Source organism: Antarctobacter sp., from assembly GCF_965277915.1.
Classification (GTDB): domain Bacteria; phylum Pseudomonadota; class Alphaproteobacteria; order Rhodobacterales; family Rhodobacteraceae; genus Antarctobacter.
In genome coordinates this window covers 678,132-732,407 of the sequence record NZ_OZ255849.1, presented here as the reverse complement: position 1 = coordinate 732,407, position 54,276 = coordinate 678,132, and the positions used below count along the sequence as shown (strand labels likewise).

Annotated in this window: 58 protein-coding genes, 1 tRNA gene and 1 pseudogene (2 of these 60 running past the window's edge); 21 read left to right on the top strand and 39 right to left on the bottom strand. The window is 63.8% G+C overall.

The window, feature by feature from the left end:
• Positions 1-504: pseudogene (locus ACQY5B_RS04490) on the top strand (IS5 family transposase) (it extends 428 nt beyond the left edge of the window).
• 338 nt (positions 505-842) lie between these two features.
• Here the strand turns inward: ACQY5B_RS04490 and acmB are convergent.
• The 3 genes from acmB to ACQY5B_RS04475 form a co-directional block, all read right to left on the bottom strand.
• A complete protein-coding gene (gene acmB, locus ACQY5B_RS04485) occupies positions 843-2,036 on the bottom strand; it encodes a methyl acetate hydrolase AcmB (RefSeq protein ID WP_305969603.1) in 1,194 nt (397 codons plus the stop codon).
• 96 nt (positions 2,037-2,132) lie between these two features.
• Positions 2,133-3,155 (bottom strand): AraC family transcriptional regulator, encoded by a 1,023-nt coding sequence (locus tag ACQY5B_RS04480; protein WP_420328709.1) that lies wholly within the window; start codon positions 3,153-3,155, stop codon positions 2,133-2,135.
• A 598-nt stretch (positions 3,156-3,753) separates the two neighbouring features.
• Complete coding sequence (locus tag ACQY5B_RS04475; RefSeq protein WP_420326202.1) at positions 3,754-3,978, bottom strand: zinc-binding dehydrogenase; 225 nt, start codon at positions 3,976-3,978, stop codon at positions 3,754-3,756.
• 562 nt (positions 3,979-4,540) lie between these two features.
• Between ACQY5B_RS04475 and ACQY5B_RS04470 the strand changes: the two genes are divergently transcribed.
• Complete coding sequence (locus tag ACQY5B_RS04470; protein ID WP_420326203.1) at positions 4,541-6,391, top strand: sigma-54-dependent Fis family transcriptional regulator; 1,851 nt, start codon at positions 4,541-4,543, stop codon at positions 6,389-6,391.
• 1 nt (position 6,392) lies between these two features.
• Here the strand turns inward: ACQY5B_RS04470 and ACQY5B_RS04465 are convergent, their stop codons facing one another.
• From ACQY5B_RS04465 to ACQY5B_RS04405, 13 genes are all read right to left on the bottom strand, one after another.
• Complete coding sequence (locus tag ACQY5B_RS04465; protein ID WP_420326204.1) at positions 6,393-7,640, bottom strand: HupE/UreJ family protein; 1,248 nt, start codon at positions 7,638-7,640, stop codon at positions 6,393-6,395.
• Positions 7,641-7,697: 57 nt separating this feature from the next.
• Positions 7,698-8,282 (bottom strand): VOC family protein, encoded by a 585-nt coding sequence (locus ACQY5B_RS04460; RefSeq protein ID WP_420326205.1) that lies wholly within the window; start codon positions 8,280-8,282, stop codon positions 7,698-7,700.
• A gap of 126 nt (positions 8,283-8,408) precedes the next feature.
• Positions 8,409-9,986 (bottom strand): GMC family oxidoreductase, encoded by a 1,578-nt coding sequence (locus ACQY5B_RS04455; RefSeq protein ID WP_420326207.1) that lies wholly within the window; start codon positions 9,984-9,986, stop codon positions 8,409-8,411.
• A gap of 11 nt (positions 9,987-9,997) precedes the next feature.
• Complete coding sequence (locus tag ACQY5B_RS04450) at positions 9,998-10,591, bottom strand: hypothetical protein (protein ID WP_420326208.1); 594 nt, start codon at positions 10,589-10,591, stop codon at positions 9,998-10,000.
• Between the two features lie 78 nt (positions 10,592-10,669).
• Positions 10,670-10,972, bottom strand: a complete 303-nt coding sequence (locus ACQY5B_RS04445; protein ID WP_420326209.1) for a DUF1330 domain-containing protein — start codon at positions 10,970-10,972, stop codon at positions 10,670-10,672.
• 54 nt (positions 10,973-11,026) lie between these two features.
• Positions 11,027-11,725, bottom strand: coding sequence for a lipoate--protein ligase family protein (locus ACQY5B_RS04440; RefSeq protein ID WP_420326210.1), 699 nt, complete (start codon positions 11,723-11,725; stop codon positions 11,027-11,029).
• Positions 11,722-12,390 carry a 2-oxo acid dehydrogenase subunit E2 gene (locus tag ACQY5B_RS04435; protein ID WP_420326211.1) on the bottom strand — a complete coding sequence of 223 codons (669 nt, stop codon included), beginning with the start codon at positions 12,388-12,390 and terminating at the stop codon, positions 11,722-11,724. Before ACQY5B_RS04435 ends, ACQY5B_RS04440 begins: the two co-directional genes overlap by 4 nt.
• An 8-nt stretch (positions 12,391-12,398) precedes the next feature.
• On the bottom strand, positions 12,399-12,632 hold the full coding sequence (locus ACQY5B_RS04430) for a biotin/lipoyl-containing protein (RefSeq protein ID WP_420326212.1): 234 nt from the start codon (positions 12,630-12,632) through the stop codon (positions 12,399-12,401).
• A 75-nt stretch (positions 12,633-12,707) separates the two neighbouring features.
• A complete protein-coding gene (locus tag ACQY5B_RS04425; RefSeq protein ID WP_420326213.1) occupies positions 12,708-13,727 on the bottom strand; it encodes an alpha-ketoacid dehydrogenase subunit beta in 1,020 nt (339 codons plus the stop codon).
• Positions 13,728-13,742: 15 nt separating this feature from the next.
• Positions 13,743-14,732: a thiamine pyrophosphate-dependent dehydrogenase E1 component subunit alpha gene (locus ACQY5B_RS04420; protein WP_420326214.1), complete on the bottom strand. Its 990-nt coding sequence runs from the start codon at positions 14,730-14,732 to the stop codon at positions 13,743-13,745.
• 511 nt (positions 14,733-15,243) lie between these two features.
• Complete coding sequence (locus ACQY5B_RS04415; protein ID WP_420326215.1) at positions 15,244-15,927, bottom strand: UPF0149 family protein; 684 nt, start codon at positions 15,925-15,927, stop codon at positions 15,244-15,246.
• A gap of 212 nt (positions 15,928-16,139) precedes the next feature.
• A complete protein-coding gene (locus tag ACQY5B_RS04410) occupies positions 16,140-16,475 on the bottom strand; it encodes a nuclear transport factor 2 family protein (RefSeq protein WP_420326216.1) in 336 nt (111 codons plus the stop codon).
• A 385-nt stretch (positions 16,476-16,860) separates the two neighbouring features.
• On the bottom strand, positions 16,861-17,793 hold the full coding sequence (locus tag ACQY5B_RS04405) for an IS5 family transposase (RefSeq protein WP_420326217.1): 933 nt from the start codon (positions 17,791-17,793) through the stop codon (positions 16,861-16,863).
• 126 nt (positions 17,794-17,919) lie between these two features.
• On the opposite strand from ACQY5B_RS04405, the gene ACQY5B_RS04400 reads away from it, so the two are divergent.
• Positions 17,920-19,713 (top strand): DEAD/DEAH box helicase, encoded by a 1,794-nt coding sequence (locus ACQY5B_RS04400; RefSeq protein ID WP_420326218.1) that lies wholly within the window; start codon positions 17,920-17,922, stop codon positions 19,711-19,713.
• A gap of 114 nt (positions 19,714-19,827) precedes the next feature.
• On the opposite strand, the gene ACQY5B_RS04395 is transcribed toward ACQY5B_RS04400, so the two are convergent.
• From ACQY5B_RS04395 to ACQY5B_RS04375, 5 genes are all read right to left on the bottom strand, one after another.
• Positions 19,828-20,247, bottom strand: coding sequence for a hypothetical protein (locus ACQY5B_RS04395; protein ID WP_420326219.1), 420 nt, complete (start codon positions 20,245-20,247; stop codon positions 19,828-19,830).
• Positions 20,244-21,773, bottom strand: a complete 1,530-nt coding sequence (gene tnpC, locus ACQY5B_RS04390) for an IS66 family transposase (RefSeq protein WP_420326221.1) — start codon at positions 21,771-21,773, stop codon at positions 20,244-20,246. The genes ACQY5B_RS04395 and tnpC overlap by 4 nt, the downstream gene beginning before the upstream one ends.
• Positions 21,774-21,820: 47 nt before the next feature.
• The gene (gene tnpB, locus ACQY5B_RS04385) at positions 21,821-22,168 is read right to left on the bottom strand and encodes an IS66 family insertion sequence element accessory protein TnpB (protein ID WP_420326222.1); all 348 of its coding nucleotides are present in this window, start codon (positions 22,166-22,168) and stop codon (positions 21,821-21,823) included.
• On the bottom strand, positions 22,165-22,557 hold the full coding sequence (gene tnpA, locus ACQY5B_RS04380) for an IS66-like element accessory protein TnpA (RefSeq protein ID WP_420326223.1): 393 nt from the start codon (positions 22,555-22,557) through the stop codon (positions 22,165-22,167). The genes tnpB and tnpA overlap by 4 nt, the downstream gene beginning before the upstream one ends.
• A gap of 339 nt (positions 22,558-22,896) precedes the next feature.
• Positions 22,897-22,972: transfer RNA gene (locus tag ACQY5B_RS04375), tRNA-Thr, on the bottom strand.
• A 189-nt stretch (positions 22,973-23,161) separates the two neighbouring features.
• Between ACQY5B_RS04375 and ACQY5B_RS04370 the strand changes: the two genes are divergently transcribed.
• Both ACQY5B_RS04370 and ACQY5B_RS04365 read left to right on the top strand, forming a co-directional pair.
• Positions 23,162-24,043, top strand: coding sequence for a hypothetical protein (locus ACQY5B_RS04370; RefSeq protein WP_420326224.1), 882 nt, complete (start codon positions 23,162-23,164; stop codon positions 24,041-24,043).
• A gap of 152 nt (positions 24,044-24,195) precedes the next feature.
• Positions 24,196-24,585, top strand: coding sequence for a c-type cytochrome (locus ACQY5B_RS04365; RefSeq protein WP_420326225.1), 390 nt, complete (start codon positions 24,196-24,198; stop codon positions 24,583-24,585).
• Between the two features lie 87 nt (positions 24,586-24,672).
• Here ACQY5B_RS04365 and ACQY5B_RS04360 read toward each other — a convergent pair whose 3' ends face one another.
• The 5 genes from ACQY5B_RS04360 to ACQY5B_RS04340 form a co-directional block, all read right to left on the bottom strand.
• Entirely contained in the window at positions 24,673-25,416 is a 744-nt protein-coding gene (locus ACQY5B_RS04360) for a proteasome-type protease (RefSeq protein WP_305972250.1), read from the bottom strand.
• Between the two features lie 111 nt (positions 25,417-25,527).
• On the bottom strand, positions 25,528-26,325 hold the full coding sequence (locus ACQY5B_RS04355; protein ID WP_420326227.1) for a transglutaminase family protein: 798 nt from the start codon (positions 26,323-26,325) through the stop codon (positions 25,528-25,530).
• 16 nt (positions 26,326-26,341) lie between these two features.
• Complete coding sequence (locus tag ACQY5B_RS04350; protein WP_305972248.1) at positions 26,342-27,283, bottom strand: alpha-E domain-containing protein; 942 nt, start codon at positions 27,281-27,283, stop codon at positions 26,342-26,344.
• A gap of 6 nt (positions 27,284-27,289) precedes the next feature.
• Positions 27,290-28,714, bottom strand: a complete 1,425-nt coding sequence (locus ACQY5B_RS04345; protein ID WP_305972247.1) for a circularly permuted type 2 ATP-grasp protein — start codon at positions 28,712-28,714, stop codon at positions 27,290-27,292.
• A gap of 162 nt (positions 28,715-28,876) precedes the next feature.
• Positions 28,877-29,134, bottom strand: a complete 258-nt coding sequence (locus tag ACQY5B_RS04340; protein WP_043146416.1) for a DUF2312 domain-containing protein — start codon at positions 29,132-29,134, stop codon at positions 28,877-28,879.
• A 146-nt stretch (positions 29,135-29,280) separates the two neighbouring features.
• On the opposite strand from ACQY5B_RS04340, the gene ACQY5B_RS04335 reads away from it, so the two are divergent.
• On the top strand, positions 29,281-29,496 hold the full coding sequence (locus ACQY5B_RS04335) for a hypothetical protein (RefSeq protein ID WP_305972246.1): 216 nt from the start codon (positions 29,281-29,283) through the stop codon (positions 29,494-29,496).
• A gap of 316 nt (positions 29,497-29,812) precedes the next feature.
• On the opposite strand, the gene ACQY5B_RS04330 is transcribed toward ACQY5B_RS04335, so the two are convergent.
• Together ACQY5B_RS04330 and ACQY5B_RS04325 are read right to left on the bottom strand one after the other, a co-directional pair.
• Positions 29,813-30,025, bottom strand: a complete 213-nt coding sequence (locus ACQY5B_RS04330) for a hypothetical protein (protein ID WP_305972245.1) — start codon at positions 30,023-30,025, stop codon at positions 29,813-29,815.
• Between the two features lie 27 nt (positions 30,026-30,052).
• Positions 30,053-30,373 carry a TraR/DksA family transcriptional regulator gene (locus ACQY5B_RS04325; protein WP_420326228.1) on the bottom strand — a complete coding sequence of 107 codons (321 nt, stop codon included), beginning with the start codon at positions 30,371-30,373 and terminating at the stop codon, positions 30,053-30,055.
• Between the two features lie 140 nt (positions 30,374-30,513).
• Here ACQY5B_RS04325 and ACQY5B_RS04320 point away from each other — a divergent pair, with 140 nt between their 5' ends.
• The 4 genes from ACQY5B_RS04320 to ACQY5B_RS04305 all read left to right on the top strand — a co-directional run bounded on the left by ACQY5B_RS04320 (position 30,514) and on the right by ACQY5B_RS04305 (position 32,794).
• On the top strand, positions 30,514-31,377 hold the full coding sequence (locus tag ACQY5B_RS04320) for an MBL fold metallo-hydrolase (RefSeq protein WP_305972243.1): 864 nt from the start codon (positions 30,514-30,516) through the stop codon (positions 31,375-31,377).
• 117 nt (positions 31,378-31,494) lie between these two features.
• On the top strand, positions 31,495-31,920 hold the full coding sequence (locus ACQY5B_RS04315; RefSeq protein ID WP_420326229.1) for a YeeE/YedE family protein: 426 nt from the start codon (positions 31,495-31,497) through the stop codon (positions 31,918-31,920).
• Position 31,921: 1 nt separating this feature from the next.
• Complete coding sequence (locus ACQY5B_RS04310) at positions 31,922-32,359, top strand: DUF6691 family protein (RefSeq protein ID WP_420326230.1); 438 nt, start codon at positions 31,922-31,924, stop codon at positions 32,357-32,359.
• Positions 32,360-32,368: 9 nt separating this feature from the next.
• Entirely contained in the window at positions 32,369-32,794 is a 426-nt protein-coding gene (locus ACQY5B_RS04305; protein ID WP_305972240.1) for a protein tyrosine phosphatase family protein, read from the top strand.
• Between the two features lie 107 nt (positions 32,795-32,901).
• On the opposite strand, the gene ACQY5B_RS04300 is transcribed toward ACQY5B_RS04305, so the two are convergent.
• From ACQY5B_RS04300 to ACQY5B_RS04280, 5 genes are all read right to left on the bottom strand, one after another.
• On the bottom strand, positions 32,902-34,077 hold the full coding sequence (locus tag ACQY5B_RS04300; protein ID WP_420326231.1) for a FliM/FliN family flagellar motor switch protein: 1,176 nt from the start codon (positions 34,075-34,077) through the stop codon (positions 32,902-32,904).
• Positions 34,078-34,189: 112 nt separating this feature from the next.
• A complete protein-coding gene (locus ACQY5B_RS04295; RefSeq protein WP_420326232.1) occupies positions 34,190-36,874 on the bottom strand; it encodes an ATP-binding protein in 2,685 nt (894 codons plus the stop codon).
• Positions 36,871-37,164 (bottom strand): hypothetical protein, encoded by a 294-nt coding sequence (locus ACQY5B_RS04290; RefSeq protein ID WP_420326233.1) that lies wholly within the window; start codon positions 37,162-37,164, stop codon positions 36,871-36,873. The genes ACQY5B_RS04295 and ACQY5B_RS04290 overlap by 4 nt, the downstream gene beginning before the upstream one ends.
• Positions 37,161-37,529 carry a response regulator transcription factor gene (locus tag ACQY5B_RS04285; protein WP_043146447.1) on the bottom strand — a complete coding sequence of 123 codons (369 nt, stop codon included), beginning with the start codon at positions 37,527-37,529 and terminating at the stop codon, positions 37,161-37,163. The genes ACQY5B_RS04290 and ACQY5B_RS04285 overlap by 4 nt, the downstream gene beginning before the upstream one ends.
• Before the next feature lie 163 nt (positions 37,530-37,692).
• Positions 37,693-39,000 carry a helix-turn-helix domain-containing protein gene (locus ACQY5B_RS04280; protein ID WP_420326235.1) on the bottom strand — a complete coding sequence of 436 codons (1,308 nt, stop codon included), beginning with the start codon at positions 38,998-39,000 and terminating at the stop codon, positions 37,693-37,695.
• 223 nt (positions 39,001-39,223) lie between these two features.
• Here ACQY5B_RS04280 and ACQY5B_RS04275 point away from each other — a divergent pair, with 223 nt between their 5' ends.
• From ACQY5B_RS04275 to aat, 10 genes are all read left to right on the top strand, one after another.
• Positions 39,224-40,570 (top strand): substrate-binding protein, encoded by a 1,347-nt coding sequence (locus ACQY5B_RS04275; protein WP_420326236.1) that lies wholly within the window; start codon positions 39,224-39,226, stop codon positions 40,568-40,570.
• A 128-nt stretch (positions 40,571-40,698) separates the two neighbouring features.
• Entirely contained in the window at positions 40,699-41,706 is a 1,008-nt protein-coding gene (locus tag ACQY5B_RS04270) for a branched-chain amino acid ABC transporter permease (RefSeq protein WP_305972234.1), read from the top strand.
• A gap of 4 nt (positions 41,707-41,710) precedes the next feature.
• The gene (locus ACQY5B_RS04265; RefSeq protein WP_305972233.1) at positions 41,711-42,910 is read left to right on the top strand and encodes a branched-chain amino acid ABC transporter permease; all 1,200 of its coding nucleotides are present in this window, start codon (positions 41,711-41,713) and stop codon (positions 42,908-42,910) included.
• A 12-nt stretch (positions 42,911-42,922) separates the two neighbouring features.
• Positions 42,923-43,678 (top strand): ABC transporter ATP-binding protein, encoded by a 756-nt coding sequence (locus ACQY5B_RS04260; protein ID WP_420326237.1) that lies wholly within the window; start codon positions 42,923-42,925, stop codon positions 43,676-43,678.
• An 82-nt stretch (positions 43,679-43,760) separates the two neighbouring features.
• On the top strand, positions 43,761-44,516 hold the full coding sequence (locus ACQY5B_RS04255) for an ABC transporter ATP-binding protein (RefSeq protein ID WP_420326238.1): 756 nt from the start codon (positions 43,761-43,763) through the stop codon (positions 44,514-44,516).
• A 113-nt stretch (positions 44,517-44,629) separates the two neighbouring features.
• Complete coding sequence (gene acs / locus ACQY5B_RS04250; protein WP_420326239.1) at positions 44,630-46,573, top strand: acetate--CoA ligase; 1,944 nt, start codon at positions 44,630-44,632, stop codon at positions 46,571-46,573.
• 401 nt (positions 46,574-46,974) lie between these two features.
• Positions 46,975-47,361, top strand: a complete 387-nt coding sequence (locus ACQY5B_RS04245) for a hypothetical protein (RefSeq protein ID WP_420326240.1) — start codon at positions 46,975-46,977, stop codon at positions 47,359-47,361.
• Positions 47,362-47,521: 160 nt separating this feature from the next.
• Entirely contained in the window at positions 47,522-48,016 is a 495-nt protein-coding gene (accB, locus tag ACQY5B_RS04240) for an acetyl-CoA carboxylase biotin carboxyl carrier protein (protein ID WP_306043947.1), read from the top strand.
• Between the two features lie 4 nt (positions 48,017-48,020).
• Positions 48,021-49,370 (top strand): acetyl-CoA carboxylase biotin carboxylase subunit, encoded by a 1,350-nt coding sequence (gene accC, locus ACQY5B_RS04235; protein ID WP_420326241.1) that lies wholly within the window; start codon positions 48,021-48,023, stop codon positions 49,368-49,370.
• A 118-nt stretch (positions 49,371-49,488) separates the two neighbouring features.
• On the top strand, positions 49,489-50,124 hold the full coding sequence (gene aat, locus ACQY5B_RS04230; RefSeq protein WP_305969651.1) for a leucyl/phenylalanyl-tRNA--protein transferase: 636 nt from the start codon (positions 49,489-49,491) through the stop codon (positions 50,122-50,124).
• Between the two features lie 62 nt (positions 50,125-50,186).
• Here the strand turns inward: aat and ACQY5B_RS04225 are convergent, their stop codons facing one another.
• From ACQY5B_RS04225 to ACQY5B_RS04200, 6 genes are all read right to left on the bottom strand, one after another.
• A complete protein-coding gene (locus ACQY5B_RS04225) occupies positions 50,187-50,549 on the bottom strand; it encodes a DUF2155 domain-containing protein (protein WP_420326242.1) in 363 nt (120 codons plus the stop codon).
• Complete coding sequence (mlaD, locus tag ACQY5B_RS04220) at positions 50,546-50,998, bottom strand: outer membrane lipid asymmetry maintenance protein MlaD (RefSeq protein ID WP_420326243.1); 453 nt, start codon at positions 50,996-50,998, stop codon at positions 50,546-50,548. The genes ACQY5B_RS04225 and mlaD overlap by 4 nt, the downstream gene beginning before the upstream one ends.
• Positions 50,995-51,378, bottom strand: coding sequence for an NADH:ubiquinone oxidoreductase subunit NDUFA12 (locus ACQY5B_RS04215; protein ID WP_043144566.1), 384 nt, complete (start codon positions 51,376-51,378; stop codon positions 50,995-50,997). The genes mlaD and ACQY5B_RS04215 overlap by 4 nt, the downstream gene beginning before the upstream one ends.
• Before the next feature lie 142 nt (positions 51,379-51,520).
• Complete coding sequence (locus ACQY5B_RS04210; RefSeq protein ID WP_420326244.1) at positions 51,521-51,880, bottom strand: RidA family protein; 360 nt, start codon at positions 51,878-51,880, stop codon at positions 51,521-51,523.
• Between the two features lie 70 nt (positions 51,881-51,950).
• Positions 51,951-53,216 carry an ATP-dependent Clp protease ATP-binding subunit ClpX gene (clpX, locus tag ACQY5B_RS04205; protein WP_305969504.1) on the bottom strand — a complete coding sequence of 422 codons (1,266 nt, stop codon included), beginning with the start codon at positions 53,214-53,216 and terminating at the stop codon, positions 51,951-51,953.
• Between the two features lie 165 nt (positions 53,217-53,381).
• Positions 53,382-54,017 carry an ATP-dependent Clp protease proteolytic subunit gene (locus ACQY5B_RS04200; RefSeq protein ID WP_305969505.1) on the bottom strand — a complete coding sequence of 212 codons (636 nt, stop codon included), beginning with the start codon at positions 54,015-54,017 and terminating at the stop codon, positions 53,382-53,384.
• A 159-nt stretch (positions 54,018-54,176) separates the two neighbouring features.
• Between ACQY5B_RS04200 and ACQY5B_RS04195 the strand changes: the two genes are divergently transcribed.
• A protein-coding gene (locus tag ACQY5B_RS04195) for an FAD-binding domain-containing protein (protein WP_420326246.1) crosses the window boundary here: on the top strand, positions 54,177-54,276 show its beginning. 1,100 nt of this gene lie beyond the right edge of the window; 100 of the gene's 1,200 nt are visible here — the first part of the coding sequence; the start codon lies at positions 54,177-54,179; its stop codon lies beyond the right edge, outside the window.

Sequence of the window (54,276 nt, the reverse complement as noted above, 5' to 3'; positions counted from 1 at the left end):
CGGGTCTGGCGCAAGATCCACCTTGGGATCGACGAGGAAACGTTGGAGATCCGGGCTGTCGAGATCACTGGGAGTCACGTCGGCGATGCGCCAGTGCTGCCCGATCTTCTCAGTCAGATTCCAAAGAACCAGGAGATCGGCAGCGTCACGGCAGATGGCGCCTACGACACGCGCAAGTGTCACGATGCCATCGCTGACCGCGGTGCCCATGCCGTCATCCCGCCCCGCAAGAATGCGAAGCCCTGGAAAACCATCACCGCTGGAGCCGTGGCGCGCAATGAAGCCCTGCGGGCGTCCAGGTATCTCGGCCGCGCACTCTGGCGAAGATGGAGTGGATACCACCGTCGGAGCCGCGTCGAGACGAAGATGCACTGTGTCAAACTGCTGGGCCAGCGGCTCATGGCAAGGGACTTCGACCGTCAGGTCGCCGAGCTCCAGGTCCGCATCGCCGTCCTGAACGGCTACACCGCGCTCGGCATCCCGGTCACGGAGGCTGTGGGATAGGTCCGTCCGGGGAAAGGGGAAGCACACCCATCACCCGATTTGTGCAACAGAGTCCAGCGCCAACCCGACGTTGGCTTGACCACCTTATCAAAAGACGCTGCAACCGCTCCGATGACCGCAGTGTGCCTAACCTTGCCAACCTCGCCCGACGCATATTGTTGATCAAAGGGCCGCGTCGAAGCGTGAGTTTTTAGGTGGTCGACGCACGCCATCAAGGCAGAATAAACCTTGGCGAGCCGACGGAGGACGGTTTTTTATCAAGCATGGAAAGGACTGGTCGTTGGGTAACGGGGACAGGCGACGCCGATCCCCGTGCGCGACTGTCGCAGGATCGGATCCTACGCAGCCTGAGTTTTCTGCAGGGCCTCATAGACGGCCGTTTCAAAGGCCATGTAGCCGGTGAAGGACACTGCGTCGGCGAAGGGCAGGATCTGCGTGGCCCAGTATCCGCCGAAACCACCCGCGCGGTCGATCCAGTAGAAGCAGTTGGCGAGGCCGGCCCATCCGATTGCGCCGGACGGGCGCCCGGTTGGTGCCTCTGCGGAATTGACCATGAAGGTGTAGGACCAATCCTTGGCGAGGCCCGGGAAGAATTCGGCGTCATTGGACAGCGTCGGGATGACGCCCGGCAACATCGTCACCTTTTGCGGTGGTACAAGTGCGCCCTTCACAGCCCATTCGACCGTCTCGGGTTTCAGGACGCGCCCGTTCGGCCCGGCTCCGTCGTTCAGCCACATCCGGATGAACTTCATGTACTCGGGCACCGTCCCGTAAAGCCCGTGCCCGCCCATGTGAACCTCGGGGTCATCGGGAAGCGCAAAATCGTCCATCGGGGTCAGCGAACCGTCCTCGCCACGGGCGTGGATCGTGGCCGTTCTGGCCTTCATCGCGTCGGTTCGGGTGAAGGCGATATCCTGCATGCCCAGCGGATCGAAGACCCTCTCGCGCATCACCTCGCCCAACCGCTTGCCGCGGATGCCCTCGACCACCTGGCCGACCCAGTCGATATTGGTGCCGTATTCCCAGCGCTCACCCGGATCAAACAGAAGCGGCGTCTCGATACAGGCGCGGGAGCCGGTCACCACCGACGGCTGCCCGTGATCGGTTGCCATACGGGCATAGGTTTCATTGAAGAAATCATAACCGAAGCCGGCCGTGTGCAGCAGGAGCTGCCGGGTCGTGATGTCGCTTTTCGGTGCCCGCAGCCGGGATTGCCCGGCTTCGTCGAAGCCATCGATCACCTGCAGCGCGCCAATCGCGGGCGCGTAGGTTTTCGCGGGCGCGTCGAGGTCAAGAAGTCCCTCTTCAACGCATTGAAGAGCTGTCGTCCCGGCGATCGCCTTGGTGGTCGAAAAGATGGCCATGACCGTGTCCTCGGTCATCGCATCGCCGCCAAGGCGCCGCTCCCCGGCGGCGCCAGAATAGATGTTGCCGTCACGGTCGGTCACCATCGCCACCACACCCGGCACCCTTGGGTCACTTGAAACCACACCGTTCAGAATGGCGTCACAGCTGGATTTGAGATCTGTCATCGTCTCCTCCCTTGATGAACTGTCAGGGACGATAGGACGCGAGTTTTCGACGGTCTGTCCGCGACCGGCAGACACTGTCCGAGATCGGAAGCAAAGTCAGTTCAGGCTTTGTTTTCGCTGTGACCGGGCCAATGTGTGCGACGGCAACTCGCCAAATCGGTCGCGATAGCGCCCGGCCAGAGCGCCAAAATTGACGAACCCCCAGTCCGCAGCGATTTCGCCGACGGTCCTGTCGCCCGAGGCTGCCAGCAAGTCCGCACGCAGCCCGTCAAGCCGGCGCGCGGAGAGAAACGCCCTCGGCGACACCCCGCGGAAGCGCGTGAAGCCGCCAGACAGGGTCCTTGCCGAAACACCGACGCGTCGCGCCACGTCCCCGACGCTGGGGGCCTGCCGTGCCTCGGTCTCGAAAATCTCTTCGGCCTGCCGCACATATCGCGGCGCCGCCGCACGCGCACCGTCATCAAGTCGCACACCAGCCTCAGCCGCCCATTGACGCAGAAGCTCAAGGCAAATGATTTCCTCCAGATGTCGTCCCAGCGGACCGTCAGCAGCAAGGGACCCGGGTTCACTCACGCTCTGTGCTGCATAGCCCAGCAGCTTCAGCCAAGCCGAATTCGCCCCCCCGAACTTGATCCGGCGGGTCCAGAGCCGGTCATCGGGGACGAAACCGAACCAACGTTCAGCGGTCTCCTCCATCACTTGATGCGCGATGGTGAGGTTGAGCTGCATGTGGTCGGGATCGCCTTCCAGCCAGTAGTCGGTTCGGGAACAATCGACGACGAAACTGTCGCCCGCCCCGGTTTGAACCGGCGCGCCTAGGCTTTGGTGATTCAGGGCGCCGCGTAGGGTGTTGAGCACGAGGATGTTGCCGGCCTCGGGATCAAACTGGTCGAGGTAAATACCGGTGCCATAGGAAAATCGCGTCATCGTCACGCGTCCGGCTTTGGCGGATATCATCGTGGCGTCCGGCCTCGATAACCGCTCAAGCGGTTGCACGCGATAGGGCATATAGACCGACCGGCAGAACTCCTGAACCTCGTCCCAGTCCGCGGACCGCGTTGGGCCTGCATGCTGGATCTGTGCGCCATGCACATCCCTGATCAAAGCTTCTTCCAACATCTGCAACGCCTCCCTACGATGCATCAATCGGATCAGTATATCACAAAGCCCCCGGTTGGTCGGGATCTGGACGCATGGACTTTGGTCGCAAACACCGACTTCGTTCGGGGCGGAGCCGCAGCGCGGCGACCAGGCGGCTTGTCATTGACTTGTCCGACCTGTGGCTTCTCAGGCGTGATCCCTTTCTGTCTCACTTGCGACCCAGCCCACCACACCAGTAGGCCGGTTCGTCCAAACGTTTCTCATTTGGCGGCAGCGAATGACAGCAAGCTCCGCGCAGTGTGAATTCGACAGCCGCCCGATTTAGCCGGCGCAGCGAATGTCCGGACCCCCAGGCCACAACGCAGCGGAGGAGACCGGTGGTGAACGGCAACTTTGGGCCGTTCGACGCATCTGGACAAAGAGCGCGGGGGAGCCGACTTTCGCTGCGCCGGCAAACGCATACTTGCATCGACACGGAAGCGGACATTCCGCGAAGGTCATGCCAACGAACCCGAGCCGAATGGCAAAGAGGGTGGGAAGCAACATTACGCTGCGTCTGGGTGGAGTGCTGGATCACAGATCATGTCAGCAGTGATAGACCCTTGAATCTGCGCGTTTAGCGCGGCGGCCTCGAAAGAGTTGGGCACGTTAGACCGCCCACGGTGTCGAAAACCGCATCAAACACGGCGCCACCAGTGTGCTTGGCGAGGTAATCCGCGATTTTCTCGGAGCGGAAGTCGATGACGGTCGCCCCGAAGCCCGCGATGGCCGACATCTGCTCGTTGCCGGTGCCGGTTCCGTAAACCTCGGCGCCGAATTGGCGGGCGAGTTGAAGGGCCACAAGCCCGACGCCACCAGCGGCAGCGCTGCGGCCTCACTCATCAACAGCGTCTTGCGTTGCAGCGCGATCAGCCGGGCGTCGGCCGGGATGAACTCGGCCAGCGCGCCTCGCAGGTCCGCAAGGCCCCCGGCGAAACCAATAGACCTCGTCGCCCTTGGCAAGGCCGGTCATATCCGCGCCGACCTCTTCCATCGTCTCGGCAAAATCCATGTCGGGCCCGGCGGGCAGATCGCGCGAAGGGGGCAAGTCCTTGCCATGCCGCGGATCATCGTGTCGATGGTTTTGACACCGGTGGCGGCAACGCGGACCGGCACTTGGCCGGGCTGCATCTCGGGGCGCGGCGGCTCGGCAACTTCGAAGGCAGCGTCATCTCCGTATACGTCAAGAACCATGGCTTTCATAGTGTGGGCTCCTGTTGAAACGATTTCGAAGCAGAAGCAACCTCTTCCAAAATCGGACATAACCCGCGTGAGCAGGAATTCAGTTTTCCGAAATCGTGTCTAATATTCCGCGACGTTTGTCTTTATTATCGAGGCGACATTATCGGGGCGACGGAGGAGACATGATGGGACTTGCCCCACGCCCGGACCCGGATGCCGCGCTTGGCGCGTCCTGGGAGCGTTGCGAACTGAAGTACAAGCTGGCGCGGGATACCGCGCGGCCGATCCTGCGCATGCAAGCCTCCGAGGTGGCGCCCAGGCTTGAACAGATGATCGAGCGGACCGGCGGGCGCAACGGCATCTTCCAACAGCTCGCCGGGATCGCCGCCGAGACCGGCGCCTGCCTCGTGGTGTCCGACGCCGACGGAGTGCTGGTGCGGCTGGAAGGCAAACAAGGCGGGCGCGACCTGTTTGAACAGAAAGGCATCGCGCTGGGTTCGGTCTGGGACGAGCGTGTGGCCGGGACCAACGGGGTCAGCATGGCCCTGTCAGAGGGCGCGGCCTTTACCGTGCGTGGACAGGATCACTATTTCTCTCTGTTCAAACCGTTTTCCTGCACGGCGGTGCCGCTGTTCGACGCCGAGAACAAGATCGTCGGCGCGATCAACCTCTCGATGCTCGACCGGGGCAATCGCGCGGACTACCTGTTTGCCCGCCAGTTGCTGGGCGAGGCGGCGGATCGGGTGCAGCGGCTGCTGTTCGAGCGGCGGTTCAGCAACGCGATGATCCTGTCGGTGGCGCCCAGCATCGGGCGCGACCTGTTGCAGAGCAACGAGCTTGTGGCGGTCAATGAGGACGGCATCATCCTGGGTGCCACCGCACGCGCGCATCTGCTGGCCGGAAGCGAGATGCCTGAAAAGTTGCAGGGTCAATCTTTCGAGACGGTGTTCGGCGCGGATACCACGGCGCTCGTTCAGGTGCCCGACCGCGTGATGAGCGTGCAGCACCACGGCTCTTCCTTCGATATCGCCGCACGTCTGCCGGATGAGCGGCGCCTGTCCGTCAGGCCCGCAAAGCCCGCCCGGCAAGAGGCGCCGGTCACTCCCCGTCGGCGCAGGCTGGCCCCATCGCTCAAACGCCTGTCACTCGGCTGCGAACGGATGGCGGCGATGTGTGCCCGGGCGCAGGCCTGCTATCGCCGGTCTTTGCCCTTTGTCATCGAAGGAGCGTCGGGCACCGGCAAGACCAGCCTCGTGGCGGCCTTGATCGAGGGCGGCGGAACTGCCTCGCAGGTTGTGACGGTGGATTGCGCCACGCTTGACGATACGCCGGACGACCGCGCCTATTTCAACACCCTCACCCGGCAGGCGCGGGTGGCGGGATCGCTCTCCGGGGGCCTCGGGGAGTCCGCTACTATCGTCTTCGAGAACGTCGACGAGATGCCGGCATTCGCTCAGGCCGGGTTGCGCGGCGTTCTGGACGCCTTCGACGCGACCGAAGGCGATGGCGCGCCCCGTGTGATTTCCACCTGCCGCGGTGCCCTGTTGCAAAGCGTCGAACAGGGTCTGTTCCGCGATGACCTGTTATTCCTGCTGGCGCGTTCGGTTGTCACCCTGCCGGGGCTGGCCGAGCGCGAGCGGATCGACGTCATCGCCCGCGACCTTGCCGGAACCCTGGCAGGCGCGGATGTGGAGATCACCGAAGAGGCGCTTGCCGCGCTGCGCGCCTATCCCTGGCCAGGCAACCTCCGCGAATTGCGGAATGTCTTGCAACAGGCCTTGATCGAGGGCGACGGCCGCCGGATTTCAGCCGTCGAGCTGCTGAACCTGACCGGCCATGTGGCACTGCCCGGTACTGCTTCCACTGCCCCGACTCCGGCTCCTGCCGCGGCAAAGTACTCTGAACGCAAAATGATCGAGGACGCGTTGATCGGCGCGCGCTGGAACGTGAGCCAGGCCGCGCGGACCCTCGGCATGGGGCGCGCGACCATCCATCGCAAGATCAAGCAATTCGGGATATCCCGCCCCGCCTGATTCAGGCGATGCCAAAGGCGCCGGTTGCAAGCATCAGGCGCGCCCAAGTTTCCGATACCGCCAGCAGCGCGACGCAGAATGCAAGCCCGCGCCGCCAAGAGAAAGTCATCGCTGGCAAGGCCCGGTCAAGCAGCAGGACCGCCGGCAGCAGCAGCGCGTAGAGCGCGAACTGGCACAGCTCCAGTCCCAGCGCGAAAGCCATCAGCATCCGGACATCGAAATCGCCCGCAAAAATCGCGGTCGAGGCCGATGCGGCAAAGCCGTAGCCATGGATCAACCCGACGATCAGCAGCGCTACCCAGCCGAAGGCGGTCTGCCCGCGGGCAAAGATGGCGATCCCGGTCACGACGATCGACAGGGCGATGCCCAGTTCGACCAGAGGGATAAACCATGCGGCCGAGGGCGCGATGCCGTAGAGCCCCGCGGCCAGCGTCACCACATGTCCCAGGGTGAAGGCCGACGCCCAGCCCAGGGCCTGCCGCCAGTGGCTGGCCGCCAAGGCGATCAGCAGGATCAGCGCAAGGTGGTCCGGCCCGCGATAGATATGCTCAGCACCGTAGAATGCCGCCTTGGTCAGCATTTCTGACCGGGTGGTGGTCGACGGGAAATGAATGTCGAAGGTGCCGATGGTCGCGCCAGTCTCCGTTCCTGCGGCACGGTGCAGCTTGAGGACGGTGCCGAAGCGTTCCATCACCTCGAACCGCGCGCCAAGGTCCGAGGACAGGCGGATTTCGCTGTCCAGACCGCCGGGGGCCACCAGCAGCACGTCAAGCGTGCTGTCGAAAAAGGGCACCGGGGCAAGGGCCGCAGGGGCGGCAAAGCCGGACCGGGCGGTCTTGACCGTGCCAAAGCGCGGACGCGCGTCATCGGCGTGAAGGCGGATCGCGCGTATCTCAAGGGTCGTTTGACTGCCGTCCACGTAAAGCCTCAGCACCCGCTCCAACGCCGTCCGCACCCTGGCGTCGGACAGGTCCAGCGCAGCAGGATCGAGCATGACCGCACCATCGGCCTCTGCCGCGAATGGGGGCAGCCGGGTCTCGGATCGGCCCTGCCAGTCATCCGGCAAGAGCGCCAGCGGCGCAGGCAGACGCATGAAGATGGCAAGGCCCTCCGGAACCTCGGTCACATGGATTATCCGGGGATCGGAATAGCTGAAATGCGCCCGAGCGACTTGCGGCGCGACAAGGGCGAAGAGGATGGCGATCAGCAAGGACATCAAGGGCGCGACCGCCCGGTTCGGCAAGTTCATGACAGGCTCCTGCAAAGAAAGGGACCCCAGCCAACAAGGGCCAGGGTCCAAGGGGCATCAGTCGCGCGGGTCCCAGAACCGCTTTTCCGTGGTCTCTTCGTAGACCATCCCGTCCGGGTAGCTGACCAGTTCCATCTGCATCCCCCAGGGCGACAGGAAATAGACCCATTCCTGCCCTTCCGATCCGGTTCCGGTCAGCGGATGCGGATCCTCCAGCACCCGGACGTCATTGGCGCGCAGGTAGTCCACGGCCTCGCGGATGTCGTCCACGTAAAAGGCGATGTGATAGCCGCCGATATCGCTGTTCTTCGGCGGTTTCGGGTTCTGGTCGGGTGAGGAATACTTGAACACCTCCAGCGCCGGGCCATTGCCGCATTTGACCATGGTGATCAGGTCGATCACCGCGCGCGGATTGACGTTCAGGTTGTCGGTCATCCAGTCATCCTCGAACGGGCCGAAGGGACCGAAGGAATAGAAGCTTTCACAGCCCATCACGTCGACGAGGAACGTCACCGCCTTGTCGAGGTCGGGCACGGTGATGCCGATATGTTGAGTGCCACGCATGCCGGGCAACTCGGCCTTGGCTGCGACGGGGATGGTCAGCGCGGTGGCAAGGGCGATGGATGTCAGGGTGGATTTCATGGGTTTTCTCCTGAAAAGGGCCGAACGGACAGGGCGCGCGGACCGGCGTCCCGCACGTTCGCAATGTTGCCTCCCAATGCAGCCGGGTCCGGAGACCCGACCGCACCGGGGAGGAACCGGGTGGTGTCAGATGTTCTGCGCGTTCATTTCCTGCGCGATGTATTCCGCCTGCCGGATCGCCAGCGCCACGATGGTCAGCGTCGGGTTGCAGGCCGCGGATGAGGTGAACTGACTGCCGTCCGACACGAACAGGTTGTCGATGTCGTGGCTTTGCCCATAGGCGTTCACCACGCCCTTGCCGGCATCGGCGTGCATCCGGTTGGTCCCCATGTTGTGAGAGGCCGGATAGGGCGGCAGTTCGTAGATATCCGTCGCCCCCACCGCGTCGTAGATCTGCGAGGTGGATTCGACCATATGCGCTGTCATCGCGTGGTCATTGTTGTGCGGCGTCTTGGCGACGATGGGCACCGGCAGGCCGTATTGGTCAACCTCGCTGTCGTGCAGGGTAATGGCGTTCTGTTCCTGCGCCAGATCCTCGCCCAGGGCCCAGACCCCGGACATGCGGTCATATTGTTCCATCGCGCGGGCAAAGCTGCGTCCCCAGCCGGTGTTGCCCGGCTCAAGGAACGCGGCCATGAACGGCAGGCCCAGCGACAGGAATTCAAGGTAGTAGCCGCCGTTGAACCCGCGCGTGGGGTCGTGTTTCACATCGTCGCCCACGATCCCGGCGACGGATGTGCCGCGGAACATGTGCACCTTTTCCGGCATCACCGCGTAGATCCCCGTCGATGTGTGGCACATGTAGTTCTTGCCCACCTGCCCCGAGGAATTGGCAAGACCGTCGGGATACATCGAAGAGGCAGAATTCAGCAGCAGGCGCGGGCTTTCGATGGAATTGCCCGCGACGCAGACGATCCGCGCCTTTTGCAGGTGCTGGTTGCCATCCGCGTCGGCATAGAGCACGCCATTGACCTTGCCGCTTTCATCATGCTCAATCCTGAGCACCATCGCGTCGGTGCGGACCTCGCACAGGCCGGTATCCTCTGCGCGGGGCAGTTCGCTGACCATGGTCGACCATTTCGCGCCCACGGCACAGCCCTGCATGCAGAACCCGATCTGCTGACAGGCGGGACGGTCGTCCCGCTCGACCGAGTTGATCGCCATCGGGCCGGAATTGTAATCCGTGCGCCCGGTGCGGCGGCACCCCTCTGCCAGCACGCGGAAGCCATTGTTCCACGGCAGATGCGGCATACCGGTGGTCTTGCCGGTGACGCCCATCTTCAGCTCGGCCTTTTCGTACCAGGGCGTCATTTCCTCAAGGCTGACGGGCCAGTCCTCGACATTCGCGCCCTCGACCGCGCCATAGTGGGTGCGGGTCTTGAACTCCCACTCCTTGAAGCGCAGCGCGACGCCTGCCCAGTGCACGGTGGACCCGCCATAGCCCTTGACGATCCATGCAGGCAGGTTGGGGTGATTGACCGACCCGTGCCAGCCGCCCGCCGAATAGCGTTTGTCCAGCCATGAGATCTTTTGGAACATGGTCCATTCGTCGTTTTCCATGTCCGAGGTATCCAGCCGCTTGCCGGCCTCCAGAACCACGGATTTGATCCCTTTCTGCGCCAGTTCGTTGGCGAGCGTGCCGCCCCCCGCGCCAGAGCCGATGATGACGACGACGCTGTCGTCGCTAAGTTCATATGTGGTCATGATCCGCTCCCTTAGCCTTGCACTTCGGCCAGACGTTCTTCGAGGGTCGGGCCCTGCGGAACGAAGGTGATGTCAGAGAAGCCGCGGTCGACATAGCCGCCGTATTCCAGCGAAGAGCCCTGGTAGCCGAACAGCGGCCAGACCTCGACGTTGTTGTAGATGGCGAAATAAGCGGTCCAGCGGACGCCTTGGAAAAAGCCGTCGTGCTGGAACTTGCGCAGCAGGCCCTCGCGGGCATCGGGGTCTTCGATCCCGACATAGCTGGTGCCAAAGAGGTGTTGCGCCTGCGCGTCGATCTTTTGCAGCCCTTCGCGCAGATCGGCGGCGGCCTTGGCGTCGCCCTCGGCGTTGGAGATGACCGCATCGGCGATGGACTGGTAATGGCTGTCGTCCAGCAGATCGGGGTGCGGATAGATGTCCTGCACCATCCGCAGCAGGGTCGCGCCCTGCCCCTCATCCAGCGTGGCGGCAAGGCCCCGGCCAGCGCTGCCCAGCAGTGTGCCGGTCGTCACGCCAGCCATGGCCGTGGTCATCAGGAACATGCGCCGACTGACGCCGACATGATCCTGCTTCGGCTTTCGCAGCCGGTGAAAGCGGATGTTCATAGGGTCTCCTCCCCTTGGGTGTTTTGCAGTCGTGTTCGGGCAGCGGCGGACTCCTCAACCCGCCGATGCCCGGTGATGTCAGGCGAGGTCGTCTTTGCCCTCGATCAGGAAATGCTCGCTGGCAGAGCCTGCTGTGCGGGCTGCCAGTTGCGGCGCGTATTCCGGGTCCGACATGAAGGCCTTGGCGGCCTCTTTCGACGGCCATTCCAGGATGATGCGCAGGCCAGCGGGGCTGTCAGCGCCTTCCAGCTGTTCGTGGCTGGTGGTGCGGGCAAGATATTTGCCGCCGTGTTTCTCGATCAGGGGACCGGCGACCGGCAGGTAGCCGGGGATCCAGCTGTCATCGCTGGGGGTGACGGCGAGTACGGAGTAAAAAGCCATGGGGTTCCTCCCTTCCATGTGTGCCTGCCCGCTCCTCCGGGCAGAGTGGTGAATTCAGGCGGCCTGGGCGCGCGGCGCGGTCAGGTCTTTCAGGCGGTCCTCGGCCGCCCGGACCAGCGCGCCTTGCAGGGCGCGCGGGCTCATCGCTTCGGGGAGCAGCTCGCTGAGCGCGATGTGCACCTCGTGCCGGGGCGGCAGGATGCCACCGGCCTGCGCCTCGACCTGCGCGAGCACCGGCCAGACCGAGTCCGGCGGATGGGCGGCGACGATGGCGGCATGGATCAGCGCCACGGACCGGCCACCGCCCAAGGGGCGCCAGCGCTGCGCGGTCCCAGCCAGTTTCCGGCCCCCGGCGGTCACGTTCCAGTTGCCATCACAAAAGGCCGCGTCGACGGCTCCGGTGTCACTGGCGACCTCGAACCGCATCAGCGCCTCGGAAATCGCGCCGCAGATCAGCCGATAGCCGTCTTCGATTTGCGCGCCCTTCGGCATCGGGGCGACGATGGCCAGGTTGATCGTCCCCGGCCCCTGCGGCACCGCCCCGCCGCCGCTGGACCGCAGGATCAGGGGCCACCCGGCGCGGGCCGCACCTTGGCTGAGTCCGACATAGCCGGCCCGGCGGGCGCGGTTGCGCGGGACGACGATGGATTGCTCGACCGATCGCCACAGCAGCAGCGCGGGCTTTCCGGCCGCAAACAGCGCCTCTTCCCGCGCCACGCCGTCGGCGGCAGACCTGAATTCGACGCAGATCATGGCGCAAAGCTTTCGATTTCGACGCAGATCGTGGTCAGCAGGTCGCCCGCCGGAGCGCCGTCCAGCGCCCGGTGATCGAACGTCAGCGACAGTCCCACATGGGGCCGCATCGCGATCCCGCCCTGCTCGTCCCGCACGGCGCGTTCGGTCATGCGCCCCACGCCCAGAATGCAGATCTGCGGCGCGTTGATGATCGGGGTGAAATGTTCCACCCGGGTCAGGCCGAGGTTGCTGATTGTAAAGGTGCCGCCGGTCATTTCCGACACGCTCAGCTTGTTCGCCTTGGCCCGCGCGGCCAGGTCCTGGCGCGCGGCGCGCAGCTCGCTGACCGTCATGGCGGTGGCGCCAAAGATCGCGGGCGCCACCAGCAGGTTGCCGGGCAGCGCGATGGCAACCGACAGATCGACCGTGTCCGACAGCTCGATCTCGCGGCCTTCGACCCGGCCATTGGCGTCCGGGTTCTTTTCCAGCGCGCGGATCACCGCCAGCATCAGCAGATCCTCGACCGAAACCTTGGTCCCCGCCTCGGCCAGCCGCGCCTTTTCCGCCAGCAGGACAGAGGCGTCCGCGCTGGCGTGGTGGGTCAGCTGCGCGCCGGTCTGCAGGCTTTGCACCATCCGGTCGGCGATCATGCCGCGCACGCCCTTGAGGGGGATGGTTTTCACCTGCGCTGTCATGCGATCGACCCGATCACCGCGCCCTTGGCGACGACGGCATCGGCCTCTTCGGTGATGGTCAACGTGCCCGAGGCAGGCGCGTGGATTTCGTATTGCACCTTGGCGGTCATGATCTCGGCGATCAGCGCGCCTTCTTCGACGGTGGCGCCATCGTCGACCAGCCAGCTGGTGATGACGCATTCCTCATCCTCTTCCCAGAGGTCGGAGGGGATGACGATATCAGTTGCCATTTGGGCATTCCTTCTCTGATCGGGGACGCAGTCCTGCGCCCCCGGCAATTGCAGATGATCCGTGAGTGTTGGGTCTCAGGCGGCTTTCATGCCGTCCCAGGCCGCGACGATCTTGTCCGGGTTGGGCAGGCAGTGCTGCTCCATCACGCGGGCAAAGGGGATCGGCACATCGGGAAAGGCGACGCGCTTGGGCGCGGCCTTGAGCACCGAGATGTCATGTTCGGTGACGGAGGCGATGATCTCGCCCGAGACGCCGTAGGACATGTAATCCTCATCCACGACGATCAGCCGCCCGGTCTTGGCCACGCTGGCGCGGATGGTCTCGCGGTCCAGCGGGACAAGGCTGACAAGGTCCACGACCTCGGCACTGACGCCCTGCGCTTCCAGCGTTTTGGCCGCCTTCAGCGCGTTGTGGACCCCCATGCCAAGGCTGACGATTGTGACGTCCTTGCCCTGCCGGACAACCTTGGCTTTGCCGATCTCCAGCGTATAGCATTCCTCCGGCACATGGACGGTGGCCCCGGCCTCTGTCCCCAGCCAGCCCATGCCCTGCAACCCCTTGTGATACATGTAGACCACCGGGCTGTCGTCGCGCATGGCGGCGGTCATCAAGCCCTTGGCGTCATAGGCGTTGGAGGGGGCGACCACCTTCATCCCCGGCAGGTGCGCAAAGGTGCCATATACACATTGCGAATGCTGGCCGCCGTCGGAATAGCCGCCCCCGGTCGAGGTCATCAGCACCATCGGCACTTTGAAATTGCCGCCCGAGAAGTAGATGTTCTTGGCCATCAGGTTGTAGATCGCGTCGAAACAGACGCCAAAGAAGTCCACAAACATCAGTTCCACAACGGGCCGCATCCCGTCCTGCGCGGCCCCGACTGCGGCGCCGATAAAGGCGGTCTCGGAGATTGGCGTATCGCGGATGCGCTCTGCGCCGAATTCCTCGATCAGGCCGCGGGTGTTGCCATAGACGCCGCCCAGCGGGCCGATGTCCTCACCCATGACAAAGACAGATGGGTCCACCCGCATTTCCTGTGCGACGGCTTCTGCCATGGCGCGGGCGATGGTCAGCTTTCTTTCGTTCGGTTTGCTCATTGTCTTTCCTCCCGATCAGGCCGCGAACACGCGGGTCAGCGCGTCTTCTGGCGCCGGATCCGCGCTTTCGCGGGCAAACTTGATGGCGGCCTCGACGCGGGCGGCGGCTTTGGCCTCGATCGTGTCCAGTTCATCCGCGGTGGCCGTGCCATCGGCCAGCAGCCGTTCGCGCATCTTGGGGATCGGATCCTTGGCGAACAGCGCGTCCTTCTCACCCTCAGGGCGATAGCCCTCGGCATCGCCCATGAAGTGACCGGCAAGGCGATAGGTCTCGACCTCCAGCAGCGATGGCCCCTCACCGGCACGGGCGCGGGCGATGGCCTCACCAGCCGCTTCGAAGATGGCGTAGGGGTCATTGCCCTCGATCCGTTTGCCAGGGATGCCGTAGGCGGCGGCGCGGTCGGCGTTGTTGGCAATGGCCGTCGCGGTGCTCTTCGCCACCGAAATGCCCCAGGCGTTGTCCTCGATCACGCAGACGAAGGGCAGGTTCCACACTGCGGCAAGGTTCATCGCCTCGTGCCACGCACCCTGGTTCACCGCGCCTTCACCAAGGAAGGCGACCGCGACGCCGGGCTTGCCCTGCATCTTGCGCGACAGCGCCGCGCCCACCGCCGGGCCCATGCCCTGCGCGATGATGCCGGAGCAGGCAAAGTTCACATCGGCATCAAAGATATGCATGTGCCCGCCGCGTCCGCCCGACAGGCCGGTGGCCTTGCCGAATATCTCGGCGGCCATCTTGTCCAGGTCGACACCCTTGGCGATGGCCTGATGGTGGGGGCGGTGGGTGGCCGTGACCACGTCTTCGGGAGTGAGATGCGCGCAGACCCCCACCGCCACCGGCTCCTGTCCGTCGGACAGGTGCATCTCGCCGGGAATTGGCCCGTTGGCCATGTTGAAAACCGGCGTCTTACCTTCGAAATAGATCTTCGCGATGGTCTCTTCGAACCTGCGGCTCGTGACCATGTTGCGATACATCCAGTGTTGTTGTTCGCGTGTTGGTGCCATGAACTCCTCCTCCTCCCGTAGCTGCGGCGGGTCTGCCGCATGAAGCTCTGAGGTCAGGATTGTTCAGCACTGTCGTTTCACGCAACGCCGGGTCTGGCCGGGCTGTCGTGGAGGGCGCTTTGTGTCTCATCGTGAGACAGGATGAGACACATCGGGACATCCGGCAGGCGGTCTCAGAAGCGCAAGGGCTTGCTTGGCGATCAATCTGTGTTCTGATTTTGATCGGAGCTCTTCTTGAACAGGTTTATCGGACTCCCTTGATCGACGAGTCAATTTCGCATCTTTCATCAGGACGGTGTCGAAGCCTGCCTGGAATGGCCCCGCCAATTTTGTCGGCTTTACGAACGGTGCCAACCGCGAAAGCCCCTCCCCGCGCAGCTTGAGCGGCGTTCACAGCCGCGCCGAAAATCGAGCCCGCAGGGCGAACGGCAGGTTTGACGGGCTGCACCGCGGCGATACTACTCTCGGTCAATTGACCGCAAAGGGCCGGTAGAAGCCTGAGCGATCCAGCTCAGTGTCGGTCGCAGCATCTCTTGTATTTGCGCCCTGACCCACAGGCGCATGGATCGTTTCGCCCTGGCCGGGGATCTGCCTTGAACGGCATACCGGGACCCATTTCGGAATCCCGAGGTGAAAGCTCAGGGCGAGACTGATGGAGTATAGTAGCGACGCAGTTGGGAATCAGATCTGGTGCTTCCAGGTCGATCTCGTCGATCTCCTCTTCCGTGAACTTACTCTGGCCGGTGTAGATATCTTGAAGCGCCATCAGGAAGATCATCGTCGCCCGCGTCTCTTCGTTGGCCTGATCGAGGAGTTGGCTCCAAGCATCCGGTCGTAGCTGCATGGCGCGCGTGAATCCATCAACCCAAGGCTCCCACATGACTTCGTCACTATTTGGATCAACCTCGTAGATCGGATCGACCCATAGCGAGCCGGTCATGGACGCGACGACCGAATTATAATGTGCCATCACCGCACTGATGGTTTCCTCGGCGGCTTTTTCATCAGGGAATTCTGCCTCTCCAGTCTCACCCCAGACTTGAGGCAGCCACTCCGAAGGCGGGATCATCTCCGGGCAGGCAAGAACACCGACTATGTAGCCATCGAGTTCGCTGAGCGTCATCGGCATGTTATCGCCGGGCAGCGCGTACAGCACCGCGTCAAGTTGATCGAGATCTTGATCCGACTGGTCCATCGATACCTCCCGACGATATTGAGTTCTTTTACTCTGCGCAACGCGAGCCCGCAATTGAGGCAATGACAACTCCGAGCGGGCACCGGTGGATCGCCGCAAGCGGTCCGGATGTCGGCATTAGGCCGGGTCCGACGCTTGCCAAAGGTTGTCAGGCGCGAACTCGGCCCTGCTACTTTAAGTCGGCTCACAGCCGAATTGAGCCCATCCCCGGATCAATCGCGGTGGAAGAGCTTCGCCGTTATGATCCACCGCCCGTTTTGATCCCGGATGAGGTGAAACTGATTGACGAAGGACCAGCCATCCCAAAGGCCGTCTTCGATCACGGTTGCCGTCGCCGAGTTACCCAAGACAGACACGGACGCGACAAAGGCTGTATAGTCCGGTCCGGCATCGGCGCCCTCAGCTCGTGCGATGAAGCCCTCAGGGTCGCGCATGAGCAGATCACTTCCAAACCAGCCAGCCACCATCGCCTCAGGATGAAAAACTCGCCGGAGAATGTCTCCATCTCCCTCACGGGTTCCTTTGATGTAGTCGTTCAGCACGCGCATCACTTTGAGTGTGTCTTGTGTTCTCATGGTCCGGTCCCTGTGATCGGATATGATGGCTCTGTGACCCAGAAGCTCCGGTTTTCACTGTGCCCCGGCAAAGGCTGCAATGTCTACGAGTGTCGGCCTTGCCATGGGTAACGAATATTCTGCTGAGCCGTGAAAGTCCGCTCCAGAGGAACCGCGACGCCATGCACTCCTCTCTGCGGAGATCCGCAATGGTGAAGGATTTTCGATGCGGGCCGCGGCGTGAGGGTGCGATCTGGTGCCCGTTCGGCCCGCGTTGGAAATCCTCCCGAGGTGGAAGCCGCGGGGTACTGGGCGCTGTCTACGGGACTCTGTTGCACAAATCGGGTGATGGGTGTGCTTCCCCTTTCCCCGGACGGACCTATCCCACAGCCTCCGTGACCGGGATGCCGAGCGCGGTGTAGCCGTTCAGGACGGCGATGCGGACCTGGAGCTCGGCGACCTGACGGTCGAAGTCCCTTGCCATGAGCCGCTGGCCCAGCAGTTTGACACAGTGCATCTTCGTCTCGACGCGGCTCCGACGGTGGTATCCACTCCATCTTCGCCAGAGTGCGCGGCCGAGATACCTGGACGCCCGCAGGGCTTCATTGCGCGCCACGGCTCCAGCGGTGATGGTTTTCCAGGGCTTCGCATTCTTGCGGGGCGGGATGACGGCATGGGCACCGCGGTCAGCGATGGCATCGTGACACTTGCGCGTGTCGTAGGCGCCATCTGCCGTGACGCTGCCGATCTCCTGGTTCTTTGGAATCTGACTGAGAAGATCGGGCAGCACTGGCGCATCGCCGACGTGACTCCCAGTGATCTCGACAGCCCGGATCTCCAACGTTTCCTCGTCGATCCCAAGGTGGATCTTGCGCCAGACCCGCCGTTTTGGACCACCATGCTTGCGTGCGTGCCATTCGCCTTCACCTTCGACCTTGATCCCGGTGCTGTCGATGAGCAGGTGCAGCGGCCCCTTGGAGCCGCGATACGGGATGTTCACGGCCAAGGTCTTCTCGCGCCGGGACAGGGTGCTGAAGTCGGGCACCGTCCAGTCGAGACCAACCAGACGCAGCAGGCTCTCGACGAACCCGGTCGTCTGCCGGAGCGCCATGCCGAACAGCACCTTCATCGTAAGGCACGTCTGGATGGCGGCATCGCTGTAGGTCTGCTGGCGGCCACGCCTGCCTGTCGGCACGGCATCCCAGGTCATCTCGGGATCAAACCAGATCATCAGCGAGCCACGGCGCTTGAGCGCTTTATTGTAGGCCGGCCAGTTCCTGGTCTTGTAGGTGGGGGGCGTGGGTCTGCTCATGTAGCAGGGCTACCACGCTGGATTCACAAGATGAATCCCTCACAGTATTTGTGCAACAGAGTCATCCGCAGTAAAAAACAGCATTCCAAATCAACTACCCAAAGCATTCGAAACCTGTGAAGCAATATGCCGATAACACCGGAAAGGATCATCTCTGCACTCAAGTCTGAGCGGGCGGCCGCTCAGGTTGGTCTCGTCTTCAAAGTTCTATCCACAAGACGACAAGGCGAATTGGCCCTGATAACGGCGGAACCAGTTCGAGATGGCCGCAGAAGCTCAGCCCTCGATGAAAGCCTGGAAGATTCAAAGGCCGTTTGGTTCGGAGATCTTCCGGGACGAGGCAAGGTTGTCGCCGTCGACCCTGATCGCGGTGAGCTCGCGCTGAAATACGTAAGCGGCCCTCTGCCCGAAGTTGACAGCCGGCTCACACTCTATCCCGAAGATTTCCTAACTCCATTGATCGAGTTGTGGGATACACCTTGCCACCTGAAGAAGGCTGCAAAGCTCCTCAAAAGAGCCAAGGCACCTGCAGCATTCGAGAGCAAACCGCTTCCAGCGGAATTCAACCAGCTTCGCGAACGGCAATCCGAAGCAGTTTCACTGCCGCTCAGTCGTGTCGGCCTGCTCCACGGCCCACCAGGCACAGGCAAGACATATACCATTGGCGGGATGATTGCATATCTCTTGACGCGATTTCCAGACTGCAAGATCTTGGTGAGCGGCCCGACCAATACAGCCGTGGATTCCGCGCTTCTGTCCGCGGACGACTGGCTTCAAAAGATTGGTCGTGAAGATCTGCGGGAGACAATGAAGCGCATAGGCTCTCGCTTTGAAACCGGCAAGTTTTCGGAGCGCGACCATTTGCTCCCAAGCGGTGTGTATGCGGCGTCCGTGGAAGTTGGACTACTGGAAAGTGAGGAACCCTCCAAGACAGACATCGAAAAGTACGTCATCTGGAAGGAAAAGCTGGCCGATGCGCGAAAGAGGCTGAAGGTGGATATTGCCTATACTTGTAGCCAATCACGTCTGATCGCCATTACAACCAATTCTTTTTTTCGGCATTTCGACGATATCCCGAAAGGATGGCATTTCGCGCTTGCGGATGAGGCGAGCCAGATCCCGCTTCCCGCGGCTTTGATGGTTGCCAGCAAAGCCCACTGTGTAACTTTTGCCGGGGACCCGAAACAACTCGCACCAATCGTCCAAACCGATGACATCTCCGCCGAAACGATCCTGGGAAAGACTGCCTTCGACGTGTTCAAAGAAGCGCCCAGCGTCTTCTTGAACGAACAATCTCGAATGTGCCAAGGCGTGTGTGACGTCGTATCCCACACGTTCTATGACGATCAGCTCATTGTTTGCCAGAAAGCTGCGCGCGACGCAGCCTGGAAGAAAGATCGCAGTCCCTGGTTCCTGAATGGTCGAGAGATGCCGCGGGTCATGGTCGATGATCGTGCGGGTGAAGCCACATGGTCGAAGAAGTACAATGGGAAGATCCGGTATCAATCAGCGGAAATCATCGCGGCAATGATTGACGAACTCCTGGGTTCGTACGCGGAGCCCGACGATATTATGATCTTGACACCCTTCAGGGCACAGCGCGCGCTGATCCGGGGCATGCTTGGTCGCGGCGGGCGGCGGAACATCAAAGTGAGTACAGTTCACCGTGCGCAGGGAAGCGAAAAGAAGATCGTGATCTTCGACCCTGTTGATGCTGGAAGCTCGTTCCTCAACAGCGACACAGGTAGACGTCTCATCAACGTGGCAGCCTCGAGAGCGCAGGCACATTTTGTTCTATTGGCCGGTCCAGCCGATATGAGGAACCGGTTCATCACACGCATCGCAGAACGATCACGTGCCATTTGGGATCGGCGCGGCGACTATGCATCTCCACTCCGTGTCCGACTGAGGAGTGCATAGTTCTTCGGCCATCACTTTGGTGGTCGGCGCGGCCCGGCCCCCACCACCGCACCCGAAGTTCGATACTTGTCATGGCGTTGATGCTGTAACGTATCCGTCCGTTGAACCCGCGTTTTATCGCTGACGCTCTGTATTGATTCGATCCAAGTACGGCTTTTCGATCCGCCACCATGTTAGGCCGCCGCAAAACCCTGCAAGAGAACCTATCAACAGGATTGGCCCCCAGGCGGCTACGCCATCTTTTGTCGAATGTGCGAAGGCCGCTGCGCCAATGATACCCACAGCCACCCCGGCAGTCATTGCGACCTTGGCGGGTTGCTCAAACACCAAGCCGAGCACCATTCGCAATAATGCACCAACCGGGGACGACAGCAGGGCTATTGGGAGGATCACAGGTTGCGCGATTGCCCAGACGGCGACGCCTTCCAACACAGACAACAGACCGCTATCGAGGATCATGATCCCGATGCAGACGACCAAAGCACCTGCTTCGACAGAAGCAAAGCAGGCGATCAGGGAGAGTACGAGGTTCATGTTCCCACGCTTTGACAACCTGCGACCTCCGTCCAAACCCACGGCATCAGTTCACCGAGGCGGTTGATCTTGTGATCTGGAAGGCGCTCCAAGACCCAAGTGAGCCAGGCCTCTGGATCGACGCCGTTCATCTTGGCTGTTTCGATCAGCGTGTATGCGATGGCGGCTGCTTTGCCGCCACCGATGGAGCCCATGAAGAGGTAGTTCTTGCGGCCTAAAGCAACTGGACGAATGGAGCGTTCGCAGATGTTGTTATCCGGTTCCAAGTGGCCATCGCTCAAGTAGGCGCGGGCTTTGGGCAAGCGGCCACGGGCATAACGTATGGCCTCGGCCAGTTTGGTTTTGCCGGAGATTTTGGGAAGCTGTACCGCCAGCCATGTCTCCAGCTCATCGAAGATCGCCATAGCGTGCTCAGTACGCAGTGCTGCTCGCGCATCAGCGGATTTGCCCTTTGCCATCTTCTTGACGGCGTAGAGCTGTGCAATCCGTTCGATAGCCCCCTTGGCGATCTCCGAGCCGGTACGCTCAAACTCGTCTACAAATTTACGACGCACATGCACGAGGCAGGCCTGTTCGTGTGCCTTGCCCTCACCGAACAAACCATTGAAGCCCGTGAACCCATCGGCATGTACGGTGCCGGTGTACCCGCTGAGATGATTTGCGGGATGTTCGCCCTTGCGATCCACGCTGAACTGATACCACGCGCAGGGCGGGGCCTGACCGCTCCAAGGCCGTTCATCTCGGACATAACTCCAGAGCCGTGCGGTCTGTGCCTTCTTGGATTTGGTTTTGGTTTGCAGCTTGACCGGCGTGTCATCTGCGAACAGCGCCGGGCCATCCCTGACCAACGCACCGATGTAATCTGCCAATGGTGCGAGCAAGGCTGTGCTACGCCCCACCCAATCGGTGAGGGTCGAGCGATGCAGGTCTACCTGATCTCTGGCGTAGATTTTGGACTGCCGATCAAGCGGCAGGTGATCGCAATATTTGCCGACAAGTATGTGCGCCAACAGGCCGGGGCCAGGTCGGCCACGTTCAATAGGACGTGAAGGCAGATCAGCCTGAACAAAGTTCTCGCAGTCTTTGCACGCCATGCGGGGGCGAACGATCTTGTTCACGACGAAGCGGCCAGGGATGTATTCCAACTCTTCGGTGATATCCTCGCCAACCTGGCGAAGACTGCCACCACAAGTGCAAGTCTCGTCTGGCAACAAAACCTCTTCGCGCCGTTCCAGATGCTCGGGCAGCGGTTTGCGGGAATGCTGACGTTTGGGTTTGGCCTCGGTCGATGGCTCTGCCTTCTGTTCTTCGGCCGCCGCTGCAATCTCAATGTCGTCTGCCAGATCGAGATCGAGCTGATCCAGGCTCTCCGACTTCGCGCCAAATCGCGCCTTGCGGTGGCCCGCCAACTCCGCCTTGAGCTTCTCAATCTGATAAGCCTGCGATTTGACCTCAGCCATTAACAACTCACTGACGGCCCGAAGGTCGTCTGGGTCTTTGGGTAGTGATTTGAGGTCTTCGAGCATGGGATTATCTATAACCCACTCGGCAGCACAGATGAATCCCGCTTAGCTTATCCAGTTTGCAAAGGACGCCAGGTCTTTTGCGGCATGCGCCAATCAATACCTTCGAGCAACATCGACAGCTGTGCCGGTGTTACATTGATCTTACCTTCCTTTGCTGCAGGCCAAACGAACCGCCCCTTCTCGAGGCGTTTGCTGAACAGGCACGCGCCCTGGTGATCCCACCAAATGATCTTCAGCAGGTCGCCGCGTCGGCCTCGGAATACGAACAGGTGCCCAGAGTAAGGATCGAGTTTGAGCGCCTTCTCCGCCTGGGCCGCCAAAGTGTTGAACCCACGCCGCATGTCAGTGACCCCGGCGGCCAACCAAACGCGTGTATTGCTTGGAACCGGGATCAATCAGTTAAGCCCTGAACCAGGCCAACAACCGCCATCAGCGATGTTGAGCCTTCAATCAGAATACGTCGCCCATCCGACAGCGTGATGTCCACTCGCGTAGCTGAAAGACCGTCTGCCGCAATTGCTGTGCCGGTGTTGGCTATGACAGGGAAATCAGGTGCGGTGATGGCAACTTCGATAAAGTCGGGAACCTCAATATCATGCCTCGGACCGGCCTCAGAGGGCGCAAAACGCGGATCACGCAGCCACTTGTGGATCAAGTTCGTATTCATCGAATACCGACGCGCGACTTGCGCCACTGAAACGCCCGACGCCCGCGCCTGATCACAAATGGACTGCTTCTCTTCATCCGACCAGAAACGCTTCTTCTGGCCCTTCTTGCCCGCCATGGAATGCCCCAAGATGTCCACTATCCATGGTGGACATTATCAACGCGCTCTTTCCCGCGTCAGAGCGGGCAAACCGGACGGATACGCTGTAACCGCCCCCCGACGGCATCTCTGTGCCAAGGTGGGATCGCAACAATCCTTGGTGGAAGGCGGGAAAGCGGCGCGCTGTTCCTTCCATTTGACGCCACTCCGCACTCGGCTGGAAAAGCCCATTGGCCTGCGAGGCTTAGCTGAGCCGGTCTCAAGGGCCTGTGGGACACGTTGTGTGGCAGTTTCGTGGGGCAAAATCACAGAAAACCTCAGGAAAACCTGAATTTCTTTGATTTTCAGGCTTGACTATGGTGCCCCCACACGGACTCGAACCGCGGACCTACTGATTACAAATCAGTTGCTCTACCAGCTGAGCTATAGGGGCACCGGGCCGTGACCCCGTAGGGTGCGTCTCGGCGTGGGCGGTTCTTAGCCTGACTCGTCGCGCAAAGAAAGCCTCGATTTTCATCTCTTGCGGCGAAGATGCCACCCGGGCCCTGCTGCGCCCCGTGCATGGTTTTCCCCACCACGGGGCGCGCTATACTGCGCGGCGAGCCAACAACAAACAAAGCCCATGCAGGTCATCCTTCACACCGGCGTCCATTGCACCGATGACGACCGTCTTCTCAAGGGACTTCTGCGCAATGCAGAGGCCTGGCGCCACGAGGGCGTGGCCATCCCCGGGCCGTCGAAATACCGCGCCCTGCTGACCGAGGCGATGAACAAGCTGCGAGGCGGCATTCCCGAACCGGGCACCCGCGACCTCTTGCTGGATGCCATCCTGCAAGAGGATTCGGACCAGGTGTCGCGGCTCGTGCTGTCGAACGACAACTTCTTTTGCGTGCCCAAGCTGATGTTTCAGAACGGCTACATCTACCACCGGGCCGAGGACCGCCTGACCAGTTTCATGCGAGCCTTCGAAGGCGACGAGGTGCAGCTTTTCATGGGGTTGCGCGATCCTGCCAGCTTTCTGCCCGCCGCCTTTGCCGCCACTCCGCACGACACATTCGCCACCTTCATGGGTGGCGTGGACCCGATGCGGTTCCGCTGGTCCGACCTGATCCGGCGCATCAAGGGCGTGCAGCCGGACCTGCCGATCGTGCTGTGGTGCAACGAGGACACGCCCTTTCTCTGGGGGCAGATCATCCGCGAACTGGCCGGCATCGAGCTCAGCCGCAAGATCACCGGCGCCTTCGATCTCTACTCGCAGATCATCTCGCGCGAGGGGATGCAGCGGTTTCGCGCCTTCCTCAAGGAAAACCCCACGATCACGGAGTCGCAGAAGCGGCGCGTGATGATGGCCTTTCTCGACAAGTACGCGCTTCACGACGCGATGGAGGAAGAGCTGGATCTCGACGGATGGGACGGCCCCTATGTCGACATGCTGACGGAACTCTACGAGGACGATCTCGACGTGATCTCCGGGATGGAGGGGGTGCGCCTGCTCATGCCCTGAAACCACGGGGTTTCCCCTGTCCGCCATGATCGGGATCAATGTGCATCTCCGCCCCCCTGCCTACCGTTCCAGACATGGTCGGCCCTGACGGCCGACCATTCATTCGGGAGGAAGTCATGTTGAAATCCGCAAAGATTGTTTTTCCGGTGCTTATGGGTTTTCTTTCACTGCCGGTCGCGGCCCTGTCCCAGGAGATCGGGAAGGATGCGTTCCAGGCCAATTGCGCCGTCTGCCACGGCACGGATGGCAAGGGGGGCGGCCCGATCCTCGATTACCTCAAGTCCGCGCCGTCTGACCTGACGCGGATATCAGAGCGCAACGGCGGTCAGTTTCCCGCGCAACAGGTCTATGACCTCATCGCCGATGCCGGCCAGACGCGTGCGCATGGCACCAGCGAAATGCCGATCTGGGGCAACCGGTTCAATGCCGAGATCATCGCGCAGCAAGGCGAATATGGCGGCGGCCAGACCGACATGCCATCGGCCCAGGCCCGGATTCTCGAACTGGTCTTCTTCCTGGCAACCATTCAGGAAAGCGGCTGACCGAGCGGCGGGGCCCGCCGGACGGGCTTTCCCGATGGCGGGCCAGAGCGCCCCTGAACGACGCGGCCACAGGGCCGCGCCCATGCCCTAGTCGCCGGGCATCGACCCAAAGGCCGGCAGGCTGTCCAGCGCCTGTTTCAACGCATCGCCCCACCCCTGGCTGATGGTCTGGAAGTAGGGATCGTCCTGTTCGACCCGCCCGGTGTCGCCGCGCACCAGGCTGTCGACCGTGTAAAGGTGATAGTCAAAGGGCGCGCCGACGGTCAGGTTCGCCTTTACTGTGCTGTCGAAACTGACCAGCAGCAGCTTCATCGCCTCGGCGAAACTCAGGTCCGGATCGTAGGCCCGCACCAGGATCGGGCGGCCGTACTTGATCTCGCCGATTTGGAAAAACGGCGTGTCCGGCCCGGCCTCGATGAAATTGCCCTCGGGGTAGATCAGGAACAGGCGTGGCGGCCCGCCGGCGATCTGCCCACCCAGGATCAGCGTGGCGTTGAACACGGAAGAGGCCCGCTGGCCGGTATCCGAATGACGCGCGATCACGTCCCGCAGCGTGTCCGCCACCAGCCGCGCCACCTGGTACATCGAGGCGGCCTCGAGCACCGAGGGGTTGCGCTCGCCATGCGCCTTGACGCGCTCGTCAAGCTCGCTGACGACGGCCTGCGTGGTGGCCAGGTTGCCGGCGCTGAGCAGCGTGATCACGCGGTCGCCCTCGGCCTCCCAGATCTTCATCTTGCCATAGGTCGAGATATTGTCGAGCCCGGCATTGGTGCGGGTGTCGGACATGAAGACCAACCCCCGGTTCAACATCATCCCAACGCAATAGGTCATCCCGCGCGTGCCTTTCCTGCCCGTGTCCAGTTGCCTTCTACGGTCAGGACCGGGACCCGGCAAGCGCCAGTTCCGGGCAGCACGGTTTCCGTGGCGGATCGTGCCGCGCGGCTACTGCTGTGCAACCTCTATTTCCACGTCCAGCGCCTCCAGCGCGCCGCCCTGCCGGGTGCCGCGCACGGGCGCCGCGTCGTGATAATCCATGCCGGTGGCCACGCGGACATAGCGCTGGTCCGGCGAAATGCAGTTGGAACAGTCGAAACCGACCCAGCCCAGCCCCGGCAGATGCGCCTCTGCCCAGGCGTGCATGGCGTCCTGTTCGGTGGTGTGATCCAACATCAGGTAGCCAGAGACATAGCGCGCCGGCAGGCCCATCTCGCGGGCGCAGGCGATGAAGACATGGGTATGGTCCTGGCAGACCCCACTGCCCGCAGAGAGCGCTTCCTCGGCGGTCCAGTCGGATTCGGACGATCCGACCTCGTACTTCACGGCGTCAGCCACCGCTGCCATCAGCGCGTGGGCGCGATCCAGCTCGGTATCGCCCGACACGCTGCGCACCAGCGCGCGCACGCCCTGCCCCGCCTTGGTCTGCGGCGTCACCCGGCGATAAAGCCAAAGCGGCGCCGGGCCAAGGTGACGGCCCACGACGCCGTGGTTGTCGGCCAGTTCGACATCGCCCTCGCAGGTGATGACCAACTCCTGCGAGCCGCGATCGATCTCGATCAGGTCGACGGTGTTCTGGTGATGGTCGGTATAGGACAGCGTCTGATTGCCACCCGTGACGGTGGTCTCCCAGCGCAGCACGTTCTGGCTGTGCCGCGACTTCGGCGTCTTGCGCAACTGTTGCAGGCCAAAGCTCACCGGTTCTTCGAAACGGTAGCGGGTGATGTGGCGGATGGTCAGGATCATCGGGGCCTCTGGGCAGTCATTCGTAGAACCGGTAATCGACTTCGATCTGGCGTCCCAGGTCCCCCAGCAGCAGCAGCATCTTCTGGATGAACTCGTGCAGGCCGTAGTCGAACACGGCGTCGATATCGAAACTCAAGTAGGCGCGGTCGATATGGTCGATCTTGGCGTAAGAGGCCGCCCGTTCACCATAATCGCTTCCCAGGAAGCCGAGGTTGTCCCGCAGCTTGCGCGCACAAAAGGCCAGCGACCGCGGCATCCGGCGGTTCAGGATCAGGAACTGCGCAATGTCGCGCGGCTCTGTCGAGGCGCCGTATTCCATACGGTAGCCCCCCTGCCCCGACACGGACCGCAGGATGGTTTCCCACTGCACGTTGTCGATGGAAGTGCCCACCGCCGTGACCGATGGCAACAGGACATAGTATTTCACGTCGATGATGCGGGCGGTGTTGTCGGCCCGTTCCAGAAAGGTGCCGATGCGGGCGAAATCGTAGATGTCGTTGCGCAGCATGGTGCCGTGGGTCGCGCCGCGCACCAGGCCGGTGCGCTGGCGGATCATGCCCAGCACCTGCGGCAGGTCGCGTTCGCTGACCTTGCGCGCCAGCACTTCCTTGACCCGCATGTAGGTGCCGTTCATCGCCTCCCAGACCTCGCCTGTCAGGGCGGTGCGCACCAGCCGGGCGTTCAGTCGCGCCTGTTCGACACAGGACAGCACCGACGACGGGTTGTCACGCGACCGCAGCAGCCAGTCGATGGCCGCGTCCTTGGTCACGGTCTCATGTCCCGCGATATACCCGTCCAGCGCGCCCGCCGTTTGCAGGACCGAGCGCCATTCCTCGTCCGAGGCGCCCATGCGGGTCAGTGCGATCCGCTGCCCGGTCTCGATCAGGCGGGCGGTGTTTTCGGCGCGCTCCAGCGCGCGGTACATCCAGAACAGGCCGTTTGCCGTTTTTCCCAACATCCCGCGTCAGTCCTCCAGCACCCAGGTGTCCTTGGTGCCCCCACCCTGGGAGGAGTTCACCACGAGCGAGCCCTTCTTCAGCGCCACGCGGGTCAGTCCGCCCGGCGTGATGTTGATCCCCTTGGGGCTGACCAGCACATAGGGCCGCAGGTCGACGTGGCGCGGCGCCAGGCCCGACTTGGTGAAGATCGGCACGGTCGACAGGCTCAGCGTCGGCTGGGCAATATAGTTGCCGGGCCGCGCTTCCAGCTTCTTGCGGAATTCGGCCAGTTCCTTCTTGCTGGCGGTGGGGCCGATCAGCATGCCGTATCCGCCAGAGCCATGCACCTCCTTGACCACCAGTTCCTTGAGGTTGTCCAGCACGTAGGCCAGCGACTCCTTGTCGGAACAGCGCCAGGTCGGCACGTTTTCCAGCAAGGGCCGTTCGCCGGTGTAGAACTCGACGATTTCAGGCATGTAGCTGTAGATCGCCTTGTCGTCTGCAATGCCGGTGCCCGGCGCGTTGGCGATTGTCAGATTGCCTGCGCGATAGACATCCATGACCCCCGGCACGCCCAGCGCACTGTCGGGGTTGAAGGTCAGCGGATCCAGGAAATCGTCGTCGACCCGGCGATAGAGCACGTCGATCGGCTTGTACCCCAGGGTCGTGCGCATGCACAGCCGGCCGTCCTCGACCCGCAGATCATGGCCTTCGACCAGTTCGACACCCATCTCGTCGGCAAGGAAGCTGTGTTCGAAATAGGCCGAGTTGTAGATCCCCGGCGTCAGCAGGCCGACGGTGGGCTTGCGTCCGAGCCCCTCGGGGGCGCAGGCAGCAAGGGAATTGTAGAGGTCGCCGGGATAGGTCGACACGGGCTGCACCCGGTTCTCCAGGAAGAGCTCGGGGAACATCTGCAGCATGGTCTCGCGGTTTTCCAGCATGTAGCTGACGCCCGACGGCGTACGCGCGTTGTCCTCGAGAACATAGAATTCGTCGGGCCCGGTGCGCACCAGATCGATGCCGACGATATGGGTATAGACCCCGCCCGGCGGGCGCATCCCGATCATCTCGGGCAGGAAGGCATCGTTGCGCGCGATCATCTCTTCGGGCAGGCGCCCGGCCTTCACGATCTCCTGGCCGTGGTAGATGTCGTAGAGAAAGGCGTTGATCGCACGCACCCGCTGTTCGATCCCCCGGCTCAGCTTTTGCCATTCGCGGCCGGAAATGATGCGGGGAATGATGTCGAAGGGGATCAGCCGTTCCTCGGCTTCGGCCCTTCCGTAGACGTTGAAGGTGATCCCGGTGAGGCGAAACAGGTCCTCCGCCTCACGTTGCTTGGCCCTCAGATGCTTGGGTTCCTCGGCTTCGAACCATGTATTGAAGGACTGGTAGGGCCTGCGTACCTTGCCCTCCGTGCCCAGCATCTCGTCAAAATAGACTTGATCGTTCATGCCCGTGCGGTCCACCCCATCACTGTCTTGTAACAGGTACGCTAACGGGCCGTGACGAGTGGTGCAACGGGCGTGAAAGGCTGTGTTGATCCCGTTGCGGGCAAATTGCTCAATAACCGGGCAGAGCGCGCCGGACCCCGGCCCGCCCTGCCCCGTGGGCCGTCAGCCCATGCCCAGCGCGGCCTTGTACATGTCCAGCACCGCCTCTTCCTCGGCGATGTCGTCGGCATCGCGCTTGCGCAGGGCGATCACCTTGCGCATGACCTTGGTGTCATAGCCGCGCCCCTTGGCCTCGGCCATGACCTCCTTGATCTGCTCGGCGACCTCCTTCTTTTCCTCTTCGAGCCGCTCGACCCGCTCTATGAACTGCTTGAGTTCGCCCGCGGCGACGCCGTAGCTGTCGGTTCCCGTATCCTGCATGTCTGCCTCTTCAGCCTCGTGACCGTATAGGGCCCTTCGATACCCCAGGCCCGTGTCCCCCATCAAGAGCGCGCAAGCCGGGGCTTGCACTCTGCGGCGGGCTTGCGCTAGGCGCAGCGGCATAGACATCCAGGGGGACAGCGACAATGGCAGCACTGATCTGGGGAGGCGCGGCGCTCTCTTTGGCCGGACTGGTCGGGCTGGTCTGGTGCATCGTCCGCGTCTGGACAGCGCGGCGGGCCAACCTGTCGGACGAGGACCTGCGCGCGGTGGTGCGCAAGGTCGTGCCACTGAACATGGGCGCCCTGTTCCTGTCGGTGATCGGGCTGATGATGGTGATACTGGGGATCTTCATGGGCTAAGGCCCCGGATCCCAACCGGACCGCGCGGAACGCCGCAGGGTAACACCGCGCGGTGCTGTCAGCGTTCCTTAACCGCCTGCGCGCAATCTTGCCCGCGATCGATCACTGAAAACCGGATCACCTGGCCCCTCCGGGCCACCCGTGATGCGCGCGACGAGGGGGCCAACACCCCCGATGGGCCGGGGCCTGGCAATCCCGGAATTCCGATCCATTTCGGCGGCCGCCGTTTTCAGCCCTTTCCATAGGGACCACAGGCAACCCCGCCCGGCCGGACTGGCCGACGGCGGGCGTTGGCGCGCGCCCCGGGCCGTGCGCGTTACACAGGCATGTTGTCAAAGCCGTCCTCGGCCTCGTCCTCGTGATGCGCCTCGACCATTTCGCGCGCCCATGCGGGGATCTCGGCGCCGACGCCTTCCAGCCCCAGAACCGCCTGTTCCAGGTGGTCCATCAGCTCATCGCGCGCCTCGCCCTTGGCTGCCGCCAACTCCTTGCGCAGCGATTCGAGCCGCGCCTCCAGTTCCTTCGACATGTCATTCCTCCTGGCCTTGGGGCCGCCTCAAACCTCGGCGGCGCAGGTCTTGCACAGCGGCGACTCGGGCACCGCTTCCAATCGTTGTTGTGAAATCTCCTCACCGCAGCGGGTGCAGATCCCGTATTCACCACGCGCCATACGCCCCAGGGCGGCGCGTATCCTCACCACCTCGGCCTGGCCGCTGGCGCCCAGCCGTTCCAGCACCTCTTCGCCTTCGCGCTCGATGGCCTGATCCTCCCAGTCCTTCGAGTGCGGCGCCTCCAGCGCCTCTTCGATCCCGTCCAGCCGCACACCCAAGGCGCGCAGCCGTTCAAGCAGTGCCAGTTTCCGTGCGTGGTGGGACATGATGCAAGACTCCGTGACCTTTCCGGCACTCTGTCAAACCGTCGCAGCGCACACCTTGATGCATATCAATCGCACCTTCCCTCTTGAAACATATTCACATTTGTGTATATGAATATCCAGACTGTTTGGAGGGAACCGACATGAAACCGGAAGTCACAGCCTTCTTCGACGATGCCACGAACACGATCTCCTATGTCGTGCGCGATCCGAACGGCATGTCCTGTGCCATCATCGACAGCGTTCTGGACTTCGACTATTCGTCCGGTCGTACCGACACGAAATCAGCCGACGCCGTCATCGGCTTCGTAAAGGACAAGGGCTACAAGGTCGAGTGGTTGCTGGAAACCCATGTCCATGCCGACCACCTGTCCGCGGCCCCCTACATCCAGGAAGCCCTGGGCGGCAAGATCGGCATCGGCGACCGCATCAAGATCGTGCAGGACACCTTTGGCAAGGTCTTCAACGAAGGCACCGAGTTCCAGCGCGACGGCTCGCAGTTCGACCAGCTCTTCCAGGAGGGCGACTCGGTCCACATCGGCCAGATGCGCGTCGACGTGCTGCATACCCCCGGCCACACGCCCGCCTGCCTGACCTATGTCATCGGCGACGCGGCCTTCGTGGGCGACACGCTGTTCATGCCCGACTTCGGCACCGCGCGCTGCGACTTTCCCGGCGGGTCTTCGGAAACGCTGTACGACTCGGTCCAGAAGATTCTCGCCCTGCCGGACGAGACCCGCATCTTCGTCGGCCACGACTACAAGGCGCCGGGCCGCGACGAATACGCCTGGGAAACCACCGTGGGCGAACAGAAGGCCGCCAATGTCCACGTCGGCGAAGGCAAGACCAAGGAAGATTTCGTGCACATGCGCGACAGTCGCGACGCCTCGCTGGCCATGCCAAAGCTCATCATCCCCTCGCTGCAGGTGAACATGCGCGCGGGCCAGATGCCTCCGGCGGATGAAAAGGGCGACGTCTATCTCAAGGTCCCGGTCAACAAGCTCTGACCCTGACGGCACTTTGCGCGGGGGCCGTCCCTGCCTCCGCGCAGAGGCACCTTCCGGAGCGACGTTCTCCCGCGGCGAACCGGGAGCGGCCCGGACCGCAAAAAAGGAAACATAAATATGCCTATAGACTGGATCTGGGGCCTGATCGGCGGCTTGCTGATCGGCACGGGCGGCGCTGTCTACCTGCTTGGCAACGGCCGCATCATGGGCGCCAGCGGAATCATCGGCGGGCTCGTCGATGGCTCGGGGTGGACCACGGCCGCCGAACGCGTCGTCTTCCTGGTGGGCGTGGCGCTGCTGCCCGTACTGCTGATGCCCTTTTACGGCGCCGTCGACACCCACATCACCGACAATTACGCCGTGCTGGTGGCGGCCGGGCTGCTGGTCGGTGTCGGCACGCGCATCGCCAATGGCTGCACCTCGGGGCACGGCGTCTGTGGCATGTCCCGCCTGTCGGTGCGCGGGATCGTGGCCACCTGTTGCTACATCCTTGCCGGCGGCCTCGGCGTCGTCCTCTTCCGCCACATCCTGGGAGTGATCTGACATGGCACGACTTCTTGTTGCATTCCTCGCCGGCGGGCTGTTCGGCGCCGGGCTCTTCGTTTCGGGGATGACCGACACGACCAAGGTGCAGGGCTGGCTGGACGTCTTCGGCGCCTGGGACCCGACGCTGGCCTTTGTCATGGGCGGCGCCATGATCCCGATGGCCATTGCCTGGCTCATCCGCAGCCGCCGCACGACCTCGGTCACCGGACTGGCGCTGCCGCCGGCGCCCTCGAAGGAAATCGACGGCAAGCTGATCCTCGGCTCCGTCATGTTCGGGATCGGCTGGGGGCTTGTCGGGCTCTGCCCCGGCCCCTCGATCGCCTCGCTCAGCTATGGCGGTTCCGGCCTCTATGTCTTCCTCGCAGCGATGATCGGCGGGATGCTGATTGCACCGATGCTGCGCGCGCGGCTGGACAGGGCCGTTCCGGCGGAATAAACCGAACCCATGACACCGCGCGTATTGACCGACCAGTATCACGTCTCTCCCCAGATCGACCCCGAGGATGCCGAGGCGATCAAGGCCGCGGGCTATGCTCTGGTCATCGACAATCGGCCCGATGCAGAGGTTCCGCCCTCGCACCAGGCCGACGCGATGCGCCACGCGGTCGAGGCGCAGGGCCTGCGCTTCGAGGTGCTGCCGATCACGCATCAGACCATGACCGCCGAAAACATCCTGCGGCAGGCAGAGCTGATCGCCGGTGCCGAAGGGCCGGTCTTGGCCTACTGTGCCTCGGGCACGCGCTGTTCGGTGATCTGGGCGCTGGGGCAGGCAGAAACGCTGGGCGCCGATGCGGTGATCGAGACGGCGGCCAAGGCGGGCTACAACCTGGCCGGGCTACGCCCGACGCTGGAAACCCTGTCCAAGCCCTGAGCGGATGAACGGCGGGCTCCCGCGTCCGTAACACGGTGTCTAGCCTTTCATCGGCGCGCCCTTTGCCCTGCTCACTCCGCGCGCAACTGTCCTTGATAGCGCGGTGCTCAATCCTCTTCGAAATCGAAGTCCAGCGGCGCGGCGTCAAAAGCCTCGCCCATGTCGATCTCGGGCAAGGCGGCCATCGGTTCTCCGCCGCCCTCCGCCGAACTGTCCTCCCCGAGGTCCGAGAAATCAAAATCCCCGCCGTCGAAATCCATCGGCGGCAGGTCGGGCAGCTCTTCCCCGGCAGGTTCTGCCACCTGCGGCAGGTCGGGCACGACCGGTTCCGGCACCGCCGCCGGCGCGCCAGGTCCGGCGCCTGCCGCTGCCACCGGATCCGCGTCGGCGGCCATCCCCAAAGAGGCTGCCGTCACCCCTGTTGACGGCCAGTTCAACCGCACCGCGCGCAACCCGTTCAACTGGCCCAGCCGTCCACGCGCGACCAGGTCGCCACGGCCCGCCGTCACCTCGACCTTGTCCAGCGCATCCGGGGGCAGCGAGAGCAGGTCGCCGGGCTTCAGCGCCTCCGCCCGGCCCAGCGGCAGGGTGATCCGGGCCAGCTTGGCATCCAGCCGCGCGGCCACCCGGCTCAACCGTTCCTCGTGCGGGCCGACGCCCGCCCCGGCCTCGGTCCTGTCCTTGCTCAACTTGCGTTCCGGCAGGAAGATCGTCATTCGCCCGCGCCTGCGCCCAAGAGCAAGGTCGATCTCGGCCCGGAAGGCGCGGTAGGCCGCCGCGTCAAGGATCAGTCCCGCTGCGCGCGAATCCTCGAGCATGGCGCCGAAACGGTAGCCATCCAATTGCGCGTGCAGCGGATGCCCCTCCATCGTGCCGGCCAGCCGGGTCAGGGCGCCGTCGATCAGGGGCGCCATCATGGCGGCGTCCGTCTGTGTCAGGATCCGGTCTTCCTCGACCGGCATCTGGGTGACTTGCTGGATGGTCTGCACCTCGACCACGCCGGTCAGCACCTGGCGGTCGACAGAGACAAGGCCCAGCGCCCCTTCTGGCCCATCCAGCAGGATCAGCAGGTCGCGCGGGCCCAGCGCCTCGACCACCTCGTCCTGGTCGAGCATCTCGACGGTGACGGATTGCGTCACAAGCGCCAGGTCCCAGAGCACGTCGGCGGTGCGCGACAACGCCCGGCGCAATGCCTTGGGCAGCGACATGCCGCGCGCCTCATAGGCGCGCTGAGCCGCCTGGGCCTTTTGCCCAAGTACGTCATTGCGTGCACCGTCAGCCATGCAGAAAATCGCCCGTCATCAACAGCCTCCACTGCCCGTTATCAGAGGATTTGGTTACCAACCGCTTTAACGATCTGGCTTTTGTCGAGAAAATCGAAAGGGGCCGCGCGCCCTATTGCGCCGCCATTGCCTGCCGCACCGGCAGCGACACGCGAAAGGCCGCGCCGCCACGATCCGGAAGGTAGGAAATATCGCCGCCCAGCCGGGTCACGATCTGGCGCGAAATCGCCAGCCCCAAGCCCGCGCCGCCGGCCTTCTGATCGCTGACCCGGGCGAATTTCTCGAAGATGACGTCCTGCGCCTCGGGCGCCACGCCGGACCCGTTGTCGATGAAATCCACCAGCAACTGGCCCCGCGCCTCGGTCACGGAAATCCGCAGCTCCGGCTCTGCGGCGTCGCAGTATTTGCGCGCGTTGGAAATCAGGTTGATGAAGACCTGGCTCAGCCGCTCGACATCGGTGGTCAGCCGAACCTGTTCGCCAACCCGGCGCCGGATCACCCGGATCCCGGACCCGGCCTCATCGGCCAGCGCCGCCGACACCGCGCGGTCCAGGATGTCCTCCAGCCGCCCCTCGGTGAGGTTCAGGTTGACCTGGCCGTTTTCCAGCACCGACAGGTCCAGCAGGTCGTCCAGCAGCCGGGTCAGGCGCATCGCCTCGTCATGGATGATCGAGGCATAGCGATTCTGGTCCGCCCGGGTCAGACCCTGTGTATCGCGCAGGATCTCGGAAAAGGCGCGGATCGAGCTCATGGGCGTGCGCAACTCGTGGCTGATCTGGCTGAGAAAGGCATCCTTTTGGACCGAAAGCCGCGTCAGCTTGTCGTTGGCGCGGCGCAGCTGGGCGGCGGTGCGGCTCAGTTCCAGCGACTGCGCTTCCAGCCGGGCGGAATATTCCATCATCTGCGCGGTCTCGTCGGCCACGGCCATCAGGTCCTCGACCGAGACCATCGCCCCGCCGGTGATCTGGCCGACCATCGCATGGGCCGTGGCCGCCCCCACCGATCCGGCCAGTTCGCGTTCCAGCACCTGCAGGAATTCCGGCGTCGGCGCGGGCAACTCGCCCTCCAGCCCCTGCGCGCGGGCCTCGCGCAGGAACAGCGCCTGCGCCTCGTCGGACCCCAGGATTCGCTGGGTCATGACCATCAGGTCCTCGCTCTCGGCGGTGCTTTGCAGCCAGCTGCGCGGCCCGGTGCCCGCCGCCCGGGCCGAGACGAACTGCGCCCCCTGCAGCCGTTCCAGCGGCGAGGCGGCGCTGAACAGCGACCCGCCGACAAAGGCCAGCGTGTTCAGAAGCAGGCTCCAGAACACGGCGTGCAGCAGCTTGTCGTCAAAACTGATCCCGAACAGCGCCTCTGGCCGGAGCAGCGTGAGTCCCAGAGGACCGTCTGCGAGCCAGCTTGCGGGCAGAACCGTGCCGGGGCCGAAACTGGGCAGGTACAGCGTGTAGAGCCAGATCGAGAACCCTGCCGTCAGCCCCGCCAGCGCCCCCACGCGCGTCGCCCCCCGCCAAAAGATTCCGCCCATCAGCGCCGGCAGCACCTGCGCCACGCCGGTAAAGGCGATCAGGCCGATGGCGGCCAGTTCGGTCCGCCCTCCGGACAGCGCGTAATAGAGATAGCCCAGCAGCAGCACGCCCGCGATGGACAGCCGCCGCGACAGCAGGACCACGTTGCGCACATCGCCAGAGACGCTCGCCGTGCCCTCGCGCAGGCGCAGCCAGACCGGCATGACGATATGGTTCGACACCATTGTCGACAGCGCGATGGCCGCGACGATCACCATCGAGGTGGCCGAGCTGAATCCGCCGAGGAAGGCCAGCAGCGCCAGCCCCTCCTGCCCCTGGCTCAGCGGCAGGGTCAGCACGAAGAGGTCGGGGTTCGCCCCCTCGGGCAGCAGGTCGAGCCCGGTCACCGCAATCGGCACGATGAACAGGCTCATCGCCATGAGGTACAGTGGAAAGGCCCAGGCGGCCATGCGCAACTGGGCATCGTTGTCGTTCTCGACCACCAGCACCTGGAACATCCGCGGCAGGCAGAGGAAGGCCGCCGCCGACAGCAGCATGATCCCGGCCCAACGGCCGTTGTTCACCTGCCAGGTGCCCAGTTCCGAGGCATCGATCCGCGCCAGCGTCGCGGCCACCCCGCCGGAAAGCCCCCAGACCACGAAGACCCCCAGCGCCACCAGCGCGGTCAGCTTGACCACCGCCTCGACGGCGATGGCCATGACGACGCCGTGGTGGCGTTCATTGGCGTCCAGGTTGCGCGTGCCGAAGATGACCGTGAAGACCGCCAGTCCGGCGGCCACCCAGAAGGCGGTCAGGCTGTTGCCGGCCTCCTCGATCGGGACCGGTTCGGAAAACACCTCGACCGAGAGCGTCACGGACTGCAGTTGCAGCGCGATATAGGGCGTCGTCCCGATCACCGCGAGGATGGTGACACCGATCCCCAGCAGGTTGGATTTGCCATAGCGGGACGAGATCAGGTCGGCGACGGAGGTGATGCGCTGGTTGCGCCCGATCCGCACCAACTTGCGCAGGATCCACCACCAGCCCAGCATGACCAGGCTGGGGCCAAGGTAGATCGTCAGATACTCGAACCCGTTGCGGGCCGCGCTGCCTACCGCGCCGTAGAATGTCCAGGCGGTGCAGTAGATCGAGAGGGACAGCGTGTAGACGATGGGCGCCCGCAGCCAGCGCACCCGCCCGCTCTGCGCCGCACGCTCGGCAAAGAAGGCAACACCGAAGAGCAGCGCGACATAGGCGATCGAGATCGCCGCCAGCAGGTTCAGAATGCTCACGGATCCTCACCCTCGGGCAGTAGCGAGACGTTGCGCGCACGCCCCAGCAGGCGGACCAGCCGCGCCGCTGCCAGCGCGAGTCCCAGCCAGATCCCGAAGATATAGACCAGCACCAGCGAGGCGGGCACCGGCGCATCGGCCCCCCGCCACAGCAGCGGCAGCCACCACAGCACCCAGCCCAGCAGGGGCAAGGCACAGGCCGCGTCGATCAGGCGGCGGCGGCGAAAGCTCTGGCGTTCGACCTGAAACGGCGCATGGCGCACGGGCGGCTTGCCCGGCGGGCGGGTCATTGCGCCGACAGGGCCCGCACGGCGTCGAGCACCTCGGCGTTCGAGAAGGGCTTGGTCATGAAGCGGCTGGCGCCGGCGCGCTCGGCCATCTCGCGGTCCTTGCTCTGGCCGCGCGCGGTCAGCATCAGCACCGGCAGGTCGGAATGGGCCGGATCCTCGCGCAATTCGCGCAGGATGTCGTAGCCCGACCGCCCCGGCAGCATCACGTCCAAGATCACCACGTCGGGCGCCCGGTCGCGCACGATTTGCGCGGCGTCGGTGCCGTTGGAATGTGTGTGCACCTGCCAGCCATCGCGGGACAATATGAACCGGATCGCTTCGATGATATTCGGCTCATCCTCGATCAGCAGAACCTGTCCGCCCATGTCTTCCCCCCGCATCCCGCCTCCCAGGTCTTGTTACGCCCAACGTCAAGCAGGTGGATCGAACTTATGCGGTATTTGCGACCTCTGTCAAAAAACACTTGGCCTTTCGATCGGTTTTCTGCCCCAAGGGAAACCGCCATGTGCGCGCGGCAGCCCCGGGGGGTCAGCGCCGGACCGAGGCCAGGATCGACGGTTCGCGCCGCCCCTCGCAGGATTCGCGGGGGCAGACGCGGCAGGCCACGCCCAATTGCGGCAGGGTCGCGGGCGGTTCCGCCCCCTGCGGCAGCGGACGCACCAGCATCTGCGCCTGGTAGAGCGGATCCGCATTGACCGCCGGTCCGGCCTGCGGCGTGGCCAGGGCATCGGCCCAGAGCACGGCACCGCTGCGCCCGACCTGCATGACAGGCCCGGCCAGGATCACATGCGGACGCGACAATGCCCGGTAGAGCGGCCAGAGCGGACAGGCCGCGCCGAACCGGGGCATGGGAAAATCCGGCAGCGGCTTGCGATAGGTCAGCACGCCCGAGCTGTCGCAGATCGCGAGGCCGACCGGGGTCGGCAGGTCCTCGGGTGACATGGCGGCAAGGCGGCGCATGATACGGGCCGGATCGGCACCGAGGGCCGCGGCCAGCGCCGCCGGGTCGGGGCCGTGCGCCTCGACCGCCGGGCGCAGCCGGTCCAGCGGCAAAGCCGCGGCATCACTGGCATAGCGGTCCAGCCAGCCCCGCAAGAGCCCCCGCGCCGGACCGGACAACCCCCGGCCCAGCTTGGCCAGCGCCGCGTCCCGGTCTTCCCCGGCTTCGAGTTCTGGCACCGTGTGCCCCGCCTTTTCCAGCGCCGCGTCCAGCTCCTCTTGCGGTGCGCCGGTTTCCAGCGGCGAGGTCTCGTCCGCCTCCAGGTAGGTGACAAGCCCGCGACTGGTCTCGGCCAGGCGGGCGCTGTCCTCGTAGATGTTGCGGTGAAACCGCGCCTGCCATTCCGCATCCACCTCGCCCGGCTCGGCCAGGATCGAGGCGGCAGAGCGGATAGCTGTCACGGTCGACAGCATCTCGTGCAGCGAGGCGGCCAGATGCGGGTCATGTGTCATGCGGTCGTTCAGCGTCTCGAGGCTGCGTTCCAACTGGGCGACGCGGGTGCGGCTGTCGGCCAAGAGCTGCGCCCAGCCCGGAAAGCGCCCGGCGAATTCGTCGACCCGGTCCAGTTCCGCCGAGACCTGCGGCATGTCGGCGGCGGCCTCGCGCAGAGAGGCGATCAGCGCGGCGCCCGCCCCCTCTGTCAGGGCGGCCGGTTCCACGCGCAGGATTTCGGCGATCGACAACAGCAGCTTGCCGCCGATTCTGCGGCGATTATGCTCGATAAGATTCAGGTAAGATGCAGAGATACCGGCCCGTCGCGCCAGATCGGCCTGTTTCATGCCACGCAGCACCCGCCTTTCGCGGATTCGCGATCCCGTCAGCGTATCGCGGGGCATGAGGCTTTCCTTTGCCGTTTCAAGGGGTTTCTGCAACGCAACATAAACACCTTTACAGAATACCGCCGTCTACTTTTCAGACGTTGACAAAAAAAGTGTTACTCGTAAAGCGCTTGTTGCGCAATTTTCCATCACGCTGCCATACTGCATTTGCACAGATGTGCGAACGCCCCCGAAGACTGAGGAGAATTCCGGGGCGGCTTTTTCGAAACGGGAGGATTTCATGTCCAAACTCAACGTGACGCGCCGTGGCGTGATCAAGACCGGTGCCGTGGCCGGTGCCGGCCTGGCGCTGCCCACCTACCTGTCGGCGGCCAGCCATTCGGGCTATACCAACGCACCCACCGGCAGCACCGTGACCCTGGGCTTCAACGTTCCGCAAACCGGCCCCTACGCGGATGAGGGCGCTGACGAGCTGCGCGCCTACGAACTGGCGGTCGAGCACCTGAACGGCGGCGGCGACGGCGGCATGCTTTCGACCTTCTCTTCCAAGGTCCTGGACGGCACGGGCATCCTGGGCAAGAAGGTGGAATACGTCACCGGCGACACCCAGACCAAATCGGACGCTGCGCGCGCATCGGCAAAGTCGATGATCGAAAAAGACGGCGCCATCATGATCACCGGCGGCTCCTCCTCGGGCGTGGCGATCGCGGTCCAGGGTCTCTGCCAGGAAGCCGGCGTCATCTTCATGGCTGGTCTGACCCACTCGAACGACACCACCGGCAAGGACAAGAAGGCCAACGGTTTCCGTCACTTCTTCAACGGTTACATGTCGGGTGCCGCGCTGGCGCCGGTGCTGGCCAAGATGTACGGCAACGACCGCAAGGCCTATCACCTGACTGCCGACTACACTTGGGGCTGGACCCAGCAGGAATCCATCGCCGCCGCAACCGAGGCGCTGGGATGGGAAACCATCAACAACGTGCTGACGCCGCTGGCCGCCACGGACTTCTCGTCCTATATCGCGCCGGTCCTGAACTCGGGCGCCGACGTGCTGGTCCTGAACCACTACGGCGGGAACATGGTCAACTCGCTGACCAACGCCGTGCAGTTCGGCCTGCGCGAGAAGGTCGTGAACGGCAAGGACTTCGAGATCGTCGTGCCGCTGTACTCGCGCCTGATGGCCAAGGGTGCCGGCGCCAACGTCAAGGGCATCTTCGGATCCACCAACTGGCACTGGTCGCTGCAGGACGAGGGGTCCAAGGCCTTCGTCAAGTCCTTCGGCACCAAGTACGGCTTCCCGCCGAGCCAGGCCGCGCACACCTGCTACGTCCAGACCCTGCTGTACGCGGATGCGGCACAGCGCGCCGGGTCGTTCAACCCCTGCGCCATCGCCGAAGCCCTGGAAGGTTTCGAGTTCGACGGCCTGGGCAACGGCCCGACCCTCTACCGTGCCGAAGACCACCAGTGCTTCAAGGACGTGCTGGTCGTGAAGGGGAAAGACAACCCGACCTCGGAATTCGACCTTCTGGAGATCGTCGAAGTCACGCCGCGCGCGCAGGTCGAATACGCACCCGATCACCCGATGTTCGCAGGCGGCTCGCTGGGCTCCTGCAACCCGGGCGCGTAATCACGCCGGGCCCTCGCGGGGCCGCGTGACGGGCAGGGCCATGTGCCCTGCCCACCCAGCACACTCCCCCTCGGCCCGCTGACACGGGTCCTCTCTTTTTCCGCACTCCGACCGCAAAGGGTGGGACAATGGACGCCATCATCCTCCAAGTTCTGAACGGGCTCGACAAGGGCTCGGCCTATGCGCTGATCGCGCTGGGACTGACACTCATCTTCGGCACGCTGGGCGTGGTCAACTTTGCGCATGGCGCATTGTTCATGATCGGCGCCTTCTGCTCGGTGACACTGCAACGTATCCTGAACCTGTCGTTCGAGACCGTCGATCCGACCCGGACCGACTTTCTGGGCAACCCGCTCAAGGTCAAGACACCCTATGTCGAAAGCTGGTTCGGGCCTGAAATGGGGTCGACCATCATCGACTGGTCCGTACCATTGGCCATCCTCTTTGCCATCCCGATCATGATCCTCATCGGCTTCGTCATGGAACGCGGGCTGATCAAGCATTTCTACAAGCGCCCGCACGCCGACCAGATCCTTGTGACCTTCGGCCTGGCGATCGTCCTGCAGGAAGTCATCAAGTACTTCTACGGCGCCAACCCGATCCAGACCCCCGCCCCCGAGGCGCTGACCGGCGTGGCTCAGCTGACCTCGACCATCGTCTACCCGATCTGGCGGATCGTCTACTTCTGCTTCGCCGTCGCGATCATCGGCGCGGTCTTTGCCTTCCTGCAGTTCACCACCTTCGGCATGGTGGTTCGCGCCGGCATGGCCGACCGCGAGACCGTGGGCCTGCTCGGCATCGACATCGACAAGCGGTTCACCCTGATGTTCGGCCTCGCCGCCGCGGTCGCGGGCCTGGCGGGCGTGATGTACGGGCCGATCAACGCGCCCAACTATCACATGGGGATGGATTTCCTCGTGCTCAGCTTTGTCGTGGTCGTCGTGGGCGGCATGGGGTCGCTTCCGGGCGCCGTCGCCGCCGGGTTCCTGCTGGGCATCCTGGAAAGCTTTGCCTCGATGAAAGAGGTCATCACCCTCGTGCCCGGCATCAACCAGATCATCATCTACCTTGTCGCCATTGTCATCCTTCTGACCCGCCCGCGCGGTCTGATGGGTCGCAAGGGCGTGATGGAGTAAGCCCATGTTCGGACTGGACAAGAAAGACAGCACCCTGCTGCTCATCGTGGCGCTGCTCACAATGCTCGCGCCCTTCATCCTCAACCCCTTCCCGACCGATAGCGGGCTGGCACAGTTCAACGCCGGTTACCCGGACCTGATGCAGCGCTTCGTGATCTTCGGTATATTCGCCATCGGCTTCAACATCCTCTTCGGCCTCACCGGTTACCTGTCTTTCGGTCACGCCGCCTTCCTGGGGGTGGGAAGCTACTCGGCGGTCTGGATGTTCAAGCTGCTGAGCATGAACATCCTCCCGGCAATCCTGTTGTCGGTCGTCATCGCGGGGCTCTTTGCGCTGGTCATCGGCTTTGTCAGCCTGCGCCGGACCGGGATCTACTTCTCGATCCTCACCCTGGCCTTTGCACAGATGTCCTTTGCGCTGGCCTACTCGGTGCTGACGCCGCTGACCAACGGCGAAACCGGCCTGCAGCTGACGCTTGACGATCCGCGCATCCTGGGGGCCTCGGCCACTGCCGACGGGTCGATCCCGGTGACCAACCTCTTTGGCCTGGAAATGCGCGCCGCCACCGACATGGTCGTCGGCCCGTGGAGCTTCACCTTCTCGGTCGGCTACTACGTCTGCGCGGTGGTCATGCTGATCTCCTTTTACCTGGCGATCCGCATCTTCCGCTCGCCGTTCGGCATGATGCTTCGTGCGATCAAGTCGAACCAGCAGCGCCTCAACTACACCGGCCTGAACCCCAAGCCCTACACTCTGGCCGCCTTCGTGATCTCCGGCATGTATGCCGGTCTGGCCGGGGGCCTGATGGCCGCGATGGACCCGCTGGCCGGCGCCGAGCGCATGCAGTGGACGGCCTCGGGCGAGGTCGTGCTTATGACCATCCTGGGCGGCGCAGGCACGCTGATCGGCCCGGTGCTGGGCGCCGGTGCGATCAAGTACATGGAAAACATCTTTTCCAAGATCAACGACAACGTGCTGCACGGCTGGTTCGCCTTCCTGCCGGACGGGATCGAGGACTTCGTCGTCTTCGTCATCCATCCCTTCGTCGGCAAGGGCTGGCACCTGACGCTGGGCATCATCTTCATGCTTGTCGTGACCTTCCTGCCCGGCGGCCTTGTCGAAGGCGGTCAGCGCATCGCCCGCTTCTTCAACCGCAAGAAGGCCGACGATCCCAAGTCGGCCAGCACAGAGCCCGCGGAATAAGGAGACAGACTGATGGGTATTCTTGAAGTCAAGGACGTGGGCAAACGCTTCGGCGGTCTCAAGGCCCTCTCGGACGTGACCCTCAGCGTGGCGGAAAACAGCTGCCACGCGATCATCGGACCGAACGGCGCGGGCAAGTCCACCCTGCTGAACTGCCTGGTGGGCAAGCTGATCCCCGACACCGGGTCGGTCATGTTCCAGGGCCAGTCGGTGCTGGGCCGATCCCCGCACGAGATCAACCAGATGGGGATTTCCCGCGTTTTCCAGACGCCCGAGATCTTTGGTGATCTGACCGTGTTCGAGAACATGATGATCCCGCTTTTCGCCAAGCGCGACGGGGCCTATCGCCTGCATGCCATCGAATCCGTGATGAACGAGAAATCGCTCATCGAGGAGGCCGAGAAGATGCTGGACGAGGTGAACATGCTGGACAAGCGCCACATGCATTCCGCCTCGATGTCCCGCGGCGACAAGCGGCGGCTGGAGATGGCCATGTGCCTCGTGCAGTCGCCCAGGCTGCTGCTGCTGGACGAGCCCACCGCCGGCATGGCGCGCGCCGACACCAACAACACCATCGACCTGCTCAAGCAGATCAAGGACGAGCGCGACATCACCATCGCCATCATCGAGCACGACATGCACGTGGTCTTCTCCCTCGCCGACCGGATCACGGTCCTGGCGCAGGGCACGCCGCTGGTCGAGGATGCACCCGAAAACATCAAGGGCCATCCCAAGGTGCAGGAAGCCTACCTGGGCGAAGCGCACTGAACCGTCACAAAGCGCCCCGGCCTTGCGCCGGGGCCTCCATCCATCAGGTTCCGGGTCAGCCCCGGGACGGGAGAAGCCAAAGATGAACGTCCGCCCCGATTTTTCCAAGAACGCCAACATGGCGGAAACCGCCCCCGCCTTCCTCTCGATCTGGGACATGCATTCCTACTACGGCGAGAGCTACATCGTGCAGGGCATCAGCTTCAACGTGCACGAGGGCGAGATCCTGGCCCTGCTGGGCCGCAACGGCGCCGGCAAGACCACCACGCTGCGCTCGATCGCCCGGCTGGACGATCCGCAGATCAACCACGGCGAAATCTGGCTGGACCACCAGCCCCTTCACACGATGAAGGCGCACCAGGCCGCCATCGCGGGCCTCGGCCTTGTCCCCGAGGACCGGCGCATCATCCCCGGCCTGACGGTCGAGGAGAACCTGCAACTGGCCCAGATCGCGCCGCCCATCGGCTGGTCGCTGGAACGGCTCTACGACCTGTTCCCGCGCCTGGGTGAACGCCGCAAGCAGGAGGGCACCACCCTCTCGGGCGGCGAACAGCAGATGCTGGCCATTGCCCGGGCGCTGGCGCGCGACATCAAGGTGCTGCTGCTCGACGAACCCTACGAGGGCCTGGCCCCGGTCATCGTCGACGAGATCGAAAAGACCCTGCGCCACATCAAGGAACAGGGCATGACCACGATCATCGTCGAACAGAACGCGGTGCGCGCGCTGCAACTGGCCGACCGGGCAGTGATCCTGGACACCGGCTCCATCGTTTTCGACGGCAGCGCCGCCGAGGTGCTGGAGAACGAAAGCCTCCGCGCGGAATACCTGGCGATCTGACCCGGCGTGCTGCACGGCAAGACCCGCCGAGGCCGTACAGGACTTAGGAACCACTTGATTTCGGGGGCGGGGAGGTCTTCCCTGCCCCCGAGCATTTTCTGGAGGAGAGCCCAATGAGCACCACCTATCCCCCGTCCGCAGATATGGTGAAACACGCCCACGTTGACGCGTCGCGGTATGACGAGATGTACGCGCGGTCGGTGTCCGACCCCGAGGGGTTCTGGGCGGAGCAGGCGCAGCGGCTGGACTGGATGACGCCGCCGACCGAGATCAAGAAGACCGATTTCACCCTCGGCCAGGTCAAGATCGAGTGGTTCCGCGACGGCACGCTCAACGTCGCCGCCAACTGCATCGACCGCCACCTGGAAAAGCGCGGCAACCAGACCGCGATCATCTTCGAGCCCGACGATCCGAACGAACCGGCGCAGAGCATCTCCTACGCCGACCTGCACCGCCGCACCTGCCGCATGGCCAACGTCCTGGAGAGCATGGGCGTGCGCAAGGGCGACCGGGTGGTGATCTATCTCCCGATGATCCCCGAGGCCGCCTATGCCATGCTGGCCTGCGCCCGCATCGGCGCCATCCACTCGATCGTCTTCGCCGGCTTCTCGCCGGACGCGCTCTCGGCCCGGATCAACGGCTGTGACGCCAAGGTCATCATCACCGCCGACGAGGCGCCCCGCGGCGGCCGCAAGACCCCGCTCAAGACCAATGCCGACAAGGCGCTCTTGCACTGCAAGGACGACGTCAAGTGCCTGGTCGTCAAGCGCACCGGCGGCCAGACCACCTGGGTCGAGGGCCGCGATTTCGACTACAACGAGATGGCGCTGGAAGCCTCCGACTATTCCCAGCCCGCCGAGATGAACGCCGAGGATCCGCTCTTCATCCTCTACACCTCCGGCTCCACCGGCCAGCCCAAGGGCGTGGTCCACACCACCGGTGGCTACCTGACCTATGCCGCGCTCACCCACGAGGTGACCTTCGACTACCATGACGGCGACGTCTACTGGTGCACCGCGGACGTGGGCTGGGTCACCGGCCACAGCTACATCGTCTACGGTCCGCTCGCCAATGGCGCCACCACGCTGATGTTCGAGGGCGTGCCCACCTACCCCGATGCCAGCCGCTTCTGGCAGGTCTGCGAGAAGCACCGCGTGACCCAGTTCTACACCGCCCCCACCGCGATCCGCGCGCTGATGGGCCAGGGGGACGAGTTCGTCACCAAGTGCGACCTCTCCTCGCTGCGCATCCTCGGCACGGTGGGCGAGCCGATCAACCCCGAGGCCTGGAACTGGTACAACGACGTGGTCGGCAAGGGGAACTGCCCGATCGTCGACACCTGGTGGCAGACCGAGACCGGCGGCCACATGATGACCCCCCTGCCCGGCGCCCATGCGACGAAACCGGGCGCGGCGATGCGGCCCTTCTTCGGCGTGCAGCCGGTGGTGCTGGACCCGCAGTCGGGCGAAGTGATCGACGCCTCGCCCACCGAGGGCGTGCTGGCGATCAAGGACAGCTGGCCGGGGCAGATGCGCACCGTCTGGGGCGATCACGAGCGGTTCGAAAAGACCTATTTCTCGGACTACAAGGGCTATTACTTCTCCGGTGACGGCTGCCGCCGGGACGCGGATGGCGACTACTGGATCACCGGCCGGGTCGACGACGTGATCAACGTCTCGGGCCACCGGATGGGCACGGCCGAGGTGGAATCGGCGCTGGTCGCCCATGAAAAGGTCGCCGAGGCCGCCGTCGTGGGCTACCCGCACGAGATCAAGGGCCAGGGCATCTACTGCTACGTGACCCTGATGAACGGCGTCGAGCCCACCGAGGAGCTGCGCAAGGAGCTGCGCACCTGGGTCCGCAGCGAGATCGGCCCGATCGCCTCGCCCGACCTCATCCAGTGGGCCCCGGGCCTGCCCAAGACCCGCTCCGGCAAGATCATGCGCCGCATCCTGCGCAAGATCGCCGAAAACGACTACGGCGCCCTCGGCGACACCTCAACACTCGCCGACCCTTCCGTCGTCGACGACCTCATCCAAAACAGAATGAACACGTGACAGCGCGCGCCCTGGTAGAGGGGCGTCCAGACAGCAAGAGCCGCCGGGACATCCCGGCGGCTTTCTTGTTCCCCGGGGCAGATCAGGCCAGCAGCGCCTCGAAAGCCTCCAGGTGGTTGGCTGAGCCGCCGAATTTCCACTGCGCTTGTCACATGCTGTTGGCATCAACCTGTCTGGCTTCGTGCGTGCACGCCGCAAGTCACTTCATGAATGCGTATGGAACAGTTCAAAATCCGGTCATGTTTGCGCAATCTTGCCAAGAACCGCCGATACCCAGCGGCTTCCCGCCAATGCCCTTTATCGAGCGAATTCTCTCCTCAATTCGACCGAACCCGCTGCGCGAAAGCGCCTCCGGTGGTATCTTCGTGGACGTGGGGGCGCTCTGAAAACGGAGCTGCCTAATGCAAGTCACTGCAACACCTCTGCTGACGGCGCCGCAGGTCACGGGCCATCCGCAGGGGCTGCCCGATGCCCCGCGCGAACCTGCGCGCGAGACACGGGTGAAACCCATCGCCGATGCCCGCGACCCGGAGGCGGGGCTGCGCGAAGGGCTGGCGCCGGACAAATTCTGGCGCGCCGCCAACGGCGAGCCCGATCCCGACGCCAACACCGCGCCGCCCTCCATCATGCAGATCACCATCAGCCGCATGCTGGCGGAGCAGGCCCCGCCCAATACGGCCGCGGAGGCAGCCGAACGAGCCGGTGACACCGGCAGGGACCCCGGGGAATCACGGTCTGACGCCACCGCAGATCGCCCACCGGAACCGGCCGACGAACCGCGCGACTGATCGCCTTGGGCACATGCCGCCCCGGCAATGCCGCCCGGCAGGGCGAAACCGCGTGGCAATCCTGCGCGGCATCGCTTTTCACCGCCCGCGCCATACCCTATAAGCGCGCTGAGCCCACCGATGTGATCGGTAACGGGCAGATGGACATGGCGAGGATGGCATGAGCGAGAACAAGTCCGATGCGGATGTGGCCTTTATCAAGGCGTTGGCGGAACTCCTGCAGGATAATGACCTGACAGAACTGGAGGTCATGCGGGAATACGGCGACGACGACAGCCTGCAGGTTCGCATCAGCCGAGCCTCTACCGTGGCCGCGCCTGCCCCCGTTGCCGCCCCAGCACCGGTCGCTGCCGCCCCCGCACCGGCCGCCGCAGCGCCCGCCGCCGCGGCAGAGGTGATGCCCGAAGATCCCGCCGCCCATCCGGGCGCCGTGACCTCGCCGATGGTCGGCACCGTCTACATGCAGCCCGAACCGGGCGCGGATTCCTTCATCGCGGTCGGAACGTCGGTCAAGGAAGGCGACACGCTGCTGATCGTCGAGGCGATGAAGACCATGAACCATATTCCCGCGCCCCGCGCAGGCACCGTCAAGCGCATCCTCGTCGAGGACGGCGCGCCGGTCGAATACGGTGCCCCGCTGGTCATCCTCGAGTAAGCGCATGACCCAGAAGATCCTCATCGCCAACAGAGGCGAAATCGCGCTGCGCGTCATCCGCGCCTGCCGCGAAATGGGCATCCCCTCGGTCGCGGTGCATTCCACCGCCGATGCCGACGCGATGCACGTGCGCATGGCGGACGAGACCATCTGCATTGGCCCGGCGCCCTCGCCCGACAGCTACCTGTCCATTCCGGCCATCATCTCGGCCTGCGAGGTGACCGGCGCAACGATGATCCATCCGGGCTATGGGTTCCTGTCGGAAAACGCCCGCTTCGTGCAGATCGTCGAAGACCACGACATCACCTTCATCGGCCCGTCTGCGGAACATATCCGCACGATGGGTGACAAGATCACCGCCAAGGAGACGGCCAAGGAACTGGGCATCCCGGTTGTTCCCGGCTCCGAGGGCGGCGTGGCCAGCGTCGAGGAAGCCAAGCAGATCGGCGCGTCCTTCGGCTATCCGGTCATCGTCAAGGCCACCGCAGGCGGCGGCGGACGCGGCATGAAGGTTGCCCGCGACGAGGACGAGATGTCGCGCGCCTACCAGACCGCCCGGGCCGAGGCCAAGGCGGCCTTTGGCAACGACGAAGTCTACATCGAGAAGTACCTGCAGCGCCCGCGCCATATCGAGATCCAGGTGTTCGGCGATGGCCAGGGGGGCGGTGTCCATCTGGGCGAGCGCGACTGTTCCTTGCAGCGGCGTCACCAGAAGGTGTTCGAAGAGGCCCCCGGCCCCTCGATCAGCCCCGAAGAGCGCGCCCATATCGGCGGCATCTGCGCCCGCGCCGTGGCCAAGATGGGCTATCGCGGCGCCGGCACCATCGAGTTCCTCTACGAGGATGGCGAGTTCTACTTCATCGAGATGAACACGCGCCTGCAGGTGGAACACCCGGTGACAGAGGGCATCTTCGGCGTTGACCTTGTGCGCGAGCAGATCCTTGTCGCCGCCGGTCAACCGCTGTCCTTTACCCAGAACGATCTGCAGATCAACGGCCATGCCATCGAGGTCCGCATCAACGCAGAGAAACTGCCCGAGTTCCGCCCCTCCCCGGGCACGATCTCGCATTTCCACGCGCCGGGCGGCCTTGGCGTGCGGATGGATTCCGCCCTGTATGACGGCTATCGCATCCCGCCCTACTACGACAGCCTGATCGGCAAGCTGATCGTGCACGGTCGTGACCGGCCCGAAGCGCTGGCACGCCTGAACCGCGCCTTGGGCGAGCTGATCGTGGACGGCATCGACACCACGGTGCCGCTGTTCCACGCGCTCTTGCGTGAAAAGGACATCCATACCGGCGAATACAACATTCACTGGCTGGAAAAATGGCTGGAGGCCGGCGGGCTGGAATGAGCCGGGCCGCCCTGCCCCGGCCCTGCGCCCCCCTCCTCGACACCGCCTCTCGCAGACAGGCTGCGGGACGGCGGGTCGCATGGCGGGGCACGGCACGACAGGCGACTATCCCGCCGTCATGAGTGTCACCCCCGAACTTCTCCTTCAGGCCTATCGCACCGGCATCTTTCCGATGGCCGAACGGCGGGACGATCCTGATATCTTCTGGGTCGATCCCCGGCGTCGTGGCGTGCTGCCGCTGGAAGGGTTCCGGATCTCGCGCAGTCTGGCGAAACGCCTGCGCCGCGACGGTTACCAGGTGACGCTGAATACCGATTTCTCGGGCGTGATCGACGGATGTGCCGACCGCGAGGAAACCTGGATCAACTCCGAGATCCGGGACCTCTACCACGCTCTTTTCGCGCAGGGCCACGCGCATTCGCTGGAGATCTGGATGGACGGCGCGCTGGTTGGCGGGGTCTACGGCGTGACCGTCGGGGCGGCCTTTTGCGGCGAGTCGATGTTCTCGCGCCGCACGGATGCCTCCAAGATCGCGCTGGCCTGGCTGGTGGACCTCTTGCGGCGCACGGGATTCGTCCTGTTCGACACGCAGTTCCTGACCCCGCACCTGGCCAGCCTTGGAGGGATCGAGATCACGCGGCACGCCTATCGGACGCAACTGTCCGAGGCGCTGAAACTGCCCGCGGACATCCGGTCGCAGCCCCTGGCCAGGTCTGGCGTCGACGTGGTGGCCCACCTGCGCCCCTCTGCCTGACCGCTACACGGCGCACGGGTTCGCTCGGGGCGACACCGCGATCACCGCAAAAATGCGCGACGTTACTCAGGCAGAGTGCAGCGCATGACCCAAACGTCATAGCGCGCGTGGTCCATTGCGTTCAGCGCCGGGGACGAGGCGATCATCCACCCGGAAAAGAGCGGTTTCGCCACGCCGGCCTCGCGGATGGTCAGAAAGGCATAGGCATCGCCCGAGGGATCACCTTGCGGGTAACGGCATTCCTTGAGCGCGATCTCGATCAGGCCAAGGACGGTCGCCTCCCCGTTCTGCAGGGTGATGTCGCTGACCTTGGCGTTCAGCTTGTCCAGCCCGCGCAGCACGGCGCCGGTTCCTGTTTCCGTCTGCTCCTGCGCCACGACAGGCGCAGTGAGCGCAAGCATCACGGCCAGCGCGCGGGCGATCATTGCTGATCGCCTTCCCCGCCGATGTAGCGCATCAACATGGTCAGCAGGCTGACAGAGCCTTGCGTATCCAGGATCTCGTCTCCCGGCTGGTAGTTGTCCAATCCGCCACCGGGCGAAATCTCGACGAAGTTGCCGCCCAACAGTCCCTCTGATGCGATCGCGATCACGCTGAGATGCGGCACCAAGACATGATCGTCGATCACCACGGTCGTGTCGGCACGATAGGTCTCGGGGTTCAGCTCGATTCCCGTGACGGTGCCCACCTTGACGCCCGCAAGGCGCACGTCGGTCCCGACCCCGATCCCCTCGACAGAGCGGAAAGAGGCGCTGAGTTCATATCCCTGAGAGCCCAGTGCGAAACCAGTGCTTTGCACGGTGTAGGCGCCAAAGGTAAGCGCCGCCGCCAGAACGGCGCCGCCGACGACCACTTCGGCCACGGAATGGGTCATTCGGGCGACCAGGCCTCGTAGTCGCGACGCTCTGCCGGGGCCTCGCGCCGGATGCTGCCCGCCGGGGCATAGGCCAGCGCGGTGCCGGTCAGGTTTTCGCTGTGCGGCTTTTCCCAGGTCTTGTGGGGCAACGGCTTGTCGGTGGGCGGCTCATCAAAGGTGTAATGCAGCCAGCCGTGCCAATCGGGGCTGACGCGGCTTGCCTCGGCCTCGCCGTTGAAGATCACCCAGCGCTTCTTGCCGTCACGGGTCCGGTAGAAGCTGTTGCCCTGCTCATCCTCGCCGACCTTCACGCCTTTGCGGCTGGTGTAGATCAGGGTGTTGAGCGTGGCGCCATTCCACCAGGTCACGGCGCGCAGAAGGGTGTTGAGAATGCCCATGAACGACTCCTGTATTCTGACGCCTCTTATGGCGAATTCGCGGCACGGGGTCCAGTGCCCGCCATGACGCAGGCGCGCCCTTTGCCGCCTGTGGCGTTTTTGCTGGGCTGGCAGGCTGAAGCTCGGCCCGCCCGGCCATGTCCTAGCGGGCGAGCGTCGTCAGCTCGATCTCGATCCGGTATTTCGGGTCGATCAGGGCGCATTCCACCATCGTTGCGGCGGGCGGGTTGGCCCCGAAGGCCTCACGCAAGATTGGCCAGCAGGATTCGAACTCGTGCCGGTCCGGCAGGTAGTAGGTGACGCGCACCGCATCCGACAGGCTGCTGCCCGCTTTTTCCAGTGCCTGCGAAATCGTGGCCAACGCGGCGCGGCACTGCTCCTCGACGGTATCGCCCTGCCCCACCGTGCCGGCCACATGGACGAAGCCACCCGCGACGACGGCGCGGCTGTAGCCGATCTTTTCCTCGAAAGGACTGCCCGAGGAGATGCGTGTGATGGTCATTTTCTCGTCCCCTGACAAAGGAAAGGCGGGGTAGAACCCCGCCCTGCACGTGTGGTTTGCCTCGCCGGGGTCAGCCCGCGGACGCGCCTTCTTTTTTCTGATCTGCGTAGATCATCAGCGGCTTGGCCTCGGACGTGACCGATTCCTCGTTCACGACGACCTCTGTCACCTCTTCCATGCCCGGAAGTTCGAACATCGTGTCCAGCAGGATGCCTTCGAGGATCGAACGCAGGCCCCGTGCGCCGGTCTTGCGCTCGATCGCCTTCTTGGCGATGGCCAGCAGTGCGTCGTCGGTGAAGTCGAGCTTGGTTTCCTCCATCTCGAAGAGGCGCTGGTACTGCTTGACCAAGGCGTTCTTGGGCTGGGTCAGGATTGTGACAAGCGCATCCTCGTCCAGGTCCTCGAGCGTGGCGATGACGGGCAGACGGCCGACGAATTCCGGAATCAGGCCGAATTTCAGCAGATCCTCGGGTTCGAGATCCTTGAAGACTTCTCCGACACCGCGGTCGTCATTGTCGCGCACGTCAGCGCCAAAGCCCATTGCCGAGCCCTTGCCCCGCTGAGCGATGATCCGATCCAGCCCGGCAAAGGCGCCGCCGCAGATGAAGAGGATGTTCGTCGTGTCCACCTGCAGGAATTCCTGCTGCGGATGCTTGCGCCCACCCTGCGGCGGCACGGAGGCGACGGTACCTTCCATCAGTTTCAGCAGCGCCTGCTGCACACCCTCGCCCGATACGTCGCGGGTGATCGAGGGGTTTTCCGACTTGCGGGTGATCTTGTCGACCTCGTCGATGTAGACGATGCCGCGCTGCGCGCGTTCGACGTTGTATTCCGACGCCTGCAACAGCTTGAGGATGATATTCTCGACATCCTCGCCCACGTAACCGGCCTCGGTCAGCGTGGTGGCGTCGGCCATCGTGAAGGGCACGTCAAGGATACGCGCCAGCGTCTGCGCCAACAGCGTCTTGCCGCAGCCTGTCGGGCCGATCAGCAGGATGTTGGATTTCGCCAGTTCGATATCCGAAGATTTCTGAGCGTGGTTGAGACGCTTGTAGTGGTTGTGCACGGCGACGGAGAGCACGCGTTTCGCGGTGGCCTGGCCGATGACGTAATCGTCCAGCACCTCGCAGATCTCGCGCGGGGTCGGCACCCCCTCGGAGGACTTCAGCCCGGCCCCCTTGGTTTCCTCGCGGATGATGTCCATGCACAGTTCGACGCATTCATCACAGATGAACACGGTGGGGCCTGCAATCAACTTGCGGACTTCATGCTGGCTCTTGCCGCAGAAGCTGCAATAGAGCGTATTCTTGCTATCGCCGCCTGAATTCGTTGCCATCAGTCGCACCTTTCCCGGTTATCCCGGTTTCCTGCTTCGCCGGCGACCGGCCCTTGCGCCCCCACAACGCCGCCTGCTGCCAGTGTTCGGACAGCTTAGGCCACGTGGTCGGGCGCGACAATCCGAAAATTCGCCCCGGCCCGCCCAGCGGACCGGGGCGCCTAATCATGCGTCGCCGCCGCTTTCGCCGTCGACCACGCGCGAGGTCACGATCTCGTCGATCAGCCCCCACTCCTTGGCCCGTTCGGCATCCATGAAGTTGTCGCGCTCCAGCGCGGATTCGACGGCCTCGTAGGTCTGGCCGGTGTGTTTCACGTAGATCTCGTTCAGCCGCCGTTTCAGCTTCAGCGTCTCTTCGGCGTGAATCATGATGTCCGTCGCCTGCCCCTGGTAGCCGCCCGAGGGCTGGTGCACCATGATGCGGCTGTTGGGCAGCGAGAAACGCATGTCCTTGGCGCCCGCGGTCAGCAGCAGCGACCCCATCGACGCTGCCTGGCCGATAACCAGGGTCGAGACCTTGGGCTTGATGTATTGCATCGTGTCGTAGATCGACAGGCCCGAGGTGACGACACCGCCTGGGCTGTTGATGTACATCGAGATTTCCTTGGAAGGGTTTTCCGCCTCGAGGTGCAGCAGCTGCGCCACGATCAGCGACGACATGCCGTCGTGCACCGGACCGTTGACGAAGATGATCCGCTCCTTCAGCAGGCGCGAAAAGATGTCGTAAGCCCGTTCCCCGCGACTGGTCTGTTCGACCACCATGGGGACGAGGTTCATGTAGGTCTCGATCGGATCGGTCATATGTGCCTGCCTGAAGATACTTTGTTGGACGGTCGTAACGCTTGAAGGTTACCTGAGTCTTAGTATCGCCCTTGGGGGGCTGCAAGGGGCCGCGGGGAAAACGCGCCCGGCCACAGGGCCCCGCCTTGAAACCCGTACGCCCCCGCTAACTATGGGATCATGTCCGATACGCCCCCCTTTGCCCCCACACATGCCGCCGCGCACGCGGCACTACAGCGCTTTGTGCCGGAGGCGGGCGCGCGCTATGCCGCCCGCCGGA

What these genes read in the sequence shown, in the direction of transcription:
- acmB (WP_305969603.1), bottom strand. Translation starts at nt 2,036, where the DNA reads ATGACAGATCTCAAATCCAGCTGTGACGCCATTCTGAACGGTGTGGTT.
- ACQY5B_RS04480 (WP_420328709.1), bottom strand. Translation starts at nt 3,155, where the DNA reads ATGTTGGAAGAAGCTTTGATCAGGGATGTGCATGGCGCACAGATCCAG.
- ACQY5B_RS04470 (WP_420326203.1), top strand. Translation starts at nt 4,541, where the DNA reads ATGATGGGACTTGCCCCACGCCCGGACCCGGATGCCGCGCTTGGCGCG.
- ACQY5B_RS04465 (WP_420326204.1), bottom strand. Translation starts at nt 7,640, where the DNA reads ATGAACTTGCCGAACCGGGCGGTCGCGCCCTTGATGTCCTTGCTGATC.
- ACQY5B_RS04460 (WP_420326205.1), bottom strand. Translation starts at nt 8,282, where the DNA reads ATGAAATCCACCCTGACATCCATCGCCCTTGCCACCGCGCTGACCATC.
- ACQY5B_RS04455 (WP_420326207.1), bottom strand. Translation starts at nt 9,986, where the DNA reads ATGACCACATATGAACTTAGCGACGACAGCGTCGTCGTCATCATCGGC.
- ACQY5B_RS04450 (WP_420326208.1), bottom strand. Translation starts at nt 10,591, where the DNA reads ATGAACATCCGCTTTCACCGGCTGCGAAAGCCGAAGCAGGATCATGTC.
- ACQY5B_RS04445 (WP_420326209.1), bottom strand. Translation starts at nt 10,972, where the DNA reads ATGGCTTTTTACTCCGTACTCGCCGTCACCCCCAGCGATGACAGCTGG.
- ACQY5B_RS04440 (WP_420326210.1), bottom strand. Translation starts at nt 11,725, where the DNA reads ATGATCTGCGTCGAATTCAGGTCTGCCGCCGACGGCGTGGCGCGGGAA.
- ACQY5B_RS04430 (WP_420326212.1), bottom strand. Translation starts at nt 12,632, where the DNA reads ATGGCAACTGATATCGTCATCCCCTCCGACCTCTGGGAAGAGGATGAG.
- ACQY5B_RS04425 (WP_420326213.1), bottom strand. Translation starts at nt 13,727, where the DNA reads ATGAGCAAACCGAACGAAAGAAAGCTGACCATCGCCCGCGCCATGGCA.
- ACQY5B_RS04420 (WP_420326214.1), bottom strand. Translation starts at nt 14,732, where the DNA reads ATGGCACCAACACGCGAACAACAACACTGGATGTATCGCAACATGGTC.
- ACQY5B_RS04415 (WP_420326215.1), bottom strand. Translation starts at nt 15,927, where the DNA reads ATGGACCAGTCGGATCAAGATCTCGATCAACTTGACGCGGTGCTGTAC.
- ACQY5B_RS04410 (WP_420326216.1), bottom strand. Translation starts at nt 16,475, where the DNA reads ATGCGCGTGCTGAACGACTACATCAAAGGAACCCGTGAGGGAGATGGA.
- ACQY5B_RS04405 (WP_420326217.1), bottom strand. Translation starts at nt 17,793, where the DNA reads ATGAGCAGACCCACGCCCCCCACCTACAAGACCAGGAACTGGCCGGCC.
- ACQY5B_RS04400 (WP_420326218.1), top strand. Translation starts at nt 17,920, where the DNA reads ATGCCGATAACACCGGAAAGGATCATCTCTGCACTCAAGTCTGAGCGG.
- ACQY5B_RS04395 (WP_420326219.1), bottom strand. Translation starts at nt 20,247, where the DNA reads ATGAACCTCGTACTCTCCCTGATCGCCTGCTTTGCTTCTGTCGAAGCA.
- tnpC (WP_420326221.1), bottom strand. Translation starts at nt 21,773, where the DNA reads ATGCTCGAAGACCTCAAATCACTACCCAAAGACCCAGACGACCTTCGG.
- tnpA (WP_420326223.1), bottom strand. Translation starts at nt 22,557, where the DNA reads ATGGCGGGCAAGAAGGGCCAGAAGAAGCGTTTCTGGTCGGATGAAGAG.
- ACQY5B_RS04370 (WP_420326224.1), top strand. Translation starts at nt 23,162, where the DNA reads ATGCAGGTCATCCTTCACACCGGCGTCCATTGCACCGATGACGACCGT.
- ACQY5B_RS04365 (WP_420326225.1), top strand. Translation starts at nt 24,196, where the DNA reads ATGGGTTTTCTTTCACTGCCGGTCGCGGCCCTGTCCCAGGAGATCGGG.
- ACQY5B_RS04360 (WP_305972250.1), bottom strand. Translation starts at nt 25,416, where the DNA reads ATGACCTATTGCGTTGGGATGATGTTGAACCGGGGGTTGGTCTTCATG.
- ACQY5B_RS04355 (WP_420326227.1), bottom strand. Translation starts at nt 26,325, where the DNA reads ATGATCCTGACCATCCGCCACATCACCCGCTACCGTTTCGAAGAACCG.
- ACQY5B_RS04350 (WP_305972248.1), bottom strand. Translation starts at nt 27,283, where the DNA reads ATGTTGGGAAAAACGGCAAACGGCCTGTTCTGGATGTACCGCGCGCTG.
- ACQY5B_RS04345 (WP_305972247.1), bottom strand. Translation starts at nt 28,714, where the DNA reads ATGAACGATCAAGTCTATTTTGACGAGATGCTGGGCACGGAGGGCAAG.
- ACQY5B_RS04340 (WP_043146416.1), bottom strand. Translation starts at nt 29,134, where the DNA reads ATGCAGGATACGGGAACCGACAGCTACGGCGTCGCCGCGGGCGAACTC.
- ACQY5B_RS04335 (WP_305972246.1), top strand. Translation starts at nt 29,281, where the DNA reads ATGGCAGCACTGATCTGGGGAGGCGCGGCGCTCTCTTTGGCCGGACTG.
- ACQY5B_RS04330 (WP_305972245.1), bottom strand. Translation starts at nt 30,025, where the DNA reads ATGTCGAAGGAACTGGAGGCGCGGCTCGAATCGCTGCGCAAGGAGTTG.
- ACQY5B_RS04325 (WP_420326228.1), bottom strand. Translation starts at nt 30,373, where the DNA reads ATGTCCCACCACGCACGGAAACTGGCACTGCTTGAACGGCTGCGCGCC.
- ACQY5B_RS04320 (WP_305972243.1), top strand. Translation starts at nt 30,514, where the DNA reads ATGAAACCGGAAGTCACAGCCTTCTTCGACGATGCCACGAACACGATC.
- ACQY5B_RS04315 (WP_420326229.1), top strand. Translation starts at nt 31,495, where the DNA reads ATGCCTATAGACTGGATCTGGGGCCTGATCGGCGGCTTGCTGATCGGC.
- ACQY5B_RS04310 (WP_420326230.1), top strand. Translation starts at nt 31,922, where the DNA reads ATGGCACGACTTCTTGTTGCATTCCTCGCCGGCGGGCTGTTCGGCGCC.
- ACQY5B_RS04305 (WP_305972240.1), top strand. Translation starts at nt 32,369, where the DNA reads ATGACACCGCGCGTATTGACCGACCAGTATCACGTCTCTCCCCAGATC.
- ACQY5B_RS04300 (WP_420326231.1), bottom strand. Translation starts at nt 34,077, where the DNA reads ATGGCTGACGGTGCACGCAATGACGTACTTGGGCAAAAGGCCCAGGCG.
- ACQY5B_RS04290 (WP_420326233.1), bottom strand. Translation starts at nt 37,164, where the DNA reads ATGACCCGCCCGCCGGGCAAGCCGCCCGTGCGCCATGCGCCGTTTCAG.
- ACQY5B_RS04285 (WP_043146447.1), bottom strand. Translation starts at nt 37,529, where the DNA reads ATGGGCGGACAGGTTCTGCTGATCGAGGATGAGCCGAATATCATCGAA.
- ACQY5B_RS04280 (WP_420326235.1), bottom strand. Translation starts at nt 39,000, where the DNA reads ATGCCCCGCGATACGCTGACGGGATCGCGAATCCGCGAAAGGCGGGTG.
- ACQY5B_RS04275 (WP_420326236.1), top strand. Translation starts at nt 39,224, where the DNA reads ATGTCCAAACTCAACGTGACGCGCCGTGGCGTGATCAAGACCGGTGCC.
- ACQY5B_RS04270 (WP_305972234.1), top strand. Translation starts at nt 40,699, where the DNA reads ATGGACGCCATCATCCTCCAAGTTCTGAACGGGCTCGACAAGGGCTCG.
- ACQY5B_RS04265 (WP_305972233.1), top strand. Translation starts at nt 41,711, where the DNA reads ATGTTCGGACTGGACAAGAAAGACAGCACCCTGCTGCTCATCGTGGCG.
- ACQY5B_RS04260 (WP_420326237.1), top strand. Translation starts at nt 42,923, where the DNA reads ATGGGTATTCTTGAAGTCAAGGACGTGGGCAAACGCTTCGGCGGTCTC.
- ACQY5B_RS04255 (WP_420326238.1), top strand. Translation starts at nt 43,761, where the DNA reads ATGAACGTCCGCCCCGATTTTTCCAAGAACGCCAACATGGCGGAAACC.
- acs (WP_420326239.1), top strand. Translation starts at nt 44,630, where the DNA reads ATGAGCACCACCTATCCCCCGTCCGCAGATATGGTGAAACACGCCCAC.
- ACQY5B_RS04245 (WP_420326240.1), top strand. Translation starts at nt 46,975, where the DNA reads ATGCAAGTCACTGCAACACCTCTGCTGACGGCGCCGCAGGTCACGGGC.
- accB (WP_306043947.1), top strand. Translation starts at nt 47,522, where the DNA reads ATGAGCGAGAACAAGTCCGATGCGGATGTGGCCTTTATCAAGGCGTTG.
- accC (WP_420326241.1), top strand. Translation starts at nt 48,021, where the DNA reads ATGACCCAGAAGATCCTCATCGCCAACAGAGGCGAAATCGCGCTGCGC.
- aat (WP_305969651.1), top strand. Translation starts at nt 49,489, where the DNA reads ATGAGTGTCACCCCCGAACTTCTCCTTCAGGCCTATCGCACCGGCATC.
- ACQY5B_RS04225 (WP_420326242.1), bottom strand. Translation starts at nt 50,549, where the DNA reads ATGATCGCCCGCGCGCTGGCCGTGATGCTTGCGCTCACTGCGCCTGTC.
- mlaD (WP_420326243.1), bottom strand. Translation starts at nt 50,998, where the DNA reads ATGACCCATTCCGTGGCCGAAGTGGTCGTCGGCGGCGCCGTTCTGGCG.
- ACQY5B_RS04215 (WP_043144566.1), bottom strand. Translation starts at nt 51,378, where the DNA reads ATGGGCATTCTCAACACCCTTCTGCGCGCCGTGACCTGGTGGAATGGC.
- ACQY5B_RS04210 (WP_420326244.1), bottom strand. Translation starts at nt 51,880, where the DNA reads ATGACCATCACACGCATCTCCTCGGGCAGTCCTTTCGAGGAAAAGATC.
- clpX (WP_305969504.1), bottom strand. Translation starts at nt 53,216, where the DNA reads ATGGCAACGAATTCAGGCGGCGATAGCAAGAATACGCTCTATTGCAGC.
- ACQY5B_RS04200 (WP_305969505.1), bottom strand. Translation starts at nt 54,017, where the DNA reads ATGACCGATCCGATCGAGACCTACATGAACCTCGTCCCCATGGTGGTC.